The organism is Burkholderia lata (assembly GCF_000012945.1).
GTDB lineage: Bacteria > Pseudomonadota > Gammaproteobacteria > Burkholderiales > Burkholderiaceae > Burkholderia > Burkholderia lata.
Genome location: NC_007509.1, coordinates 288,358 through 346,028, shown reverse-complemented (window position 1 = coordinate 346,028; position 57,671 = coordinate 288,358). Strand labels below are relative to the sequence as shown.

The 57,671-nt window shown below is 62.3% G+C and carries 39 protein-coding genes and 5 pseudogenes; 18 read left to right on the top strand and 26 right to left on the bottom strand.

Annotation, left to right across the window (positions count from 1 at the left end):
- Positions 1 to 431 precede the first annotated feature (431 nt).
- Positions 432 to 887: a carboxymuconolactone decarboxylase family protein gene (locus BCEP18194_RS01410; protein ID WP_011349502.1), complete on the top strand. Its 456-nt coding sequence runs from the start codon at positions 432 to 434 to the stop codon at positions 885 to 887.
- Positions 888 to 1,016: 129 nt separating this feature from the next.
- Positions 1,017 to 2,117: an AraC family transcriptional regulator gene (locus BCEP18194_RS01405; protein WP_011349501.1), complete on the top strand. Its 1,101-nt coding sequence runs from the start codon at positions 1,017 to 1,019 to the stop codon at positions 2,115 to 2,117.
- A gap of 28 nt (positions 2,118 to 2,145) precedes the next feature.
- Here the strand turns inward: BCEP18194_RS01405 and BCEP18194_RS01400 are convergent, their stop codons facing one another.
- From BCEP18194_RS01400 to BCEP18194_RS01380, 6 genes and pseudogenes are all read right to left on the bottom strand, one after another.
- A complete protein-coding gene (locus tag BCEP18194_RS01400; protein WP_011349500.1) occupies positions 2,146 to 3,651 on the bottom strand; it encodes a HAMP domain-containing sensor histidine kinase in 1,506 nt (501 codons plus the stop codon).
- Complete coding sequence (locus BCEP18194_RS01395) at positions 3,651 to 4,370, bottom strand: response regulator transcription factor (protein WP_039353478.1); 720 nt, start codon at positions 4,368 to 4,370, stop codon at positions 3,651 to 3,653. The genes BCEP18194_RS01400 and BCEP18194_RS01395 overlap by 1 nt, the downstream gene beginning before the upstream one ends.
- A 523-nt stretch (positions 4,371 to 4,893) precedes the next feature.
- Positions 4,894 to 5,496: a TetR/AcrR family transcriptional regulator gene (locus BCEP18194_RS01390; RefSeq protein WP_011349498.1), complete on the bottom strand. Its 603-nt coding sequence runs from the start codon at positions 5,494 to 5,496 to the stop codon at positions 4,894 to 4,896.
- A gap of 607 nt (positions 5,497 to 6,103) precedes the next feature.
- On the bottom strand, positions 6,104 to 6,964 hold the full coding sequence (locus BCEP18194_RS01385) for a hypothetical protein (RefSeq protein ID WP_011349497.1): 861 nt from the start codon (positions 6,962 to 6,964) through the stop codon (positions 6,104 to 6,106).
- 655 nt (positions 6,965 to 7,619) lie between these two features.
- Positions 7,620 to 7,856 (bottom strand): annotated as a pseudogene (locus tag BCEP18194_RS39060) (AsmA family protein); the annotation flags it as partial.
- A gap of 514 nt (positions 7,857 to 8,370) precedes the next feature.
- Positions 8,371 to 8,928 carry a TetR/AcrR family transcriptional regulator gene (locus BCEP18194_RS01380; protein WP_041492414.1) on the bottom strand — a complete coding sequence of 186 codons (558 nt, stop codon included), beginning with the start codon at positions 8,926 to 8,928 and terminating at the stop codon, positions 8,371 to 8,373.
- Between the two features lie 163 nt (positions 8,929 to 9,091).
- Here BCEP18194_RS01380 and BCEP18194_RS01375 point away from each other — a divergent pair, with 163 nt between their 5' ends.
- Positions 9,092 to 12,283, top strand: a complete 3,192-nt coding sequence (locus tag BCEP18194_RS01375; RefSeq protein WP_011349494.1) for a bifunctional cytochrome P450/NADPH--P450 reductase — start codon at positions 9,092 to 9,094, stop codon at positions 12,281 to 12,283.
- 111 nt (positions 12,284 to 12,394) lie between these two features.
- Positions 12,395 to 12,710, top strand: a pseudogene (locus BCEP18194_RS39055) (acetyl-CoA C-acyltransferase); the annotation flags it as partial.
- A gap of 515 nt (positions 12,711 to 13,225) precedes the next feature.
- On the opposite strand, the gene BCEP18194_RS01370 reads toward BCEP18194_RS39055, so the two are convergent.
- The 5 genes and pseudogenes from BCEP18194_RS01370 to BCEP18194_RS01360 all read right to left on the bottom strand — a co-directional run bounded on the left by BCEP18194_RS01370 (position 13,226) and on the right by BCEP18194_RS01360 (position 17,029).
- Positions 13,226 to 14,848, bottom strand: a complete 1,623-nt coding sequence (locus tag BCEP18194_RS01370; protein ID WP_011349492.1) for an AMP-binding protein — start codon at positions 14,846 to 14,848, stop codon at positions 13,226 to 13,228.
- A 494-nt stretch (positions 14,849 to 15,342) separates the two neighbouring features.
- Positions 15,343 to 15,546, bottom strand: a pseudogene (locus tag BCEP18194_RS41575) (porin); the annotation flags it as partial.
- A gap of 2 nt (positions 15,547 to 15,548) precedes the next feature.
- A pseudogene (locus BCEP18194_RS41975) lies at positions 15,549 to 15,656 on the bottom strand (entericidin A/B family lipoprotein); the annotation flags it as partial.
- 199 nt (positions 15,657 to 15,855) lie between these two features.
- Positions 15,856 to 16,002, bottom strand: coding sequence for a DUF3096 domain-containing protein (locus tag BCEP18194_RS39040; RefSeq protein ID WP_081436544.1), 147 nt, complete (start codon positions 16,000 to 16,002; stop codon positions 15,856 to 15,858).
- Between the two features lie 514 nt (positions 16,003 to 16,516).
- Positions 16,517 to 17,029, bottom strand: coding sequence for a low affinity iron permease family protein (locus BCEP18194_RS01360; RefSeq protein ID WP_011349488.1), 513 nt, complete (start codon positions 17,027 to 17,029; stop codon positions 16,517 to 16,519).
- Positions 17,030 to 17,938: 909 nt separating this feature from the next.
- On the opposite strand from BCEP18194_RS01360, the gene BCEP18194_RS01355 reads away from it, so the two are divergent.
- Together BCEP18194_RS01355 and BCEP18194_RS41970 are read left to right on the top strand one after the other, a co-directional pair.
- Positions 17,939 to 18,814 (top strand): phytanoyl-CoA dioxygenase family protein, encoded by an 876-nt coding sequence (locus tag BCEP18194_RS01355; RefSeq protein WP_011349487.1) that lies wholly within the window; start codon positions 17,939 to 17,941, stop codon positions 18,812 to 18,814.
- A 106-nt stretch (positions 18,815 to 18,920) separates the two neighbouring features.
- Positions 18,921 to 19,143: pseudogene (locus BCEP18194_RS41970) on the top strand (3-hydroxyacyl-CoA dehydrogenase); the annotation flags it as partial.
- Positions 19,144 to 19,348: 205 nt separating this feature from the next.
- On the opposite strand, the gene BCEP18194_RS01350 reads toward BCEP18194_RS41970, so the two are convergent.
- Positions 19,349 to 19,699: a hypothetical protein gene (locus tag BCEP18194_RS01350; RefSeq protein ID WP_157687089.1), complete on the bottom strand. Its 351-nt coding sequence runs from the start codon at positions 19,697 to 19,699 to the stop codon at positions 19,349 to 19,351.
- Positions 19,700 to 20,103: 404 nt separating this feature from the next.
- Here BCEP18194_RS01350 and BCEP18194_RS01345 point away from each other — a divergent pair, with 404 nt between their 5' ends.
- Entirely contained in the window at positions 20,104 to 21,372 is a 1,269-nt protein-coding gene (locus BCEP18194_RS01345; protein ID WP_011349485.1) for an aminotransferase class III-fold pyridoxal phosphate-dependent enzyme, read from the top strand.
- 553 nt (positions 21,373 to 21,925) lie between these two features.
- Positions 21,926 to 22,831, top strand: coding sequence for an NAD(P)-dependent oxidoreductase (locus BCEP18194_RS01340; protein WP_011349484.1), 906 nt, complete (start codon positions 21,926 to 21,928; stop codon positions 22,829 to 22,831).
- Positions 22,832 to 23,443: 612 nt separating this feature from the next.
- On the opposite strand, the gene BCEP18194_RS01335 is transcribed toward BCEP18194_RS01340, so the two are convergent.
- From BCEP18194_RS01335 to BCEP18194_RS01320, 4 genes are all read right to left on the bottom strand, one after another.
- Complete coding sequence (locus BCEP18194_RS01335) at positions 23,444 to 24,133, bottom strand: hypothetical protein (RefSeq protein WP_011349483.1); 690 nt, start codon at positions 24,131 to 24,133, stop codon at positions 23,444 to 23,446.
- Between the two features lie 205 nt (positions 24,134 to 24,338).
- Positions 24,339 to 25,487, bottom strand: a complete 1,149-nt coding sequence (locus BCEP18194_RS01330) for an MFS transporter (RefSeq protein WP_041492412.1) — start codon at positions 25,485 to 25,487, stop codon at positions 24,339 to 24,341.
- 245 nt (positions 25,488 to 25,732) lie between these two features.
- A complete protein-coding gene (locus BCEP18194_RS01325) occupies positions 25,733 to 26,611 on the bottom strand; it encodes a phytanoyl-CoA dioxygenase family protein (protein ID WP_011349481.1) in 879 nt (292 codons plus the stop codon).
- 20 nt (positions 26,612 to 26,631) lie between these two features.
- Positions 26,632 to 27,489: an NAD(P)-dependent oxidoreductase gene (locus BCEP18194_RS01320; protein ID WP_157687088.1), complete on the bottom strand. Its 858-nt coding sequence runs from the start codon at positions 27,487 to 27,489 to the stop codon at positions 26,632 to 26,634.
- A gap of 781 nt (positions 27,490 to 28,270) precedes the next feature.
- Between BCEP18194_RS01320 and BCEP18194_RS01315 the strand changes: the two genes are divergently transcribed.
- Positions 28,271 to 28,900 (top strand): TetR/AcrR family transcriptional regulator, encoded by a 630-nt coding sequence (locus BCEP18194_RS01315; protein ID WP_011349478.1) that lies wholly within the window; start codon positions 28,271 to 28,273, stop codon positions 28,898 to 28,900.
- A gap of 585 nt (positions 28,901 to 29,485) precedes the next feature.
- Complete coding sequence (locus BCEP18194_RS01310) at positions 29,486 to 30,085, top strand: TetR/AcrR family transcriptional regulator (RefSeq protein WP_011349477.1); 600 nt, start codon at positions 29,486 to 29,488, stop codon at positions 30,083 to 30,085.
- A gap of 142 nt (positions 30,086 to 30,227) precedes the next feature.
- Here the strand turns inward: BCEP18194_RS01310 and BCEP18194_RS01305 are convergent, their stop codons facing one another.
- Positions 30,228 to 31,688, bottom strand: coding sequence for an aldehyde dehydrogenase family protein (locus BCEP18194_RS01305; protein ID WP_011349476.1), 1,461 nt, complete (start codon positions 31,686 to 31,688; stop codon positions 30,228 to 30,230).
- Between the two features lie 565 nt (positions 31,689 to 32,253).
- Here BCEP18194_RS01305 and BCEP18194_RS01300 point away from each other — a divergent pair.
- The 5 genes from BCEP18194_RS01300 (at position 32,254) to BCEP18194_RS01280 (ending at position 40,079) form a co-directional block, all read left to right on the top strand.
- A complete protein-coding gene (locus tag BCEP18194_RS01300; RefSeq protein WP_011349475.1) occupies positions 32,254 to 33,234 on the top strand; it encodes a branched-chain amino acid--2-keto-4-methylthiobutyrate aminotransferase in 981 nt (326 codons plus the stop codon).
- A 404-nt stretch (positions 33,235 to 33,638) separates the two neighbouring features.
- Positions 33,639 to 34,958, top strand: a complete 1,320-nt coding sequence (locus BCEP18194_RS01295; protein WP_208860689.1) for a DUF1329 domain-containing protein — start codon at positions 33,639 to 33,641, stop codon at positions 34,956 to 34,958.
- A 16-nt stretch (positions 34,959 to 34,974) separates the two neighbouring features.
- Complete coding sequence (locus BCEP18194_RS01290; RefSeq protein WP_011349473.1) at positions 34,975 to 36,681, top strand: DUF1302 domain-containing protein; 1,707 nt, start codon at positions 34,975 to 34,977, stop codon at positions 36,679 to 36,681.
- 7 nt (positions 36,682 to 36,688) lie between these two features.
- Positions 36,689 to 39,088: an efflux RND transporter permease subunit gene (locus tag BCEP18194_RS01285; protein WP_011349472.1), complete on the top strand. Its 2,400-nt coding sequence runs from the start codon at positions 36,689 to 36,691 to the stop codon at positions 39,086 to 39,088.
- Between the two features lie 16 nt (positions 39,089 to 39,104).
- Positions 39,105 to 40,079 (top strand): WD40/YVTN/BNR-like repeat-containing protein, encoded by a 975-nt coding sequence (locus BCEP18194_RS01280; RefSeq protein WP_011349471.1) that lies wholly within the window; start codon positions 39,105 to 39,107, stop codon positions 40,077 to 40,079.
- A 349-nt stretch (positions 40,080 to 40,428) separates the two neighbouring features.
- Here the strand turns inward: BCEP18194_RS01280 and BCEP18194_RS01275 are convergent, their stop codons facing one another.
- The 8 genes from BCEP18194_RS01275 to BCEP18194_RS01240 form a co-directional block, all read right to left on the bottom strand.
- A complete protein-coding gene (locus BCEP18194_RS01275) occupies positions 40,429 to 41,118 on the bottom strand; it encodes a response regulator transcription factor (protein ID WP_011349470.1) in 690 nt (229 codons plus the stop codon).
- A 612-nt stretch (positions 41,119 to 41,730) separates the two neighbouring features.
- Positions 41,731 to 43,350 carry a GMC family oxidoreductase gene (locus BCEP18194_RS01270; RefSeq protein ID WP_011349469.1) on the bottom strand — a complete coding sequence of 540 codons (1,620 nt, stop codon included), beginning with the start codon at positions 43,348 to 43,350 and terminating at the stop codon, positions 41,731 to 41,733.
- A gap of 222 nt (positions 43,351 to 43,572) precedes the next feature.
- Positions 43,573 to 44,523 carry an alpha/beta hydrolase gene (locus tag BCEP18194_RS01265; protein ID WP_011349468.1) on the bottom strand — a complete coding sequence of 317 codons (951 nt, stop codon included), beginning with the start codon at positions 44,521 to 44,523 and terminating at the stop codon, positions 43,573 to 43,575.
- 32 nt (positions 44,524 to 44,555) lie between these two features.
- The gene (locus BCEP18194_RS01260; RefSeq protein ID WP_011349467.1) at positions 44,556 to 46,046 is read right to left on the bottom strand and encodes a flavin-containing monooxygenase; all 1,491 of its coding nucleotides are present in this window, start codon (positions 46,044 to 46,046) and stop codon (positions 44,556 to 44,558) included.
- Positions 46,047 to 46,386: 340 nt separating this feature from the next.
- Entirely contained in the window at positions 46,387 to 47,370 is a 984-nt protein-coding gene (locus BCEP18194_RS01255; RefSeq protein ID WP_011349466.1) for an alpha/beta hydrolase, read from the bottom strand.
- Between the two features lie 12 nt (positions 47,371 to 47,382).
- Entirely contained in the window at positions 47,383 to 48,846 is a 1,464-nt protein-coding gene (locus tag BCEP18194_RS01250) for a flavin-containing monooxygenase (protein ID WP_081436520.1), read from the bottom strand.
- Positions 48,847 to 48,898: 52 nt separating this feature from the next.
- Positions 48,899 to 50,065 (bottom strand): iron-containing alcohol dehydrogenase, encoded by a 1,167-nt coding sequence (locus tag BCEP18194_RS01245; protein WP_011349464.1) that lies wholly within the window; start codon positions 50,063 to 50,065, stop codon positions 48,899 to 48,901.
- Between the two features lie 29 nt (positions 50,066 to 50,094).
- The gene (locus BCEP18194_RS01240; RefSeq protein ID WP_425266303.1) at positions 50,095 to 51,597 is read right to left on the bottom strand and encodes an NAD-dependent succinate-semialdehyde dehydrogenase; all 1,503 of its coding nucleotides are present in this window, start codon (positions 51,595 to 51,597) and stop codon (positions 50,095 to 50,097) included.
- Between the two features lie 1,110 nt (positions 51,598 to 52,707).
- Here BCEP18194_RS01240 and BCEP18194_RS41840 point away from each other — a divergent pair.
- The 3 genes from BCEP18194_RS41840 to BCEP18194_RS01225 are packed head-to-tail and all read left to right on the top strand — an operon-like array spanning position 52,708 to position 56,013.
- Entirely contained in the window at positions 52,708 to 54,081 is a 1,374-nt protein-coding gene (locus BCEP18194_RS41840; RefSeq protein WP_011349462.1) for a zinc ribbon domain-containing protein, read from the top strand.
- A 19-nt stretch (positions 54,082 to 54,100) separates the two neighbouring features.
- On the top strand, positions 54,101 to 54,784 hold the full coding sequence (locus tag BCEP18194_RS01230) for a hypothetical protein (RefSeq protein ID WP_244272833.1): 684 nt from the start codon (positions 54,101 to 54,103) through the stop codon (positions 54,782 to 54,784).
- 29 nt (positions 54,785 to 54,813) lie between these two features.
- The gene (locus tag BCEP18194_RS01225; RefSeq protein ID WP_011349460.1) at positions 54,814 to 56,013 is read left to right on the top strand and encodes a hypothetical protein; all 1,200 of its coding nucleotides are present in this window, start codon (positions 54,814 to 54,816) and stop codon (positions 56,011 to 56,013) included.
- Positions 56,014 to 56,246: 233 nt separating this feature from the next.
- On the opposite strand, the gene BCEP18194_RS01220 is transcribed toward BCEP18194_RS01225, so the two are convergent.
- Positions 56,247 to 57,551, bottom strand: coding sequence for a replication-associated recombination protein A (locus BCEP18194_RS01220; RefSeq protein WP_011349459.1), 1,305 nt, complete (start codon positions 57,549 to 57,551; stop codon positions 56,247 to 56,249).
- Positions 57,552 to 57,671: the final 120 nt, after the last annotated feature.

Here is a 57,671-nt window from a genome sequence, read left to right as displayed (position 1 = left end):
CGCACTTTGAAAATGATCCGGGCGGCCGAAAAGATGATCGAAACGGACATGCGGGGGCGCGAACTTGTCTAGACAACATTTCGCCATACCGTCACTTCGCCGTGCCTCAGCTGGCCCCACTATCGCTCCATCGGCATGAACACCATACGGGATCGGGCGATTCCTGGCGCCGGTCGTGCCTGATACGATCGCTTCGCTTCCGGTTCGCCACGGCCGAACGTGCCGTGCGCCGCAGCCGACGCCGCCGATTCACACCATCCGCACAACGGGTCATGCGCGCATCGTCACCTCGTCTCGTCGGTCGATCCCGCCACGAGACAATCAGGATTACTGCACACCTCACGCGGGTCGCAGCAACGTGCAACGCCTGATCAGGAAACACCGCCAGTCCACTCAACGATCCTATCCCGCTCACTCAAAGGTCAGTCGCCATGCCAGAACGCATCTCGTTTGGACAACTCCCCGCCCGGCTGCTCGACGTCGTGCTCAACGTCGAGGAGTACGCGAACCACACCGGCCACGATTTCAAGCTCGTGGAACTGGTGCGCGCACGCGTGTCGCAGCTCAACGGCTGCGCCTACTGCCTCGACCGTCATATCAAGGAGGGCATCCACGCGGGCGAAAATCCGCTGCGCTACAACCTGCTGCCCGTGTGGCACGAAACGCCCGCTCTCTACAGCCCGAAGGAGCAGGCAGCGCTACGCTGGGCGGAAGCGCTGACGCTGATCAGCGAGCACGCGATCGACGATGCACTCGTCGACGCGACGCGCGCGCATTTTGATCGCGACGAACTGGCCACGCTCACGCTGATCGTCGCGCAGATCAACACCTGGAACCGGCTCGCGAAGCCGTTTGCGTGGGAGGCCGGCGTGTTTCAGGCCGGTTGAAGCGGGTTGAAGGCGGTCGCGCCGGGTGGCGCCGGCGCGCGTATCAGGGTGAACCCTGTGGCGTTTGGGACCGATCCCGAGCAGAATTGCGTGCCGTAAACGATATCGATTCGGACGCAGGATGTTCCCATGCCGCGCAGTGCGCTCTTGACCCCGACGACCGCCCGCGCAGCCCGCCTGCCGGACGTCGAGATGACCCACGCGTTGCACCAGCAGCGCTTCACGCCGGCCAAGCTGGCCGTGCTGCTCGACGTGGCGGCCCAAGCCGGCCTCGACCCGGTCGCGGTGCTCGACGGCACCGGCCTCACGCCGGCCGCCGTCGCGGATCCGTTCACGCTCACGTCGCCGCTGCAGTTCCTCACGGCCGCGCGCAATGCGGTCGGCCGCTACGACGGCTCCGATCTTGGCGTGCGCGTCGGCCACCGGCTGCACGTCACGAGCTACGGGATGTACGGCTACGCGATGCTGTGTTCGGAATCGCTCGCGCACGCGTTCGAATCGGCCGTCAAATATCACCGGCTCGCGAACGGCATGCTCGCGATCCGCTGGGTCGAACAGGGCGACACGGCGTCGTGGCAGTTTCCCGACCGGCACGAGGTCGCGCTGCCCGATCTCGACGAGCCGCTGTACCGCTTCCTGATCGACATGCAGTTCGCGCTTCATGTAACGATCATCAAGGACGTGATGGGTGCGTGGTGCGTGCCGGCACGCGCGCAGTTCGCCCAGCCGCAGCCGACACACGCCGCGCTGCTGGCCGATGCGCTCGAATGCCCGATCGCCTTCGACCAGCCGCATCATGTGCTCAGCTACCCGGCCGCGTGGCTCACGCGCGCGCCGCAGCTCGCGAATCCGATTACCGCCGCGCAGGTGTCGTCGCATTGCGCGAGCCTGCTCGATGAATTGCGCAGCCAGGCCGGCATCACGCGGCGCGTGTACCAGGAACTCACGCGCACGCCCGGGCAATTTCCGGACATCGACGCGATCGCGGACATCCTGTGCATCACGTCGCGCACACTGCGCCGCAAGCTCGAAGCCGAAGGCACGTCGTACAGCGAACTGCTGGCGAGCGTGCGCAAGGCGCTCGCGATCGACTATCTCAGCACGACCACGCTCAGCACCGAAGACATCGCATTGGCGCTCGGCTTCAGCGACGCAGTGGGGTTTCGCCACGCATTCAAGCGCTGGACCGGCGTGACGCCGAACGACGTGCGGCGCAAGCGCGGCGGTTGAGCGCGGGCGATACCTGCATTGACGACGATCAGTGCCCGTCGCCGACAGCCGGCGTGGCCACCGCCAGCGCGAACTCGAACACCGCACCGCGCCCGGCCCGATCAACCAGCCGGATACTGCTGCCGTTGAGTGCCAGCATCCGGTGCACGATCAGCAGACCGAGCCCGCCGCTCGTCACCGCGCCGCCGCTCATCGGCCGCTGCGGCCGCTGGAACAACCCGTCGCGCCGGGCCGCCGGAATCCCTTCGCCGGTATCGGCCACGGTCACGAGCACGCGGTCGCCGCGCGGCTCCAGCGCGACCTCGACCTCGCCGTGCGCAGGCGTGTGCCGCAACGCGTTGTCGAGCAGGTTGGTCAGCACGCGCTCGATCATCCCGAGATCGGCCGACACGACCGGCACGCGTGGCGGAATCCGCGCATGCAGCGTGACGCCGCGCGCCTGCGCGGTCAGCTCGAATTTCTGGAACACGTCCTGCACGAGATCGACGAGCGAGAACGGCTCGCGTTCGGCCTGCACGCCGCCCGATTCGAGCCGCGCGAGCTCGAACAGCGCCTGCGCGAGCCGGCCGACCTTCGCGCTCTGCGCGAGCGCAATCGACAGGTAGCGCCGCCGTTCGGTCTCGGCGAGCGTGTCCGACTTCAGCGACAGCGTCTCCAGATAGCCGTGCAGCGACGTGAGCGGCGTGCGCAGGTCGTGCGAGATGTTCGTGATCAGTTCGCGCCGCTGCTGGTCCTGGTGTGTCAGCGCACGCCACTGGTCGCCGATCCGGTCGGCCATCTGCGCAAACGCGGATTCGAGCACGACGATGTCGTCGCCGCGCCGGCCCGGCCGCGAGCGCGGCACCGGCGGCTGCGTGTCGGGCGTACCGTTCGCGTCGAAGCGGCGCATCGCGTCCGTCAGCCGGCGCAGCGGACGCGTGATGAAGCTGAATGCGGTGAGGCCCGCGAGCAGCCCGAGCAGCGCGACCAGCGCCATCGACCACAATGTCGTGCGCAGCACGTTGCCGGCGTCAACGCGCGCGGCGAGCCGGTCGTGCGCCTCGCCGAGCAGCACCACGTAGATGTAGCCCGACGGCGGCTGCCCCGCGCGCTGCAGCGGCGCGGCGCTGAACACCTTGCGCGCATCGGGGCTGCGCGGGTCGTCGCCGAGGATCGGCAGCGGCTCGCCCGCGATGAAGCGCTGCACGGGCGCGAGATCGACGCGGTCGCGCTTCACGTGGCCGGGCGGCGCATCGTCGCCCTTGACGCGCCCCGCGTTGTCGAGCAGATAGACCTCGACGCTCGGGTTCACGCCCATCAACTGGCCGAACAACGTGCGCACGGCGTCCGGGCGCAGCCCGTTCGCGTCCATCAGCGGCGCGCTGTGGGTCACGCTGTTGACGATATTGGCGGCCAGGTCGCGCGACAGCCCCTGCACGACCTCCTGCTCGCGCATGTCGTTCGCGCGGATCTGCAGCCACGCGGACGCGCCCGAGCACGCAAGCAGCAGCACCGAGAACACGAGCGACAGCCGCTGGGTAAGGGTGAGCTTCATCATGCGTCCCGCTGGCCCGGCGCGGCGAGCTTGTAGCCGCGGCCCCATACGGTGAGGATCCGCACGGGCTCGGCCGGATCGGCCTCGATCTTCGCGCGCAACCGGTTGATGTGGGTGTTGACCGTGTGTTCGTAGCCTTCGTGCTGGTAGCCCCACACGGCATTGAGCAGGTCCATCCGCGAGAACACCTTGCCCGGGTGCCGCGCGAAGAAATACAGCAGGTCGAATTCGCGTGGCGTGAGGTCGATGCGCGCGCCGTCCACGCTCGCCTCGCGCGCGATCGGGTCGATCGCCAGCCCCGCGACGTCGAGCGTGCCCGCGTCGATCCGCGAATCGCGTGCGAGCGCATCGACGCGCCGCAGCAACGCCTTCACGCGCGCGACGAGTTCGAGCACGGAGAATGGCTTGGCCAGGTAGTCGTCGGCGCCGAGCTCGAGGCCGAGGATCCGGTGCACTTCGCTCGAGCGCGCGCTCGTGATGATGATCGGCGTGTAGCGCGTCATCGCGCGCGCACGCCGGCAGATCTCGAGACCGTCGACGCCCGGCAGCATCAGGTCGAGGATCAGCGCATCCCAGCCGCCCTGCTCGAGCAGGCGCAGCCCTTCCGCGCCGTCCGCGCTGTGCACGACCTCGTAGCGCTCGTCGCGCAGGTGCAGGCTCAGCACGTCGGCGATGTCGGCGTCGTCCTCGACGATCAGGATGCGTTTCGGTTGGTCCATGGCGGCAGGCGGCGGCACGTCAGTGCCGAAGTCGGGTATCGGTTCGGGCCGGCCCCGGTCCGGCTGGCCGGATGCGCGGGGGCGAATCGCGGCAACGGGCCGCGCTGCCGCCATTGTGCAAAATTTTGGGGCGGGGAGTGATCACATTTCATTTAACTTTGAATTGTGACTGTGATCCGAGCCAATGCCCGTAAGGCTTTCCGCTGCGGCCCCTAAAACGAAACGTTCCTTACCCCGGCCCGAGCACCCAAAAAACACCCAAAGGCCGACGCGACACGTTCTGAGCGAGGAGCAAGCCCGTGCATCCCGATGAAAATCCGTGGCGCTTGCTGCGGCCTCAGCGCCCCCGGTGCCACAACGCCTGTCGCCGTGCCGCCTGCGGCGACCACTTCTCCGACACGGAAGCCGTAACGTGTCGCTGTACAGCTGTACCGGCCAATCTACGTCTCTTCACGGACTGGGTGGGTCAGACCATATCTCATGGAACGAATCGGTATCGATACCGAGCAGTGTCCACAAACGATCAAGCGTGACGGCTGCGGGCTTTGCGCGTGCTTTCAGTTGCGACTTTGGACTCGTTCAGCAGCATCTCCGCCGCCTGCCATGCCCTTGCGGCAGCACGCGGATCCCCGATCGCACGCGCATCCGCGGTTGCCCCGCTCAGCAACATCACGTACACGCCAGCAAGCTGACGGGCCTGGCGACGCGGAACGATCTCGGATAGCAGTTGCTCCATGAGGGCCAACAAGTCATCCCGATAGCGCACCGCGACGTCGGTCACCTTGGGGCAAGTCGCGCCAAACTCGGCCAGCGCACGCTCGAACAGGCAGCCCGCGAACTCAGGGCTTCGGAACCAGGTTCCGTACCAGTCAAAAATCCCCTTCAGACGCGCAGCAGCGTGCGGCATGGGGCCGAGCTTGGCAGCGATGCTCTCCATGATGAAGGTGTAGCGCTGTTCCAGCACGGCCTTGATCAGGTCGTCCTTGCCCGCGAAGTGATGGTAGAGCGTCATGCGGGCAACGTCCGCTTCGGCGATGATCCAGTCGATACCGACCGGATGAAAGCCATGGCGAGAAAACAACTCACCTGCCTTGTCGACCACCTGCTGGCGTTTGCTCGCGCGCATTCATGCATCTCCTGACTACGGGGCGGCATCTTAGCACCGCCGCCAGCACGGCTCCTTTCAGGCTGTAGAGCTAGTGTGACCGCCTGCCGGATACGATCTCGCTCTTCACGGCAGTGAATACGGCATCTTCCACACCCCTCTCATGCGCCTTGCACCGGACAAGAAGAGGGGCGCTCAGGAATCCACGCGAAAGGTTGTACGGGGCAACGTTGGTACCGGGTACCTGTTCGTGCAATACGGCGGGTCGTGGGATAGACAACACGTTGTTGACACCGGGTACCCGAGAAACACGATCACGCACGATGTCCGGACTGTTCGGCGGGCAGGAGCGATACGACGTGACACGCTGGGCGGACCAGCAAACCATCGTCAGCCACCATGAAATCAAAGGACGCTACGGATTTTGGAAGGCCGGCTTCGGCAACACGGGATCGCTTCACCGCAACGGCATCAACCGATTACGACCCGCAACTGATACGCCATCAGCGAATATCGTCACCCGAGCCGACACAAGCACGATCTTTGACGCGAATGATCCCACGTGGGTCGTGTGTGCCGGCCCGGCTGGCATCCACTCGGGCCGCAATTGCCGCTGCGCGAAGCGGTTTCAGCAAGGCACCCGGCCACCGTTCATCATGCACCACCGCTGTGTCTCTTGTTGCGGGGCCGCATACGGCAGTCCGGTCCTCGGATCGAGGTTGTCATACTGCCCCGTGGGGTGTCGCGCCCGCCACGCGGCCTGCTCGGCGTACTGTTGCTCGATCGCGCCTTGCTCTCGCGCCAGATCTGCCTTCTGCGCATCGTCTATTTTCTTCGTCATGCTCACGAGCCGCGCGAACTTTGGATCGCGAACATCCTGCAGGGGTGGAAACGGTGGCGCAGGCGGCATGATGAGCACAGGACCGGTGTATTTCGGTATCGGCAACCTGGACGGCCGGCCAAAGTTCGCCGCCATGTCCATCTCCCACAAGGCAACGTCCATTCCGAGCACATGCTCGTAGTCGCGATTGACGACCGCCAGCGTGACCGGCCCCGACGGCGCCGGCAATGGCTGCAGGGAAGGCGGAAGCGTCTGTCGAGCCTGCGGATAGATGGTGCGGGCATAGGCGATTGCCGCAACGGAGTACTGCTGGAGGACCGCCTCGTACGCTTCGAGTATCTGCGCTCGACCATAGCCGCCGGGATTCTCGAACATCGGCTTATATGCCAACACCTTCTTGCTATACAACGCGTTCGCATTCCGCTGCTCAGCGGCAAACTGTTGCTGGGGATCGGTCGGCGCAGACGCCGATAGGGGCGCACACCCCGACAATACGCTGGCGACAAGCAATAACCCGACTGCCGCGCGCACGGCCGACGGGCATTGACGCGACACATCGACGATCGCCTGGTTGACCGACGCGAACACAACAGTGGTTTTCTTGGATGCGCTTGTTTGCATGGCAGGGCGTCCGGAAGGCTTGGTCACTTTATCTAGGTCCTGATGGCGACTGTGAATGCGGTGCGTCGCAGTAAAAGGGAAATCGGCAAAAGGCCCTCATTGGCGTCGAACATCAATCCAGCCCACATCGAACGAAGACGCCCCGATCGACGAACGACGTCAGCAACCCCGTGTCAGTCGGACATCCCCGGTCGCATTGGGCGCAAGCACGCCGTCGATTTCCACCTTGTCATTGCGCACGCATTCTTACTGCCGCGCACTGGATGGGTGAAGCGATGCAAACGCACCGCGCAAATGCACGAACGCAACAACTTCCTCGAACATTCTCGAATCGATCTCGATGGAGACCATCATGCCGGCGCCAGATCCGCACCCCGAATCCCCCTTTGCCGCCTACGCCCGCATGTCGTAGACGGGCAACCAGGGCGGGCTCAACCCGTCCAGGCTGCGGGCAATCTCACGGGCACTGGTTGTCAGTGTCATGGTGAAATTCCCGCCTGAACCGAACTCGCAGTCCTGGCACGGGTTGGTATCCGGTGCGCATCCTTCTGAAGCGAGAGGAACGATGTGATGAATGTATACCAGTCTATCTACTTTGACCAGAATCGCGATCAGTGAGATCGGAGCATTCGGCGCAGGTACGACGGCCGTCATGTTCGTACTTGTCGATCTATTTCCCGATCCTAATATTTGGGAAATGAACACGTTTCACACACTTGAGTTTCAGATGCCGCACCTGCAGCGAGAACCGCCCTTTGCGCGGTATGCCGCTGCCGTCCAGGTGGATGTTCGAGGCAAGCGTACCGCCCGCGACACCGAAGTTCAGCGGGTTGAGCGTCAACACACCGTCATGCATCACGATGTGGGCCGACCGGTCGGTGATCGGCAAGCTCGCGGTCTTGACGATGCGCCTCGACGTTGATCTACACGACGTCGTCTAGTGCTTTGACTTCGCAATTCGTGGCTCGGTGATCCAGAGCGCATCGATAATCTGAAACACCAACGGGGCCAGCGGCGTACCAATGACCTGCTCTCGGGCAAGCGCGAGTTCAAAGCGGATTCTTCCCCTGGGTACGCGTGTATCGATTCGGCGGCCGACATTGCGCGGAGTCCGAAATATAGTTGAAGGTGGAAGGCGGCGCTTCCCGTGGGAATCCGGGAAAAGCGCGTTTCCAGGACCAAGCTCCCGGACAGGAGAACCGCCGAAATGAAGCCTACCGAGAAGCTGCGTCACCGACCTCAAAGCGCTCGACCCATATACGCCGAAGGCCATCGTTCGTGGATCGCAAACGATTTGGGCGACTGCGCAAACTGACATGCGCGGCCTGACGATGCGCGCGCGAGATGACGGCTTCACTGCCGGGCAACGACGCGTGTTCGATTAGGCGGCGCAAGGCGAGCAACCTCGCCGCTTCCCGTGCTTCTCTCTCCTGCTACGCTGCCCCCGCCTGGGTGAACCCGAGCGTAAGACCGAACGCATCGAGGATCGTCACCGCAGTCTTGGCCATTCGCTTGGCCATTACCGTCGGAGTTTCGCGCGCGGCGCCCTGCCGAAGCCAGTGCACCGCCGTCCAGACCAATCCACCGCCAAGCACCGTCAGGCAGTCCTGTTCTGCTTCCGTGCGAACGCCTTCATAAGGCGGAAGGATACGGCCGGAAACGAACGTCACCAGTTCATCGAAAAACGCCGATGTCGCTGCGTCGTTGAATACGGTCAGATAGAAGGACTGGTGCGTATGCAGATGCTCGAGAATCAACGCAGTCTCCACTTCCATTGACTTGATGAAGGCGTCGTTCGGCTGGTTCAGCAGTTTGCCTTGCTCCTCGACGAATGCGAACGCGTTGTCGAGCCTCACCAGCGCCGCCCGCTGAGCCGCGGCCTGAAGATCGGGAAAGTGCTGATAGAACGTCGGGCGAGCGACCCCGGCACGCTGCACCAATTGAGCAATGCTGAGTGTGTTCAGCGGCGCGTCGTCGAGCAGTTCGGTCACGGCGCGAACGAGCGCGTCGTAACTCCGTTGAAAGCGAGGATCGGCGGTATTAGGGCTTACATCAGGTGGCATAAAAAGCTCTGGACACGTGGTTTTGTCTATTTTACATTTGTTCAATAGATTGAGATGCGATGCGCCGACACACCCCTGAAAGGCTATTGAAATGAAATCCTCATCCCTCGTCCCCCAGCCGCCCCTGAAACCCGTCATCGGTCATCTGATGGAGGTCCTCGGGCCTTCTCCACTCGCAAAGATGATGGATCTCGCGCGCACTTACGGGCCGGTCTACTGGTTCGAGGTGTTCGGGCAAGGTTACTACGTTGTCAGCGGACAAACACTTGTGGATGAAGTGTGTGACGAAACCCGATTTCAGAAGTGCGTACACCAGTCGCTGCTCGAACTCAGACCCGCGATCGGGGACGGGTTATTTACCGCATTCGGTGACGAACCGAACTGGGCCAAAGCGCATCGCGTGCTGATGCAGGCGTTCGGCCCGCTCAGCATCTGGTCGATGTTCGACAAGATGGTCGACATCGCCGACCAGATGTTTCTTCATTGGGAGCGGTTCGGCCCGGAGACGCCGGTCGATGTGTCCGATCACATGACTCGACTGACGCTCGATACGATTGCCCTTTGTGCGTTTGATTGTCGTTTCAACAGCTTCTACCGTGAAGACCAGCATCCGTTTGTCGATGCCATGGTCAACACCCTCAGCGAGGCCGGAAAGCGCGAGTTGCGCCCCAAACTTGTTTCGAAGCTGATGGTCAAGCGCAGTCGACAGTTCGACGCGGACATCGAAGTCATGCGATCGCTCGCGACCAAAATGATCGAAGACCGGCGGAAGAACCCGCACGTCAACGAAGAGTCGATGGACCTGCTGGACCGAATGCTGAACGGCATCGATCCGGTGACGGGAGAAAAACTGGATGACGAGAACATCGTCTTCCAGATGATTACATTTCTCATCGCCGGACATGAAACGACCAGCGGGCTCCTGTCCTTTGCCACCTATTTCCTCCTCAAAAACCCGGACATCCTGCAAAAAGCACGGGACATGGTCGACGAGGTCGTGGGCAGCGAGACACCACGGATCGAGCATCTCGCACGACTTCGCTACGTCGAACAAATCCTCATGGAGACGTTGCGAATCTGGCCGACAGCGCCGGGATTCGCCGTGAAGCCGCTTGCCGACACCACGTTCGGCGGGAAATATGCCGTTTCTCCCGACGACATCATCATGATCCTGACGCCCATGCTGCATCGGGATGTGAGCGTCTGGGGCGAGGATGTCGAGGCGTTTCGTCCGGAGCGATTTGCTCCGGAGAATGCGGAGCAACTCCCGCCCAATTCATGGAAACCCTTCGGCAATGGCGCACGTGCCTGTATCGGCCGCCCTTTTGCCATGCAGGAAGCCCATCTCGTTCTGATCATGCTGCTTCAGCGATTCGATTTCTCTTTCGCCGATCCGGACTACGAGCTGGACGTCGCCGAAACGCTGACGCTGAAGCCGGCGGGCTTCCGGGTGAACGTGAAACCGCGGGCCCGAGGTGCGCTTAAAGTGCCCGATACGGCCCTTCACGCCCGCTCGAACGCTCAAAGCCCCAGCGTCGCTCCGGTTCAGTCGATCGCACCCGGCGAAGATTTGTCGAATCTGCTCGTCCTCTTCGGGGGAAATACCGGCTCCGCCGAATCCTTTGCAAGACGCATTGCAGGGGACGCGAGTCGTCACGGCTTTCACGCCACGTGCGCGCCGCTCGACGACTTCGCAGGAAAACTCGGCGGATATCCTGCAATCGTGATCGTCACCGCTTCCTACGAAGGACAGCCGCCAGACAACGCAAAATCATTCGTCCCGTATGTCGAAGCACTGGACGAGGGTGCGCTCGACGGCGTCCATTTTTCAGTTCTTGGGTGCGGCAACAAACAATGGGCACGGACATACCAGGCGATTCCCAAGCGCGTCGATGAAGCCCTCGAGAAGGCCGGTGCTACGCGAGTGCACTTCAGAGGCGAACTCGATTCCGGTGGCGACTTCTTTGGTGAATTCGACCGTTGGTACACCGAAATGTGGAATCGCTTTGCAATCAGCGCCGGGAAGGAAATCCCGGTTATTCAACATGACGATGTCGCATTGAAAGTAAGCTTCGCCGGGAGTTCCCGTGAAAAGGTGCTTAACTTGGGCGACATGGCGCATGCGTCCATCGTCGACAATAGAGAGCTGGTCGACATTAGCGTGGCTGGCAGCCGCTCTAAGAAGCACATTGAATTGAAACTTCCGGAAGCGATGACTTATCGATCGGGAGATTATCTGGCCGTTCTGCCCCGCAACGCGAAAAACAACGTCGATCGCGTCTTGCGCCGGTTTCGCGTGAGCTGGGACACTCAGGTGGTGATCGAAGGAACGTCAAGCAATCCGCGCCTTCCGCTCGGCCAGGCAATAGGTTGCGGTGAACTGTTTTCGAGCTATGTCGAACTCGCCGTTCCCGCAACTCGATCACAAGTATCCAGCCTGGCCGCTGCCACGCGTTGCCCACCCGAGAAGGTCGAGCTTGAGCGCCTGAGCGCCGACGGTTTCGAATGCGAGATTCTGGGAAAGCGGACAACCGTCATGGATCTGCTCGAACGCTTCGGATCCGTCGACCTGTCGCTCGAAAAGTTCCTTGATATGCTGCCCGCGCTGAAAGCACGCCAGTACTCGATCTCGTCGTCCCCGCTTTGGAAAGCGGACCATGTCACGCTGACGGTGGCCGTGGTCGATGCACCGGCGCTCTCCGGCAATGGTCGTCATGAAGGGGTGGCATCGTCGTATCTCGCGCGACTCAACACGGGTGACAGCTTGTCCGTTGCAGTCAGGCCATCGAATGCACGCTTTCGGCCACCAGCCGAACCCGATCTTCCGATGATTCTGATCTGCGCCGGTTCCGGTATCGCCCCATTCCGCGGCTTTCTGCAAGAGCGCGCATTACAGAAACAGCGGGGGGAGAACGTCGGCACGTCGTTGCTGTTCTTCGGGATCGATGACCCCGACGTCGACTTTCTCTATCGCGACGAACTCGACGAATGGGCACGATGCGGTGTGGTCGAAGTGATGCCGGCTTATTCAAACCGCCCGGAGGAAGGTGCCCGATTCGTTCAAGACAAAGTCTGGCTGGAACGCGAGAGAATCTCCGCACTGTTTTCGCAAGGTGCCACCGTCTTTGTCTGCGGGGATGGAAAGAATATGGCGCCCGCCGTCCGTGCCACGCTTGGTCGCATTTATCAGGAGACTACTGGCGAGAACGATGAGAGCGCCAGTGCGTGGATCGACACGATGGAGCGGGAGCATGGCAGATATGTCGCCGACGTGTTTGCATGACTGTGACGGGGTTCATCCCACTTCCGGTTGCTTCGGAAATTCGACCTGCCCCGCCACTGCTTTCCGGAACGGATGCGACTCGTTCTTCGATCCCGGCCTGCGTCCGAGTAGATGGGCATCGGTCCCATCTACGCGATCCCCAGCACCTGAAGCTTCATGGCCTGACAGTCGACGACATCGGACCGTGGGAGCTCAACGAGGCATTTGCATGCCAGGTGCTGTACTGCCGTGACAAGCCGGGAATCGGTCCGGCCCGATACGACGTCAACGGCGGCAGCATTTCGATCGGTGATCCGTACGGGATGACAGGCGCCCGTCTGGTCGGACACGCACTGATCGAAGGCAAACGACGCGGTGCGCGCTACGTCGTCGTGTCGATGTGCGTGGGGGCAGGATGGGCGCAACCGGCTTGTTCGAAGTTGTCTGACGGAACGCGCCGTTGCCCATAGAACGAATAGAGCGGCCGCTCCGCTCATGCGGGCATTTCCTACCTTTCCGGGGATGCTTGCCGAACACGACCCGCCTGGCGAGTTGTTCGTGCTTCGGTTGACAGGTTTCGCTCTTGAACCGGCACGACGGCCCGTTGGACCATTTGTCGCGACACTCGACACTCGGGCTCACGCGGCGAACCCTTCCAGGGGAGTACGGCGCCAAATCCCGACCGGCATCCCCACCTTGATTGCCTCTGTATCCCTGCTCGAAGGTTGAGCGGGGGCTCCCTTTCGCCTCAATCCCCTACCGTCGTTTGATGACGGCTGAAATCGGGGGACCGGGTGCGTGCTCAGGGATATCCGTGGAAGACGCCCGCCAGAGAAGCGACGGGGTGGGTACAACTGCTGTCGCCGACTTTGTGTCGCAAGCACGCCTGATACACCATCGCGCCGGCTCGGAGACGTGCGATGCGGGCCGCTCCACCTTCCCGCATCGCCTCGGTCGATCACGTCAATTGTTCGGCACCCGCAACTCGCGCCGAAGAATCTTCCCGACGTTGCTCTTTGGCAGGCTGTCGCGAAACTCGATGCTTTTCGGGCGCTTGTAACCCGTGAGCTGGCCTTTGCAGAACGCCATCAGGTCGTCGAATGTCAGCTCCGGATCTTTCCTGACCACGAACAGCTTGACGGCCTCTCCGGAATGCTCGTCGGGTACGCCGATGACCGCGACCTCGAATACGCCAGGGTGGTTGGCAACGACCTCTTCGATCTCGTTCGGGTAGACGTTGAAACCGGACACGAGGATCATGTCCTTCTTGCGGTCGACGATTCGCACGAATCCATCCTCGGAGATCGACGCAATGTCACCCGATCGGAAGAAGCCGTCCGCGGTCATCACCTTCGCGGTCTCGTCCGGTCGCTGCCAGTAGCCCGCCATCACCTGCGGCCCACGAATGCACAGCTCTCCGGCTGCGCCGGGCGGCAACTCCTTGCCGTCGTCGTCCCGGATCGACACTTCGGTGGAGGGCAACGGCAGGCCAATCGTGCCGTTGAACTCACGACCGGCCACGGGATTGATCGCGACGCAGGGTGATGTCTCGGACAGCCCGTATCCGTCGATGATCGGCGCGCCGGTCATCTCCTTCCAGCGCCTTGCAACCGCTTCTTGCGTGGCCATCCCGCCGCCGTTGGCCAGCAGCAGATTGGACAAATCGAGGCGCGAGAATTCGGGGTGATGGAGCATCGCGTTGAAGAGCGTATTGACGCCCGGAAAGCTCGTGACCTTGTATCCGGCGAGCGACTGGATCATCCCGCCGATGTCCCGCGGATTCGGCACCAGTACGCAAAGCCCACCCGTGTGCATCGTCAACAGGCAGCAAACGTTGAGCGCAAAGATGTGATAGATCGGAAGTGCCGCCACCGTGATGAACTGCGTCACGTCAGGGCGCCAATCGCGCGCGGGTTTGAGCCAGACGTCGGTCTGCAATACATTCGCGACGATGTTCCGGTGCAACAGCGTCGCGCCTTTCGACACACCGGTTGTCCCGCCCGTGTATTGGAGAAAGGCGACATCGTCCGGCGACGGGGACGCCAGCACGAATTTGCCCCGACGGCCCTCCTCAATCGCGTCGTCGAATTTCACATGCGGGCTCGGCGTCTGTTCCGCGGCGGCAGCGTTGCCCTGCGCGGCAACCAGAACATGCTTCACCTGCGTGTGCGCGATGATTGCATCCAGCGTTGCAGTGCAGCCGTCGAGAATGACGATCGCCTCCGCGCCACTGTCATTCAGCTGATGTTGCAGCTCGCGGGGCGTATAGAGCGGGTTCACGTTGACGACAGCGTAGCCGGCGCGCAGGACGGCACAAATCGAGATCGGGTACTGCAACACATTCGGCATCATGATGGCGACGCGCGCACCACGTTCGAGCCCCCGTGATTGCAGCCACGCGGCCAGTGATCGAGACAGCACGTCGAGCTCACCATAGGTGATCTGCTTTCCATCGCACGCAAACGCCGGATTCGCGTGAAACTTGCTGAAGCTTTGTTCAATCAATGCACTGATGTTGCGATACGCGCCGGAATCAATCTCTGCCGGAACCTCCGGCGGATAGGCATCAAGCCAGATCTTTTCCATACCCAATCTCCTCTGTCCCGTTTGAATAATTGCGCGACGCAAATCGCCTCGTCACGCGCGTGAACAAGCCGGGGTGACTCGAACCACGCGAGATTCATCCCTGGTCGCAACGATATGACTGCGTGGTCGACCGACAGTCGGCGGCGCCGCGGATCACGTTGTCGGCATACAGTCGACGGGCGACGGCCACCATCCTGTTTGTTTCGCCTCCATCGCACCCTGCTTGGCAGGCAAATTCATGCCCCCGAGACGCGACTTCCGAGTCAGGGGGCTATGCCCAAATTGGTCAATTGATATGGTCATTTGACCACACGGGGAAACTTGCGGCAACTTGGTAGTTCCACGAGGCTGCGACACGGGCCCTGTCGATGCCGTACTCGAACCGAAACACGGATCATCGGTGTCGAAGTTCGGAGATGTTGCTCGTGGCTTCCGTCAAAACGCGAATCGAGCCCGTTTGTTCCGCCAATGCAGGACGACACCTGTGACGCTTGGAAGCTGTGACGCAGGCCAACCGTCGCCGCAGTCTGGCTGACCTTCGAGCTCGGGAACGCGTTGATATCGCCGTTGTAGATCGATGCCCCCAAACCGGCGCCCTTCGTACCACGCTGGTACACCATCTGAGCATAGACGTCCGTACGCTTCGACAGGAAGTAGTCGGCTTGCACGCCGAACTGATTCCAGTGCGTGCTGCTGCTGATCTGGCTTCATACGCCTCGTGCTTGATCGCCCGGCCGCCCATGGCAATGTCCTGGCCTGCGCCCGCCACCGTCTCGCAGCCGGCGAGCACGGCAGTGCCGGCAACAAGAGGAGCCCCGGCGCCCTCACTCCTTACGCATCGGCCACTGTCACGCCGGAATACTTTTCCGTCACGTTCAACAAGGTGAAGCCGTTGAACCCGGACGAAGCCGCGCCCGCAGACGCACTGCTTGGCCGCACGCGATTGACGGTGCCCAGCGATTCAGTCGAGGTACGCGTCGAACATCTCTAGATTCCGGCGCGGCGCATCAGTGGAAATGTCCGCCGAAAAGTCCGAGCAATCCGATGACGATCAAGTAGATTGCAACGATGTAGTTCAGCAGGCGCGGTACCACCAGAATGAGAATGCCGGCGATCAACGAGACCAATGGGCTCAAGTTCGTGAATGCGTGCATGGCGTTGCCCTCTTGACAATGGATCGCGAAATCGCTGAATGAAGCGCCTCTCCTGAAACACCGGAAACGATGTCGCTTGAAAGCGCGCTTGCCGCCCATCGGCATCCGGTCACCCGGCGAGAGACAAGCGCGTGACCGAATCGTGCCGACGACGGATCTCCGGGTGCCAGGCAACCGCACTGCCGGCGTCCACGGACCGCACTGCATCGAGTTGTGCTTCGTCGTCGCACGCGATCTCCCGCACATACGGAAGGTTCGTTACCCACGCGGGCGATCTGAATGACGAATATCTGTCGTGCAGCATTCACTTTCGGAGCGATTTCCGTTCCCGGCGCAGCATGCGAGCGCCGGTAAAAAATGCTTGCAGGCCGTCGGGCAATGGCGTTCGCACATCTCACGGCGCGTCATCGTGCAGAAGCCGCAACCCGCCGCGGCGCCGGGACAGAATTGACAAGCGCTTGAAAAATCGTTCGCGGATCGCGTGCCGGTCGTTGCGCCGTCGCGCTGCCGCCCGTCAGGATTTCGACGAATGGTCGGCCTGCTTGCGATCGCGACCGTCGTCCTGTTTGTCGTCCCGGGCAGCCACCCGCTTCGCCAGGTCGAGGTAGGTCTGGGCCATCGCGCGCAATTCCTCCTCCGACGCGTCCTCGATCCCGATCAGCCGGTCGCTTGCCGCGTGCGTGACGGCGACGAGTTCATCCAGCTTCAGGTGCATCGCGACGCTGTCGCGATTCTGGTTGCGCTGCAGCAGGAACACCATCAGGAACGTGATGATCGTCGTCCCGGTATTGATGACGAGTTGCCATGCGTCCGAATAGTGGAAAAACGGCCCGGTGACGAGCCACAGCACCGTCAGGGCCACCGCACTGCCGAACGCGATCGGCGAGCCGGCCCACACGGTCACGTGCGACGCGAATCGTTCGAACGCGCGCGTGACGGGATGCCTGACCATGACCGCCCGTGGATCGGCCGAGGCCCGGTCGCGCGTGCCCGGCCGGGCGCGGGATGGATGGTTCGCTTCGCGCATGGGCGCCTCCCGGAGAAGGATGTCGATCGTGGCGCACGCAATGGCACGGGAGCCCCGTACGCGGGCGCTTCCGACGAGCGAGCAGCTTGCATGCCCGATCGCCTGGTCTGCGCCACATCTCTTTTGCAGAAGACATCAAAGCAACACCATGAACCGCTTCCAAAAATGTCCACTCCAGGCAGTACCGATGACTTTTTTGAAATCGGGTATCACGCCGACTGAGCCTCGCGACCATCGGCATAAGTCAAATCCGGCTTGTTCCCGATATTTGTGACCATAGCGTTCCCGCCCAGCGAGTTCGAGCCCATCATCAACGGCGCGCGTTCGATTCGGTACAGGAGTGGCGCACGTCAGGCAACTAGACCGACGGCCGCTCCCGCGACTCCAGGGCCATGCGCGCAAACCCGAATGCAAGACTTAAACCGCCGCAGATCGTCGCTACAGGTGTGGCTATTCGATCCCGGAGCGCGTCTCGTCACGCTGTGTCAGGCGTGACTACAACTTTCGCATCCACGCCGGAACGACCGCTCTCCGTTCATTGACTACACCATTCGAAAGCGACGGGTTAACCATGATCGACCGTCGAAAAACGCCATGTTAACTTTCTCGATCATACGACTTGGTCATTTGACCTGATTTGTCGCGAATACGTCAGATCGCCGGAAACCCGAGCGAATGCTCAATGTCTGTCGCTTCTGGAAACGGGCACTGGATCACCCGGAGGTCGCGACAACGTCGGGAGGAACGTGCAGGTTCCGTCAACGGGCGTGAAAGGAACGTATGGTGGAAAGTGAAAGTTTATATGGTCATATGACTCAGTCAAATATTCAACTTGATGCCTGTATCGCCACTCGAATCAGAACGAGACGTCGCATCTGATCTAACCGTCCACACAACTTTGAGGCAAACATGAACGCAAATATTCAGAACATTCAGGACTCCCTCCCCACCGTCTCCAAGCAGACCAGCGCGCAGGAGATCGTTTCGCTCATGAATCAATACGGCGGCGTCCGGATCAAGAATTATCTGACCCAGGAGCAGGTCGCGAACATCAACCGCGAGGTCGATGCTCCGCTCGAACGGCTGCGCGAGGGGTCGTCGCACGAAAACGAACTGATCAAGGAATTCCACGGCACCTATACCAAGCGCCTGACGAACATGGTCACGCACAGCAAGACTTTTGGCGACGTGCTGGACGACGAACTCTTTCATGAACTCGGCGAGGTGCTCTACCGTGAAGAGTCCGGAGACTGGTGGCTTTCGACCGCGCAGGTCATCGACATCGGCCCGGGCAACACGGCACAGATGCTGCATCGCGATGTCGGCAATTTCCCGCCCCTGTGCGCGCTCGGAATCAACGGGCCTACGGTGTTCACCAACCTCATGATTGCGCTGACGCGCTTCACCGAGGAAAACGGCGCCACCCGGATCATTCCGGGGAGCCAGAACTGGGACGAGGACTACTTCGACAGCAAGGGCACGCCCGACATGACCATTGCCGCCGAGATGGACGCCGGCGACGCGTTGCTGTTCAGCGGAAAGGTGATCCACGGTGGCGGCGCGAACGTGACGCAGAACGAACGCCGACGCGGGCTCACGATTCCGATGCAGCCGTCCTACCTGACGCCGGAGGAAGCGTATCCCTTCATCGTCGACATGGACACCGTGCGACGCCTGTCGAAACGCGTTCAGCGAATCATCGGCTTCCGCTCGCAATATCCGGCTGGCACGCCGGGCCTGTGGCAAGTCGACTACGACGATATCGCAACGCACCTCGGCCTCTGAGCCACGAACAGACGCCTGCATCGGTCCGGGAGGGGTGATCCCCCTCCGCGAATTGCCTGACGCACATGCGCGGGCCACGACGGGATCGCCACCAGCGAGGCACCCCATGACGCTCGACCTGACAAATCGCGTGGCGATCGGGACCGGCGCAGGCACCGGTCTCGGGCGCGAGCATGCGCTGTTGCTGCCCGGCTGGGGCAAAGGTTGTCGTCAACGATCTGGGCAGCGACGTGAAAGGCAGAGGCGGCTCCGCCACGGCCGCCCAGCAGGTCGTCAACGAAATCGTCGCCGCCGGTAGCGAAGCGATCGCGGACAGCGCCTCGGTGACCGCCAATCGAATGCGGGGATTGCGTGCCGTTCCGCGTATGGCCCCCAAGAATCGACTTTCTATTGCACCTCATCCCACTCAGGAGCGTGATCATGGTGAAGCGTTTATTTGTCGCAATCTCTCTCGTTGCCGGGATCCTTCTGGTATTAAGCCCGGGATTCATGGTTCTGTACCACATTGAGCACTACGACTCGTCCCAATAGGCGCTACCAGGAACGATCGAAGATGCCGGCGTAGCCTTGCGCGCGGATCGTGTCGAACATGATCCGCGTCGTGCATTGCCCGCGCTTCGGTCGGCGGCTTTCGGTCTCGAATCGGCCCGACAGTTTACCGGGCCATGTGTCGATGACTCGCGAGCCCGCGCGCTTCGGATACTTCCGCCTGCGCGGATCAGTCTGCCCCTGCCATGCATGGACCGGGCTTCTGAACACGCCCGTACGTACCACAATCTCCCGCAGCGAAACCTTCCGGCGGAAGTACACCGCCGCCCCCTCAGCGCGCATCCCCACCTTGATCACCCTGCATCCCTGCTCGAAACGTTGAGCGGGGATTTCCATCACGCGGATCAGGTATCGCCGCCGCTCAGCGCACGCCAGCCAACTGCCGTTGTGCAACTCGCCTCTTCCCCCATCACCGTGGCATGCCGAGCACGACGCAAATCCATTGCTGTGCGGGGCTAGTGGAAAACGCCAATTTCCGTCGGGACGACATTTGTAGACACTAGACTTGGTCAAATGACCAATTCGCATGAAGCGACGACAGACGCCCACGCGCGTGACGCAGCGAAGCTGCATTCGCGACACCAGGCCAGACGGCGCGTCGATCCAACGACGAGACGCGAGATTTCGGAAGCAGCACTCCCCAAAATTCCGGGGTTCGAATATTTGGTCACTTGACTCAGTCAAAAGACTTGATATCGGGTCTGACGTTCCGAGAACGAATTTTTCACAAGGAGTCGAGCATGGACAGGCTGGCAAAGAAGAACGAATGGTTCGCAAGAGCCGAGAAGGTCATCCCGGGCGGGATGTACGGTCACCAGAGCGTCAAGTATTTGACGGAAGATTTCCCGCTGTACTTTGCAAAAGCGAAAGGTACCCATCTCTGGGACGTCGACGGCAACAAGTACATCGACTACGTGTGTGGCTACGGCACGAACCTGTTCGGCTACGGCAACGAGCGGATCGAGCAGGCCGCCGCCCTCCAGTTGCAGAAGATCGACACGGCGACGGGCCCCAGCGAGGTGATGGTTCAGCTTGCCGAGGCGCTCACCCAGCAGGTCAGTCACGCCGATTGGGCGATGTTCTGCAAGAACGGCTCGGACGCCACGTCGATGGCCATGGTGATCTCGCGCGCCTATCGCGAGAAGCGCAAGATTCTCGTTGCGCGCGGCACGTATCATGGGGCGTCCCCGTGGAACGTGCCCTATACGACGGGGATTACCAAGGAAGACCGGGCTCACATCGTCTACTTCGAGTACAACGATATCGAGAGCCTCAATGCCGCCGTCAAGAGCGTCGACGGTGACGTAGCGGCCATCTACGCTACGCCGTTCCGGCACGAAGTGCTCTACGACCAGTTCTTCCCGTCGATCGAATACGCGAAGGAGTGCCGTCGCCTCGCGGACGAGCAGGAAGCGCTTCTGGTCGTCGACGAGGTCCGCACGGGGCTGCGCCTGTCGCGTGACTGTTCATGGTCGGACTGGGGCGTGCACCCGGACCTCAGTTGCTGGGGCAAGGCGATCGGCGGCGGCTATGCGATCGCTGCGGTTCTCGGTTCCGACAAGGCACGAGAGGCTGCGACGAACGTTTTCGTCACGGGCTCCTACTGGCTCTCGGCTGTGCCGATGGCCGCGGCGATCGAAACGCTGCGCCTGGTACGAGAAACGGACTACCTCGAACATACCAAGCGGTTGGCGGACAAGCTGCGCGCCGGCATCGCGGAACAAGCCGAGCGGCATGGCTTCGAACTCAAGCAGACCGGGCCGAGCGTCATGCCGCAGATGCTTTTCGCGGGTGACGACGAGCTCGTGTCGCGCGGCCGGGCGTGGGCTTCGGAAGTCATCAAGAATGGCGCCTATCTTCACCCGTGGCACAACATGTTCTTCACGGCGAGCCACACCGACGACGACATCGCACGTACGCTCGAGGCGACCGAAGTGGCATTTGGCGCGATCAAGCAGAAGGCGGTTGCAGTGAGCCGCCTGGATATTCTGGACACCGTGCAGCGTTAATGCCGGATGCTCTTGATCAGCGTGGGTTTTCCACGCCAGATCTGGAGCGAGCGTTACAGCGTTTCGGATCCTGCCGGACCCGACCCAGGCACCAGCCGACGAGCGAACTCGGCTGGTGCCACGTCATTTTTATAAAAGCCAGGACAACTATCGTTATACGCAATTCAGGGACCACGCCTCGACGATCGCCCTGGCTTCAGGCCGGCGTCTCGAACCCATGCAGGTTCAAGCATTCGTCGCGGTTTGATTCATTGTTGCCCGACGTCGATGGCCGGCGCCTCTTGCGTGAAACCGTCCAGGATCTACCGCATCCGCCAACGCGATCGAACCACGCTTCATCGGCTCCGCGATGACCGATTCGGTGCGGGAGACCGGCTACGGCAGGGTGCCGATCGAGCGCATCCCGACGCGGCGGCCGGGCAACCATAAAGTGCAACGACAGGTTCCTGCCACATGCGATCGGTGGCGGTCGACGGCGGGTACCCCTGTTCCTCGCTGAGCGAAGCGAGTCCTCTTCTGAAGTTTCATATACCCGATTCGAAGGAGGTTTGTGATGGCAAATACCGTAACGGCGCAGGCAATATCCGTCATTGGTCTCGGCGCAATGGGAGCGGCCCTGGCCGAGGCATTGCTTGCCGCCGATCATCGCGTCACCGTCTGGAACCGCACGGCGAGCAAGTCTGCGGCGCTTGGCGAGGTTGGCGCCCAGGTCGCACACTCAGCCGCGGAGGCGATCGATGCGAGTCAGGTCGTGGTCGTTTGCGTGCTCGACTATGGCGCATCCGATTCGTTGCTGCGCACGCCGGACGTCGCGGCCCGTCTCAAAGGCAAAACGATCATCCAGCTCACGACGGGCACACCGGAGGACGCACGAGAGGCTTCGGAGTGGGCCAGGGAACACGACGTGGCTTACCTGGACGGCACCATCGGCTGCTACCCCAAGGATATCGGCACGTCGGACGGATCGATTCTCTATGCCGGCTCGCGTTCGACCTTCGAAGCCCTGCGACCTACCCTGGCGAACCTGAGTGGGCATGCGTTGTTCGTTGGAGAGCGATTCGGGAATGCCGCCATTCTCGACGGCGCTGTAGTGGGTTCGTTCTCCCTGGGGGCCGCGCTCGGGTTTCTCTACGGCGCCGCCGTGTGTGACGCCGAAGGCATCTCCCTCGACACCTACTTGTCGCTTGCCTTGGCACGTCGCCCCTTCGTTGAGGATACGCTTCAGACGTGCGTACAGATGATCAAGAAAGGAAACTACTCGGGATCGCAGGCCACCCTGGACAGTTGGGCCGCGGGTATCGGACAGCTTGTAGCGTACAGCCAGGAAAGTGGCACGGACAGCAGCTACCCGCAAGAAGTCCTGGCGCGACTCCAGCAGGCCGTCGCCAAGGGCCACGGTCAACATGAGCTGGCCGCCGTGTTTGAATGCTTCAGGAAGCCGCTCGCGAACCGGGGTTAGAGACAACCCGACCCGTATCCCGTTCCGCTCTTAACGGCCCCATATTCACGTCGCATGTTGACGCCAACGGAACGGGAGACGTCAGCATGACGATCGGACGACCGAAGGCGAGCGCGCGCAACTGATTTCGATAGCGTGCTCGCGCTCGATCGCGGCTGTGCGGGTCTCGTGTGTACGCAACGTGCGGCGACGGCTGACGGCGAGCCGGACAGCGCCCCTCGGTAACTGCTCGAGTTCGTGCTGAAACGTCAAAACCGCGCCGGGTACGCCACCGAGCTCGATCGCGGCGCGTCCGGTTCTCTAAGCTCGTCCGTTGATCGCCCAGGCAGTCGCAGCGAGAATCGACCGAGGCCGGCTTGTCATGCCTGGGCGAGAGAGAAACGGTCGTACCGTTACGCAGCCAAAGGGCTGCAGACCTGACGCCGGAAACAGAACCTCCACCGACTGCAGGCCAAATTCGCCCCACGCCACCCGTACGAGCGAGGCGTGGGTTGCAAGACATTGCTCGCGATCAAGTGGCGCCCCCTCCACGGCGGGAAAGCTCACGATTGAAGTTGCCAGCTCCATTTTCCCGCATGAAGATCCAACGGCATTCCGGCGGGCGCGCGGCAATCACTGCGGATTTCGTTCCAGGCTGCCAAGGGTGTAGCGTCGATTGAAGTTCGTTGCTTTTTCCTGCGCGCGCTCCAGCGCACAATAGGCGTAATACAGTGAGACGGACAGGTAAGACCAGGAAAGCAACGCGAAGATATAAAAGATCATGTGATCATGGTCACCGGGTATATGGTAGAAGTCGTAGGTGCTCGCAATAATCTGCGTGGCGACCAGTGCCACGATCACACTCACTGCGTTGCGCTTGTCGCCAATTCGCAGCAGCTTCCCGACGACGTAAACGAGATATACCGAGAACAAGGACCACATCACCAGATAGAAATACGGTTTGGGTCCGACCATGAAGTCGGCAGTCCACACAACGACGGTTCCCGCCAGTGCACCCACCACATACAAGACATCAGTGAAAAGCGACGGTTTATGTCGATGCGTAACAGCCATCATGCCGACGATGGTGATGACAGGTACGCCGAACCCTCTGGAAAATGCATCGCAAAAAAGCGAGACACTGAGAAAGACGTGCTCGCCCGTCAACGCGTTGAGCATCAAATTCGATGCCGAGAACGTCGTCACCAGCCACTCGAATCCGAGGAGGCCGTTGCGTCGCTTGAGAAGCTTCACGCCGTAGACGAGTGAAGTCGTTATCAACGCAAGATCGGCAAGACAATAAAGATAATATTTGAGTTCCATGACACATTCCAATGATCGTCAAGAATTTGAGTAACCATCGCGCTTGCCAGCATCAATACTCATCTTTGCATCATCTCTCGACGCGAGAAGGCGCTCCCGGCATAGATTGGTTTCGCACTGGCATGTCACGCGGCCGACGCCGCCCCGAGCATCCATAAGGGCCGGGGCGCGTTCGTGCGGCAAGGCGATCGCTTCGCCTCACGCTTCAGGCGATAACTGCCTCGGAATGTCGCGACTTGAACTGACGGATCGCCACGCTGGTCAGAAAGATCGGCACCACGAGCAACCCGACGGACAGCCAGCCGACCGCACGCAAGCCGGCCACGGTGAACACCATGCCGGCGATCGCGGGGCCTACCGCCAGGCCAAGATTGATTGCCGATGCACAGGTCGCGGTGCTTCTTCCGCTGGTATCCATTTGTGAAAGTGCCCCCACCATATAAGGGGCAATCAGCGTCGCACCGGCACTGACGAGCGCCGTTGCCACGAGAAACGCCCACCTGCCGCCCACGCAATACATGCCCAGGCTGCATGCGATCAACAGCGCGAGTCCAAAGGCGATCGGCTTGAACAGACCAAAACGATCGCCCAGCCAGTTGACCGCTACCCCCACCGGCAACTGGAAGGCCGCATTGACCATGAACAGAATGCCGAGTTGCTCCGCTTCAACACCTCGGGTTGCCGCGACCTCTGCGGCGAAGCCCATGAGGGCCGTCTGCGACACGTAGATGAAGAATGCGCTGAGCAGAATCCCTCGGACGTCACTGGATTTGATGGCGTCCTTCGCGACATTTTCCTCGCTAGCGTTGACGGCAGGATGCATGAACGCGCCGAAAAACAGAGCCGCCACGACAACGGCGAGCTGGACGGCATCCACACCGATATTGCCTATCTTCACGTTCACGATCGGGACGACGTACATCGCACAGGAAAATATGATGGCCATCGCCACAGCGACTTGAGCCGCAACCTTCTCCGGGTGCTTGACGTGTGCAATTACCCCGTACGCGCAAACACAGCTGACACCCAAGGCAGCGCCGAGAACCAGTTTCGCGGCGACGAACACATAAAAATTATGCGAGAACATCGCACACGTCGACAGAACGGCAAGCGCTGCCGCAGCGAGCGCCCCCGTTCTCTTGTTCAACGTCGCCATGTGACGACCGAAAATGATGATGGAAAGCGCAAGACAGAGCAGCACCGCGGACGCGAGCCATCCAGCGGTGCTTTCCGACAGTCCGAACCGGGCCATCGATTCTTCGATGTTGAACGGAAGCAGGTAAGTAGGCGTCCAGACCACGGCTCCTGTATAAAGCAGCGCGATTTTTCGGATTCCCTTGATTTCGTAATTCACGATCGACTCCTTGTCGTTTGCACGAATGCGAAATCGCGACGAGGCATCGAATCGCCCTCTTGCTCGCATCCATACAGGCACTGTTTCGAAGACTGCTTCATCCAACCGAAAAATCGCAATTTCACAACTGCTCGCGCTTCATCGACCTATAGCATCCCGTCGACCGACTACGATGCCCTCAGGTGATGGAATCCCCCGATTTCCCTGTGGAAGCCGAGCCAGGATCCCATCACACCTCCCGTCCGTTAATCGAAATGCCCGACCTCGAGGAAGTCCTTCATTTTCAACAGGTCGTTCGGATCCGACATTTGACCGTTACGCTCGACGAAGCCCGCAAAAGTCGTGCCGTACGTCCAGCCGAGCAAGCGCTGCAGTTCTTCCGGATAGCGCTTCACGCGTTCGATCGGCAGCGTGAGGTACTGGTTTTCTTCCTGCCGGAGGATGGCCAGGTCATACGACATCGTCAGGCCGGTGCGCGGTGCATCGCTGGTGTTCTTTCCGCCCCCGTGATAGGTGGAGCCGATAAAGAACAGCGCATCGCCGGCGGACATTTCCGCGGAAACGGCCTCCTCCTGCTTGGGGCTACGCTCGTCGTCCCACTTGTGGCTACCCGGGATGACAAGCGTGGCGCCGTTTTCTGCCGTAAAGTCGGATACCGCCACCATGACCTGGAACCGGGCCTCGCGCCCATAGTTCGGGTGCCGCCAAAGCCATACGGAATCGTCACGATGCAACGGCTGAAGGCCTTGACCCGGCAGGATCTGAATGGCTTGTGTCACCCCTACCTGAATATCGGGAGCGATGTCGATCTGGTTTTCGCCGCTCCAGATCTTGATCGGCGTCTGCAGGATGTTGCGCGCCGCGCCCAGATAGAGCGGATGCAACGCAACCTCGGCCATCCAGTCGGTACGCGCAAAGAGGCGCGAGACCCGACGCGTCTGTGTACCGGCGAAGTAATCGTCTACTCCGTTCGGAGCGGACTGGAGCGTGTCAAAGAGCGTCCGCTGAATCTGCGCGAGCAAGTCGGAACCGAGAAAGTTCTTGACGATCGCCCCACCGTCCTGCCGAACTGCGTTCGCCAGATCTTCAGGAGTGCTATCGCTTGAAAGGCGTTGCAACGACATGGTGATTCCTCCAACAGGTGTCAATGATTGAAAAGTGCAGCGTATCCTCGGTCACCACTGCCTTCTGCAATGGATGCCAGGATTCGCTCGCGTAGCGCCTTCAGGATTCGTGGCGGCTGCCCGATATCTTCCTGCGCTTGCTGAAACAGTCCGGTCGCTCGCGCGTAGATGTCCAGATCTGCGCCTCGTGGTTGATAGTCTGAAGCCGCCACGGATTCGAACAGACCTTCGATGAAGTGGGTCTGACCGGCGATATAGGTTGGGATCAGGTCGCGAATCTCGTCGATCGAAATGCCTGAATTCACTACGAACCTGAGACCTTCCAGGAAGGCTGCGCCAGCGCCGAAAACGAAGGTGCCCGTCAGACCGGCATCGAGCACGTTCGGCACATCCGGTCTGGCACTGACGTAGGTGGATTGCGGCGCAATCTTTCGAAGCAGAGGCTCAACTTCGTTCCAGATCTTCTCGTCGCCCCCCAAAAGGAAGACGGCGCTCTCACGGCCGATATCGGGCGGGAAGCACTGGATTGTTCCGCTGATGAATTTTGCGCCGGCACCCCTCACGATTTGATCCAGTACCTGGACCTCCGATGGGCGCCCCGTTGCCAGATTGACCACCGTTTTCCCTTTCATCCGCTCGCCCAGCGCCTCGAAGTCCGCCGCGAGATCGATCGGTGTCGCGGTCACGACCACGATGACGTCTGCCTGATCGCAGGCTGCCGTGGCGCTATCGGCAACGCGTGCTCCCAGTTCATGCAGGCGCTGCGCCTTCTCCGCTTTTCTGTTCCAGACGACGACCTTCTCGCCCTCCGCAATCAGGGAGGTGGCAATTGCAGACCCCATCGCCCCCAGGCCCAGGACAGCAATCAAATTGCTCATTCGCATTCCCTATCGTTGTCGTTGACCACACCACCAAGAGAGATTCATCGCTCAAGCCAACCGGAAAGATCATTAGACTTGGTCATATGACTACAAAGCAATGCACATGCCAACCCGATTCAAGTGATCGTCCTTCCCTGCATTGCGGCTGACGCGCCCGGTGGCGAAACACATGCCCCGGAGCGGGGATTTCGCTGCACCAAGTAATACCCAAAGTCACGTCAGCGGTGCAGACAAGTTGACTTGATCAAATGACCACGTATCTACAGGCACGAATCTTATGCCTCGACAGGACATTTGGAATACGGAGTTTCCATTAGCCACCTCATGACGCCACCGTACAAGCCAACGCAGTTGCGCCCATTCCGCGCCGCGCGTGGCTGCCCTCTTCGCCGGCGCACGTCGGTCACCGCATCTGCGTATCTCCCGAGACAGCAGCATCGAAACCGGAACGCAAATGCCGCTGGACAAACGGAGCACCGCTTGATGAGCCGGGCCGATGCCCGATGAATGCGTGCGCCCCTGGTTCCCGAAGCATGCTGCCGAGCCGCATCGGCTTCGCGATGTTTGCCGGGCACCGCGATGCTCCGGTGCTGCGATCATGCGCGGCACGTCCCTGCGAACGACTTTTCCCGCGCCGCCACGGCGGCTCGACATCCGTGCAGGACAACGCCTTGCGTTGCTTGCAAAATGCCGTCCACCGTCATGCTAATATCCGAGGATTCGACTACCCTGCACGGGTAGCACCTTTGGACGAAGACATAAAACGGAGCTCTGGCCAATGCAGAGAGTACGGGCTGAAGTCCGCCGCCAGGACCTCGTAGCGGCGACTGTCGCGGTGATTGCAGAGCACGGTGTGAAGGGTGCCACGACCCGCCGCATCGCCGAGGCCGCAGGGTGCCCACTGGCTTCCCTGCACTACGTCTTTCACTCAAAGGACGAGCTGTTATTCGCGGTCTACGAGTCCTTGATCGACCTGATCCGCTCGGATAGCCCGGAGGCGCCGGAGCACGGCACCCTGGCGGACCTGGCGGAGTTCAACCTGCGCTCCGTGATGGCCTGGTTCGAAGCAAACCCGGCATACGCGAAGACTCAATCCGAGTTGTATACGTGGGCGCTCAGGCATCAGCCCGACATGGCCATTGGCGCCCTTCGCATATCCCAGGAAGGTGCCCGCGCCATGCTGGCCTCCGCCGAACCTCGCGCGGATGCCAAGGCGCTGGATGCCATCGCGCGGCTGAGCATCGCCCTGGTCGACGGACTGCTTTTCTCGTGGTTTGCCCAGGAAGATTCGAAGCGTCTGGCCGTCGATGTCGATCACGCCAGCAAGATGCTGGCCGCCTACGCGACGACACTTCTGGACGCTCGCCCGGCCGCCAAAACCCCTCGCAAGTCGGTACGAAAGCAGTAAGCTGCTGCCACCTGCACCGAGGCACTGGCTCCCCGGTGCCCTCACGGTGGCAGTGTCGCGTCGTCTCTTCAAAATGACCGCACGGTGCGCGGCGCAGGACGTTTGCAATTTCGTCCCATGCGCCGCCCTACTCGCAAGCGTTGCTCGAAGGCGCTTTCAGGAACCGTTGCGCGCGTCCAACCGCGCACGTGCAACGCGAGGTGATGGGCACCGCCGAAAATCCGCACGGGCTGCAACCAGGCAGCCCGTTTCCATTTGCATGGAAACCTGACGCTCCGGCAGGCGGCCCTCGGCCTTACGTTGCCGCTCTCGCGCTCACGGGTTTACCTCCATCGACAGCGCCTCTTTGTCTGCTTAAGGTTGACCGATCAACTGACCAAGTCACACGATCATATTTTCCAAAGTCAGCTCACGCAAGCGAACTGAATATCCAGGGCACCCGTGGCCCGGCCCATTCATGGACAAACTTTCAAGAAGCCGACATAATTCACGAGCGTTATGGTCGTTTGACCATGTATCACGGATAGACACTACACCTGTGTATCACGTGAGCGGAAGAGGATTTTCGGGTACCGGAGTTTATCAATGACAAGAGTTCGCGCTGCGTTGCGGCGACAAGATTTTGTTGACGCTGCCGTTGAAGTCATCGCCGCGCACGGCGTCGCTGGAGCCACCACGCGGCGAATCGCTGAAGCCGCAGGTTGCCCTCTGGCATCCCTGCATTATGTATTCCATACCAAGGACGATCTGTTCGACGCCGTTTACGAATCCCTGTTCGATCTTCTCGCGATGAACGCCCCCGCTGACAGCGAATTTCGCTCTTTCGGCGAACTCGCCGGATGGCAGTTGCGCAAAATGGTCGAATGGCTCGTGCAGCATCCGTCGTACGCCCGAGCACAGTCTGAACTGATCCAGTGGGCCGAGCGTCATCGCCCCGATTTCGCGTTGAAAACCTATGTCCAGACGCTCGAGCGAACGATCGCTTACCTCGGCAAGTGCGCGCCACAGGTCAACCATGGCGCGATCGAATCCGTCGCCAGAATGAGCATCATCCTGATCGACGGATTGCTGAATAGTTGGCAAGGGGACACGAATATCCACCAGCTCAGGGCGAACCTGGATCATGCAAGTTCAGCGCTGGAGGCGTTTGCCACCTCCCTCTCGAGCTCGACGGTACAGGCTTGAGCGTCGGCGCAGCGCATCATTGCACCCATAGCCGGCAGCCCGACAGCACCCGTCAGCGCTCCGCCTCATCGCACGCTCCGATCTTGCCACCTTCCCGTAGACGGACGTCCGCATCCTGTCGGACGCCCGTCGTCGATTCCCGCTAGCTGACGGCGCCCGGCGTCGCGCCGAACATCGACTTCGTCTCCAGGAACTCCTCGATACCGGCGTAGCCCCACTCTCGTCCGTTGCCGGATTGCTTGTACCCACCGAACGGCGCCGCGATATCGACGGCCGCGCCGTTCAAATGCACCATCCCGGTCCGCAATTTTCTGGCGACGCGCTCCGCCTGTTCGATCGAGTCTCCATAGACGTAGCCGGACAATCCATACGGCGAGTCGTTGGCGATGGTGACGGCGTCCGATTCATCCCGATAGGGGATGATCACCAATACGGGGCCGAAAATCTCCTCGGTTGCGATCTTCATGCGATTGTTCACGCGGCTGAACACCGTCGGCTTGACGTAGTAGCCGCGTTCAAGCCCGGAGGGATTGCCGAGCCCGCCCGACAGGAGCATCGCGCCCTCGTCGATTCCCACCCGGATCATCTCCTGCACCTTTTGATGCTGGCGCTGGTTCGCCATCGGCCCCATGGTCGTACCCGGATCGCGCGGATCCCCGACGACGACCTGCCCGCACGCAGCGACTGCGATCTGCTCCGCCTCCTCGAGCCGATGTGCCGGCACCAGCATGCGCGACGGCGCGGTGCAGGTCTGGCCGGAATTGGCCATCATCTGGAGCACCCCGTGCGTGACGCCCTGCTGAAAGTTTTCGCTATCCAGAATGATGTTCGCCGACTTGCCGCCCAGCTCCAGCGTCACCCGCTTGATCGTCGTCGCGGCGGCCTGAGCGACCTCCACGCCAGCGCTCGTCGAACCCGTCAGCGACACCATGTCGAAGAGCGGGCTGGACGCAATGGCCCGGCCCAGGCGCTGCCCGGCGCCCTGCACGAGATTGAATACGCCGGGAGGGACGCCGGCCTTCTCAAGGATCTCGGCGAGGACGATGGCCGAGTACGGCGCATTCTGACTGGGCTTCAACACGATCGTGCAACCCGCCACCAGCGCCGGCGCCACCTTGCACATGACCTGGTTCATCGGCCAGTTCCAGGGCGTAATCAACCCGCACACCCCCACAGGCTCCTTGACGATCCGCGACGTGCCCTGGGTTCGTTCAAACGGATACTGCTTCGCGACTTCCAGGGTCGTATGGAGGTGCCAGAGCCCCAGCGCCGCCTGAAGCGGGCGAGAGATAGCGTCCATCGGTGCGCCCATCTCGAGCGTGATGGCGTCGGCCATATCCTGCAACCGTTCGGTGTATGCACCGATCACGCGCTCGAGCAGCTTGAGCCGCTCGACGAGGGGCGTGTTCGAGAATGCCGCGAAGGCGTCGCGCGCCGCCTCCGCGGCCAGGTTCACATCGGCCTCGTCGGAGAACAGCAACACGCCGGAGACTTCGCCCGTCGCCGGATTGATGATGTCGTGCTCTACGCCGCCGTTCGCAGGCGCTACCCAACGGCCGCCTATGAACGCCTTGCGGAGATGTTCTGCTTCGAAAATCGGCATCTGCTCGCTCCATGTCAGTTGGTATCGGGGCGAACCCTCAGCCTGCCGGATCGCCCGTGAATGCCCATACTATCGTCTTTTTTGATCATTTGGCCAAGTCAGGCGACTCAGTAATAATCAGTATTGCCACCGGCTCTCCAAAGTACGACGCTTCAGGGAACGATCAGCCGCGCTGTTGCAAAGGATCTGCAGTGGGTGTGACTGGATGACGATGAGGACGAGACCACCAAGCGACTTCCAGCGAAGCTCGCGATACGCCGAAACCGCTGTTCTCAAGCGGATCGGATTGGTCTGCCGAAATGGACATTCGACCATCGCGGCCGGCAAGCAAAGGTCTGCTCGCCACTCAAGTATCCAGGCAGGCATCACAGAGGGTTAACCTTCATCGACAAGGAATTTTTCGAGCAATACTTTCTACTACACGGTCATTTGATCAAGTCATATGGCAGACTTCACGCCGGATAGCCAGGCAGTAAGCAATCCGCAAAGAAGCGCACCGCGATCCGGTCGCTTTTGACGTCAACATCGAACGACAACTCTCCCTCGGGAGCGAAAGGCAATTACCATGGCAATCATTCAAGTCCAGCAGATCATGCACGAGAACCCGCTGCATGCTCGCGCTCCGCATGAACCCCGCTACGAAGATGGCAGCGCCTTCTGTGACGGCAACTACGTCCCCATCACCGAAGCGACCGTCCCGCTCGTCGACGCAGGATTCCTGCATGCCGACGCGGCCTACGATGTCGTCACCGTCTCGCGGGGCAACTTCTTCCGGCTCGACGATCACCTCACGCGCATGGAAGAGTCGTCGGCGAAGTTCTTCCTTGAGAATCCGTTCAATCGCGACCAGGTCAAGGAGATTCTCCACAACCTCGTGCGCAACGCCGGCCTGAAGGACGCGTACGTCTGGTGGTGCGTCACCCGCGGCCCGCTGAGCGTCGATCGCCGCGACCGCGGCGCCATGAAGAACGCGATGTTCGCGTTTGCCGTGCCGTTCTTCTTCCAGGCTGACGACGAGGTCCGCACGCGAGGCTCGAACCTGCTGATCAGCAAGCTGTACAACCGCATTTCCGCGAAGGCGGTCGATCCCACGGCCAAGAACTTCCACTGGATGGACATGAAGCTCGCGCTGTTCGAAGCCATGACGCAGGAGAAGGACTGGGCGGTTCTCGTCGACGAAAGCGACAACCTCACCGAAGCAGCCGGTGCGAACGTGTTTTTCGCCAAGAACGGGGAGCTCTATACGCCCGCCGAAGGCTGCCTGCTGGGCATCACGCGCCAGAGCGTCTTCGATATCGCCGCCGAGCTCGGCATCAAGGTGAACATCGGCAAGTACACCGCGACCCAGCTGCGCGAGGCTGACGAAGCATTCACCTCGTCGTCGGCAGGCGGGATCATGCCCGTCAGCGCAATCGACGATCAGCCGCTCGGCAACCGCAACGGCCCCGGCCCGATCTCCGAGAAGATTCACAACCTCTACTGGGAGAAGCGCTGGGCAGGATGGCACGCGCAGCCGGCTGAATACTTCTCGTCGGTCCCGGCATAAGCCGGAAGCCAGAAGCCGTTCACAAGTGGCGCGTACGAAGCCGATCCGGTCGAACAAGCCGCATCCGGCCCTGGTGGGCGCCCAATAGCTGCATGCATTGACGAACCGTCCGGCGCCCCACACAGGTGCCGGGCAATACGAACTTCTACGTCATAGCGATGACCTGGAGTTCGGTGATTCAACAAAACAAAGTACAAGCACACCCCAATTCATTTCGCATAGCTAACAAACGGACAGGACTATCGGTACCTTCATCCGTATTCACTATGCACAACCCTTTGGCGGGCGCACGTCACCTGGTCAAGGTCAAGGAGATAGCCGTGGTCAAGACTCATGCTTTCAAGAAATCTGCTTCGCTCATCCGATCGGCAGCGAAATTGTCCGTCATCGCTTCCGCAGTCGCGATGTCTTTGACCGGTGCGCTTGCGGAAGGGACGGATGCATCTCATACGCCGTCGGGCGCCGAAATCGCCGGCACCGCGAGCGGCATTCCCGCATGGACACCTGTGGGCAACGTCGGCTCGGGATGGAGTTACGGCAAGCGCCGCGCGGATTTCTTCAAGTACAAGTCCGACAAGCCGCTGTACACGATCGACGCCAGCAACGTCGACAAGTACGCGGACAAGCTCAACCCGGGCCAGATTGCACTGCTGAAGAACCTGAAGGGCTTCACGATGCCGGTCTATCCGTCCCGGCGCACGTGCGGCGTTCCCGATTTCGTCGCAGAGAACACGAAGAACAACGCGGGCTTCGCCAAGATGAACGCGGACGGATCGGAACTCTCCGATGCCCATCTTCCCGGCTACCCCTTCCCTGCGCCCAAGACCGGCGCGGAAGTGATGTGGAACGCGAAGCTGCACTACCGCGGCGCCGGCGTCGAGATGCGCGACATCATCACCGTCGTCTCCCCGCGCAAGGGCGCGTCCGACTGGATCAAGAACGTGTCCGACGCGTGGATCTACCAGCCGTGGGGTGACAAGGCCGGCACGACGTTCGCGAAGGTCAATCAGGTCGAAGGCAACGCCTACTACGCGTACAAGTCCCCGGCGGCCATTGCCGGCCAAGCCGCGATCTTTACGACCTACGCCGGCAAGCCGACCGAAGTCTTCTACTACTTCCCGGGCCAGCGCCGCACCCGTCGCATGCCGTCGTATGCATACGATGCACCGCAGATCGGCTTCGACAACCAGTACAACATGGATGAAGCGCTGGTCTTCTCCGGACAGACGGACCGCTTCTCCTGGAAGCTGCTCGGCAAGAAGGAAATGATCGTGACGTACAACGACCTGGGCATGTACGACTTCTCGGACAAATTTGAAGATGCCTACGGCCCCGACTTCGTGAATCCGGCGAAGCGTCGCTACGAACTCCATCGCGTGTGGGTCGTGGAAGCGACGGTCAAGCAGGGGATGCGCCATACCGCGCCCAAGCGCCTCTTCTACGTCGACGAAGACAGCTGGAACTACCTCGGCGCGGTGGACTACGACGCGCAGGGCAACATCTCGAAGGTGCGCGAGGGTTACGTCATCCCGGTGTATGAGACGGGGAGCTGCGACACGCTCGCATTCGCTCAATACAACCTCGTCGATGGCCGGTACCTCGTGGACGGTTCGATGCTCGCGGCCGGACGGGACGCGAAGTGGTCGGTCGATTCGTCGGCGGATCAACACTACAAGCCGAGCTTCTATAACGCCGACAATCTCCGTGCGTTGAGCGAGCGTTGACAGGGGCCGAAACAAAATGGCTACCACCACCTCATTACAGCCCCGATCCAGCGTGGTCTTCGTGCGCGCGGCGATCTCGGCGCTTGTCGCCCTCGGGTGCGGCAGCGCGCACGCCTTCACGTTCACGATCGGGAATGTCGAAGGCAGTTTCGATTCGACGGTATCGGCGGGCGTCGGCATTCGCACTGCCTCGCCGAGCAGCAATCTCGTCTCGCCGACCTACAATGCGGCCACCGGTGCGCAGACCGGTGGTGGCCGACTCGGTCAATTGAGCGGCCTTTCCGACCAGGGCGACATCAACTACGGCAAGGGCGATCCGTTCACGAGCTATCTCAAGGGCAGCCACGAGCTGCTCCTGAAGATGCCGTCGCAGGGGCTCACGTTCATGGCACGTGGCACCTGGCAATACGACTACTCCGGCACCCACACCACAGGTGCCACCAGCGGGCAGAACCTTTTCTATAACCCGCCACCCAGCCTGAACGGCGGGCTCTCGTCCGACGCCGAGAAGAACATCCGCTTCAAGCCGCGCTTGCTCGACCTGTGGGTCAGCAAGCAGTTCAACGTCGGCGACCAGATTGCGCGCATCCGCGTGGGTAACCAGGTCGTCAGCTGGGGCGAAAGCATCTGGGAAGTTGGCGGGGTCAATGCGACGAATGCGATCGACGTGAATCGCGCGTCCCAACCCGGCGCGCAGGTCAAGGAATTCATCCTGCCTGCACCGATCCTGAGCGTCGCGTCCGGCGTGGGTCACGGCGTGAACGTCGAAGGGTACATCCAGAGCAACTGGAACCAGAATTACCTGCCCCCGGTTGGCAGCTATTGGTCGAATCAGATCGTCGGGCCCGGCAACAACGCGTATGGCGTCTCGACCGTCCATCCGAAGAACGGCGGGCAGTATGGTTTTTCCATTCGCTACCAGCCCGCGGGAACGGACCTGAATCTCGGTTTCTACACGATCGCGTACCACGACAAGTTCCCGCAAGTGTCGCTGAGTTCGACGGGCGGGACGATCTTCCGGTTTCCGGAAGACCGTCACATGATCGGTGTCAGCGCCAACTTCCCGGTTGGCGACTGGGCGATCGGCACCGAGCTCTCGTACCGTCCGCGAGACGCCGTTCCGCTGAATCCGGCCAGTGGATGCGTCGCGCAAGGGGGGAACTGCTGGGTCGACGAGAAGCGATTCCAGTGGCACCTGACGACCCTCTACTCGCTCCAGCCGGGCAATTCCGGTGCATTCCTCAAGCTGCTCGGCGCCCAGACCGCCACCCTGACGACCGAGACGGTGATCATTGCGTATCCCGGGCTTCACAAGAGCTATGGCGGGTCGCCGATTTCTCCGGGTGCGCTTCTGTGGGGGAATGAGTTCAATGACCTGTTCGCGACCGGCGCACTCAACTCGCCGGGTAGTGCGCAGGGAACGAAATACTCCGGCGGGATCGACGTCGATTTCAACTGGGTTTACGACGGCACGGTCATTCCCGGGTGGCAGGTCAATCCGGGGATTTACGTCCGCTACGGCCTCTTCGGCAATACGCCGAACGTGAATGCCCAGTTCATGCGCGGCGTGACGGCGATGAACCTGTATGTGAATTTCATACAGAACCCGGCGAACTGGCAGGTCGCATTGAACTACACGCGCTTCATGGGCCCGACCAACCCGCTGGCCAACCCGCTACGTGATCGAGACTTCGTGGCAATCGTCGCATCTCGAAATTTCTGAGGTCAATATGAATCAAACGCCTGTTCCCGACGCAGCCCGGCCCAGCAAGCTGCTAAGAATTCTTCATTCGCTGGAAAATACGCTGTTCGGTCACAGGCGTCTCGTTCTGGGGCTTCTGGTTCTCTTCACGGTCGTCATGGCCTGCTTCGCCGTCAAGCTTCGCATGGACGCCGGGTTCGAGAAGCAGCTTCCGCTCGGCCACGAATACACGCAGACGTTCAACGAGTATCGCGGCGACCTGCTCGGCGCCAACCGTTTGATCGTCGTCGTCAAGGCCCGCAAGGGCAGCATCTGGACGCCGGATGCGTTGAAGCGCCTGTATGAAGTCACCCAGGCGGTCACGTTCCTGCCGAACGTGTCTCGCAGCAGCGTTCAATCGCTCTGGACTCCGAATTCGTTCGTCAACGAGATTACCGAAGACGGATTCCGGGCCGACCCGCTCATTCCCGGCACCGTGACGCCCGATCAGCTCGACAGCAACACGGTCGGCGCCATTTCGCGCTCGACGGCCCAGGGCGGCTTCGTCGGCAGCCTCGTGTCGCGCGACCAGAGCAGCGCAATGGTCACCGCCGACCTCAACGAGCTGGATGCCAAAGGTGAGCGGGTCGACTATGTGGCATTCGATCAGGCGCTCGAAGCGCAGTTGCGATCGAAGTTCGAGGATTCGAACTATGAAATCCAGATCATCGGCTTCGCGAAACAGATTGGCGATATCGCAAACGGCGCATCGTCCGTCCTGAAGTTCTGCGCGATCGCCCTGCTCCTGACCGCGTTGGCCGTCTACTGGTACTGCCGCTCCATTCGCCTGACGATCCTGCCGCTGACATGCTCGCTGGTCTCGCTCGTCTGGCAGTTCGGCACGCTGCATCTCCTCGGCTACGGGCTCGACCCGTTGGGCGTGCTGGTTCCGTTCCTCGTGTTCGCGATCGGCGTGTCGCACGGCGTCCAGCAGATCAATTTCATCGTTCGCGAGATCTCCCATGGCAAGTCGGTCGAGCAAGCCGCTCGGTCCAGCTTCAGCGGGCTGCTGATTCCCGGCACGCTCGCCCTGGTGACCGCGTTCGTTTCCTTCGTCACGCTGATCCTGATTCCGATCCCGATGGTTCGCGAGCTCGCGATCACCGCGTCGCTCGGCGTGGCGTACAAGATCGTCACGAACCTGGTGATGCTCCCGCTGGCAGCGTCGATGCTCAAGGTCGACGGCAATTATGCAAAGAATGCGGAGCTGCATGCCGCTCGTCGTGGCCGCGTGCTCCGGGTTCTCGCAAAAGTCGCCATTCCGCGCAATGCCGCGATCATCCTGCTGGCGGCCGTCGTGGTGTTCTGCGTGGCGGCCTGGGAAAGCCGGGATCGCGTCGTCGGCACGCTGCAGGCAGGCGCGCCCGAGCTTCGCGCCGACGCCCGGTTCAACAAGGATTCGGTGTCCATTGCGTCGAGCTACGACGTCGGCCTCGACTGGATTTCCATCGTCTTCGAAGCGCCTCCCCAGTCTTGCAACAACGTGGAAGTCGGTGCCTATCAGGATCGCTTCGTCTGGTCGATGCGTGCCGTCCCCGGCGTGTTGTCGGTCGTTTCGTTCTCGTCGTTGCTGCGGCAATACAACGAGGGGTACAACGAAGGCAATCCCAAGATGTCGGCGATCCCCATCGACCCCGACAACTATTCATCGCTGGCCGGCGAGGTGGCCCGCACGCCCGGCGTCATGCGCAAGGACTGCAGCATGACCGCGGTGAACATCTATCTGGCCGACCACAAGGCGACCACGATCACCCAGGTGATCAACGCCGCGAAGCATTTCCGCGATACGAACAAGCTGCCGGGCGTGAAGATCCGGCTCGCCTCCGGAAACGCCGGCGTGCTGGCCGCGGTCAACGACGAAATCGAGCGCAGCGAATTGCCGATGATGCTTTACGTCTATACGACCATCGTCCTGCTCGTCCTCGTCACGTACCGTGACCTGCGCGCGGTCCTCGCATGCTGCCTGCCACTGACGATCGGCACGTTCATCGGCTACTGGTTCATGAAGGAGCTGCAGATCGGCCTGACCGTCGCCACGCTGCCCGTGATGGTGCTGGCGGTGGGCATCGGCGTCGACTATGCGTTCTATATCTACAACCGGCTGCAGCTGCATCTCGCCAACGGTGTCGGCATCGTCAAGGCGCTCGAACAATCGATCCTCGAGATCGGGACGGCCACCATCTTTACGGCCATCACGCTCGCTATCGGCGTCGCCACCTGGTCGTTCTCCGAGCTCAAGTTCCAGGCGGACATGGGCAAGCTCCTGGCGTTCATGTTCATCGTCAACATGGTCATGGCCATGACGGTCCTGCCCGCCTTCGCCGTCTGGCTCGAGCGCATCTTCCCGCGCCGCCGGCCCGCGCGCGCACCCGGCCTGCTCGCACATTGAAGAAGAAGAGGATTCCATGACCATGAATCGCAAGGTTCTCTCCCTGTCGGCCAGTATCGTCGTCTTCGGCGCGCTGCTGGGCGGCATGCAAAGCGCGGTATCCGCATCGGAACTCAAGCCCGTTCCGGCCGTCCAGTCCAGCATCGCGACGCAGTCCCCGGTGCTGGATGCGACGTGGGCAGGCCAGCGGGTGGTAAGTGTCGGCGCAAACGGCATCATCCTGCTGTCCGACAACCGCGGTGCGACGTACCGCCAGGCCAAGGCGGTGCCCGTGAGCTCGACACTGACGTCCGTCAGTTTCATCGACGCCCGGACGGGGTGGGCAGTCGGCCACTGGGGCGCGATCCTGAAGACGACCGACGGCGGCGAGACGTGGGAGGTTCAGCGTCTCGCGACGACCGAGGATCGCCCGCTGTTCGGCGTTCACTTCATCGATGCCGACCACGGCGTGGCCGTCGGACTCTGGTCGCTCATCCTCGTCACCGATGACGGCGGCAAGACCTGGACAAAAAAGGAAGCCGTTCTCCCGAACGGCAAGAAGTCGGACCTGAATCTGTTCGGTCTTTTTTCGAACAGCAATGGCGAGATCTTTGCTACGGCCGAGAAGGGGCAACTCTTCATCTCCAAGGATAAGGGCAACACCTGGGAGAACGTGGAGACCGGGTACAAGGGGTCGTTCTGGTGCGGTGTGGCGCTGCCCAATGGTGTGCTGCTGGTCGGCGGGCTGCGCGGCACGTTGATGCGAAGCGAGGACAACGGCCACACCTGGTCACGCGCGACGCTCGACACCAAAAATTCCATTACCGCGCTCGCGTCCCGAGGCTCCACGGTATTGGCAGTGGGCGTCGACGGGCTGCAGGCTCAAAGCACCGATGATGGAAAGACGTTCCAGCGCCTGAACACCCAGACCGGGACGACGTACACCGCGGCACTCCCCTCGCCTGGCGACAAGTGGCTGGTTTTTTCTCGCGACGGGGTCGTCGCGCAGTAACTGCCGGATGTTTGATTCGCACAGCGAGCCGTGATCGTGAAACGCGGCTCGCTGTGTCGATGCCTGCTTGACCTGCGATGGGTGGTGGAGTCAAACGGCGATCGAGTTCTCGTACTCTGGAGAGCAACGGTAACGCGATGAATAAGCGGGATACGGACGCGCCGCCGGCCCGCATCCCTCATGACGCGCAGGGTCAAAAGATCAAATCGGTGATCTGCGCAACCGCCGCAACGGCTCCGAGCCGACGATCTACCGGTAGCGCACCCACCTCTGCGGCATACACCTGAGCGCCGCATACACACGCGACGAACAGCGGATTCGGACAACGAGCGAGCGACGCGCTTCCCCGTCAGCCGGCTTTTTGCAGGCGATAGCCGACGCCGTGCACGCATTCCAGGATGCCCGACGCCCCTGCGGCCACCAGCTTTTTCCGTAGCCGGGTCATGTGGCTGTCGACGGTGCGTGTGGATGTGCTTACGTCTGTCATGCATGCATTGAGCAATTCGATGCGCGTAAATGCCCGATTCGGCAGCCTGGCCATGTGGGCCAGCAGGCGGAATTCGACGAGTGTCACGGAAACCGGCGCTTCACCGGAGGACGTCCGCACGCCCACCCTATAGCTTTCCGTATCGACTTCGAGCGCGCCAACCCGGAGACGGCGTTCAGGCGCGAGCGCACCAGAGCGGCGAAGCATCGTGAGCAATCGCGCGACGACTACATCCGGGTTGAACGGCCTGACGATGTAGTCGTCAGCGCCGGCGTGCAGTGCACGCAGCCGCTCCCCGTCCAGATCACACGCCGACATGACGACGATGGGGGTATCGCTTTGTCGTCGAAGCCTGGCCAGCATGTCCAGGGTATCCGCACACAGTTCACGGACGTCGAGAATGACCAGATCCGGCTTCAGGTTCAGTTGCGTGGCAAGCACGGCCTGGGAGGTGTTGGTCTGAAAGGTTCGAAACCCGTTGCGAGTCAGGCAGGTATCGAGCGTTGACGCCATTTCCGGTGCGTCATCCGCGATGAGTATGAGCGAGTGCATGTTTGAATTTCCGAGTCGTCGCCTTTCGCGCGCGTGAACACCTTCCGGGCAGCATTCGACGCCGGATGGGGTCAAGGTTCGCTGGCACGACTCGACGAGTTGAAAGCAGCGTTCGGCGTGACGCATGCCGAAGCCATCGGGATAGAGGCGGGGGAAGACTATTTCCTGCACCCGGACAGGCCGGACGCCGAGCAAGGTCGATCGGCTGATGGGTTCGTTGGTTCGTTGGTTCGTTGGTTGCGGCGACGCATCGCCGCGAAGCAAGCACCGGTCTTTCTCCGGTGGTTGGCACACACAGGTCGCCACCCGGCATCCGGGCTTCGGGTGGCGACATCGCGTTCCTCGTGCTCGCCTTGTTCTTCCAGGAACAAGGATGCTTTCATGATCGGCGGTTGGCTGCGTCGCCCGACCTCGCGGCTCAAGCGTTCGACGCCAGGAGGCTCGAGATGCCCCAGCAGCGTCCAGCCTCGCGTCAACCGGCCAGTTGGCCCTTGCATTCAGGCAGCGGACGTCGCTGCATACACCTTGCTCGCAACGTCCGTGTCCGCTTGATGCCTTCGTGCCGGCGCAGGTCGGCACGAGAGAGGGCCAGTCAAACCGCGATGCCGGATTTCACGCCGACATCGCAACCGGGAATCGCGAGATCCTCCGGATCAGATCCGAGGCTTTCTCCCCAATCATGATAGTCGGCGCATTCGTGTTCGCACCCACCAGCGTCGGCATGATGGAGGCATCGACCACACGCAAGCCTTCCGTTCCCCGTACGCGCAACTCAGCGTCGACGACGGCGAGCGCATCGTTCCCCATGCGACACGTTCCTACCGGGTGGTACACCGTGTCGGTCCGTTCGCGCAGCAACGCACGAATGTCGTCGTCCGATCGCGACCGGGACGCGAACAGGTCTTCCGTCACGAACTGGGACATGGCGGGCGCCGCCATCAACCGCCGGGTCAGCTTGTAGCCCTCGAGCAGGACTTCGATATCATCCGCGTGCTCGAGGAATGCCGGGTCGATCAACGGCGCGTCCAGCGGATCGGCGCTTCGCAGCTTGACCGATCCACGGCTTTTCGGCCTCAGCAGGCACACGTGACACGAAATACCATGTCCGAGCTGCACCTTCCTTCCATGATCGCTGACGGGCCCCACGACGAAGTGCATCTGAACGTCCGGTCGCTCCAGATCGGGACGCGTCTTCAGGAAGGCGCCGCCTTCCGCGAAGTTGGTCGTCATCGTGCCGTCCCGCGACGCCCGGTATTGCCGGATGTCGCGCAACGTCTTGATCCCGCCGCGTACCGATACCCCCAGCGCGTCCAGGCTGTTCGTCTTGTAGCTGACAACGAAGTCCGGGTGATCCTGCAGGTTCTCCCCCACGCCCGGGAGATCGGCGACGACCTTGATCCCGTGACGCTCGAGTTCGTCCTTCGGCCCGACGCCGGACAACATCAGCAACTGAGGCGATTGAAACGCGCCCGCGGAAAGGATCACCTCCTTCTTCGCCCAGACCGTCTCGACATTCCCCCCACGCGTGACCTCGACACCAACGGCCCGTTTGCCGTCGAACACGATGCGCCTGACCTGCGCGCCCGTCTCCACCGTCAGGTTGCCGCGGGCCTTCATGTGCGGAAAGAGATAGGCACGTGCCGCACTCCAGCGCTCGCCATTCTTCTGGGTCACCTGGTAGATGCCGACGCCTTCCTGCTCCGCACCGTTGAAATCGTCCGTGATGGGCAAGCCGCACTGACGCGCGGCCTCCAGCCAACGGCCCTGAAACGGATTGCCCGTCCTGAGGTCGCTGACCCACAGCGGGCCGCCGCGCCCGTGCCATTCATTGCCGAGGCGCTCGTTGTGTTCGCTTCGCTTGAAATAGGGGAAGACGTCGTTCCAGGCCCAGCCTTCGTTGCCAAGCGCGGCCCAATCGTCGTAGTCGGCATGATGGCCGCGCGTGTACACCATCGCATTGATCGCCGACGATCCGCCCAACGCCTTGCCGCGCGGCTGGTAGCCGCGTCGCCCCTGCAGCCCCTTTTGGGGCACCGTCTCGAACGCCCAGTTGTTCAGCCGGGACGGGACCATCAGCACCAGCGCGGCCGGCACGTTGATGGGCCATCCATCGCCGGTGCCGCCGGCTTCGAAGAGGCAGAGCGTCACATCGGGGTCTTCGGTCAAACGCGAAGCCAGCACACTGCCTGCCGAGCCGCCGCCTACAACAAGATAATCGAATGAGTTCTTCACGGGTCTGTGTCCTGGATAGATGCCTGAACGCTGCACAAGCAACTACCTGATGCATCGATTCCGCCACTCGCGTCGCGGCCTCACCGAGCCGTTGCGCAATCGGCTTCATTCCGTCATGCATCAGCACTGCGTGGCCGCACCGGCAGCGTTGGAGGTCATCCATCGAACCGCGTGCGGCCACGAAATGGCGAAAAGCGAAATCAAGTCGCTCCCGCCAACGTATCAATGGTGCTGCGCGCCGCCGAGTACCTTTCGAAAGCTCGCGATGCCCTTCTCGATCCACGCCTGGGCGCCCGGGGAAATTGCCCCCATGTCGAAGAAGCCGTGAATCATGCCGTCGCACCGGATCGTGTCGACCTTGACGCCGCTCGCGTGGAGCAAGCGGCCATAGGCCTCGCCCTCGTCACGCAGCGGATCGAATTCGGCGGTCAGGATGACGGCAGGCGGCAACCCGGCAAGGTCCTTCGCACGGATCGGCGCCAGTCGCGGATCCTCCCGGTCGGTACCGTCGAGCACGTAATGTCGCTCGAACCAGGCGATCGTCTCGAGGTCGAGAAAGTAGCCTTCGCCGTTTTCCTTGAAGGAAGGAAAGCCGGCGCGATCCTGCGCGACCGCGGGGTAGATCAGGAACTGCGCGGACAGCGAAATGCCGTCGGCGTGCAGTTGCTGGGTCACGACCGCGGCCAGATTGCCGCCGGCGCTGTCTCCGGCCACCGCCACCACGTCGCTGCCGCCCAGCTCACCCGCGTTCGCGATGACCCATTTGGTGGCGGCAATCGCATCGTCCGCCGCGGCCGGATACGGATGCTCCGGCGCCAGCCGGTAATCCACCGAGACGACGACCGCGTTGGCGCCGCGCGCCAGCTCCCGGCAAATGTTGTCGTGCGTATCCAGATCGCCGATGACGAATCCGCCGCCATGGAGATAGACGACCGTCGGCAGATTGCGCTCCTGGGTCGGACGGTACAGCCGCGCCCGCAGCGATCCGGTCGCGCCGGGAACGGTCAGGTCTTCCACGCCGTGAACGTCGACCACGGCCTCCGGTGCGCGAACGGCGCGCGCCAGATGCTGCATCAATCCACGAGCCTCTTCCGGGCTGGACTGCGGCAGCGGTTTCGCGCCGGACCCGGCAAGGGATTCGAGAAAACCAGCGAGGTGCAAATCGAGTGCCATAACTTCACCTTTAATCGAACGTTGCTCGGAGATCAGCGATACACGAGGACTTCGGCATCCGGGCTCAATTCCGGAATGGTCTGGCGCTCCTCCTCGTACTCGAAGTGGTGCTGCCACGGCATGCGATCGCCACGCGAGTGCATCTGGTGTTGCGACCGCATCACGTACCCGGCATTGAAGTTGTTCGGGTCCGTCCACGGCAGCCGCTGCATGTCGGCGTCTTCGGCGCGCAGGCGCGGTTCCACCGTCTTCGCCCCCACCTTGTCCATATGCGCCAGGACGCGGCAGGTGAATTCGCAGACGAGATCGGCGCGCAGCGTCCAGCTCGACCGGTAGTAGCCGTAGATGAACGCCATGTTCGGGATACCCTCGATCATCATTCCGCGATACGAGACCCGCTTGGTCATGTCGACCGGATCGCCGTCGACGTGAAACGCGATCTGGCCGAAAGCGCTCATATCGAAGCCGGTCGCCGTCACGACGATGTCCGCCTGCAGGTGCTCGCCCGACGCCAACGTGATGCCGTTTTCGTCGAACGATTCGATGGTGTCCGTCACGACGGACGCTTTCCCGTCCCGGATGGCCGTGAAGAGGTCGCCCTCGGGCACCGCCGCCACGCGCTGCTGCCACGGGCGATAGCCGGGGTTGAAGTGCTTGTCGACGTCGAACCCTTCCGGCAGCTGTTGCCGGGTCTCGTTGATCAGCCAGTCGCGAACGGCGTCCGGGTTCGCTGCGGCCAGGTTGATCAGGTCGAACGTCTGCTTCAGGTGCGCACGCCGCAGAATCTCGGAGCGCCATTCTTCGGGCAGGCTCAGTTCGCGAAGCGTCGCGTCCAGCTGGTGGGTCCAGGGAACCGCCGTGAAGAACGTCGGCGACCGTTGCAGCATCGTCACGTGCGCCGCGGTGCCGGCCATCGCCGGAATCAGCGTCGCGGCCGTCGCGCCCGAGCCGATCACGACCACGCGCTTGCCGGCATAGTCGAGGTCTTCCGGCCAGTGCTGCGGGTGAATGACCGTTCCCTTGTAGCGATCGAACCCGTTCCACTTCGGCGTAAAGCCCTGGCGATGGTCGTAGTACCCGGCCCCCAGCCACAGGAAGTCGGTGGTGATCGAGAAGTGTTCGCCCGTATCGTTGCGCGATACCTCGACCGTCCAGCGCTTCTGTTCGCTTGACCAGCTCACCGTTTGAACACGATGCCCGTAGCGGATCTTCGAGCCGAGGTCATACTCCTTGATGACATCGCCCAGATAGCTGTGGATCTCGTCTGCCGTCGCGATCGAGCGGCCCTGCCACGGGCGAAAGCCGAACGCATACGTGTACAGGTCGCTGTCGGAACGCGCGCCGGGGTAGCGATGGGTCCACCACGTACCGCCGAATCCATCCATCGCTTCCAGGATGGCGAACGAGCGGTCCGGCAGGTTCATGCGGAGATGGCAAGCGGCATCGATCCCCGAGATCCCCGCCCCGATGATTAGTACCTCTACGTGCTCAGGCGAACACGAATCTGCTTGATTCTTAGTCATGAGATCCCTCCGATGACCAGTTATTGAAAATATCCGTAACGCCGCACGACTAGATCATCCGACTTGGTCATGTGACTACAGAGGAAAAATACGCCCACACGTGTATGCCAGCGACACCGCTTCAAACCAGCACGAGGCAGCCACCTACGCACCCGACCGGACACGCACGCGAGTCATTGATGTGCGCATCCCGATTTGACCCGCCACTCTGAACATGATCAATTGACCAAGTCCAACGGTTCCCAGTCTATGCAGTCGAGGGATAATTTGAATCAGGAGTTTCCATTACACGATCCGTCGCGAAGGTTGCATGCTCCATGCCTGTGCGACGATCGAAGCGTCAAGCATCGCAACCGTCTTTTTCGGCGAGCCGCCGAACGAAGGAAGCAGCGCGATCCAGCAGGTATCTCGCTGCCGGGATAGCACGGGCCGCGGTGACGATGCCGTGATGGTGCCCGGGCAGATGGTGATGCTCGACCTGGCTCCCGGCGCGGGCCGCGCATGACGCGTAGGCGATGCCTTCGTCACATAACGGATCCAGCCCCACCGTTGCCATGAACATCGGCGGCTGCCGCCGGCCTTCCGCATGCAGCAGCGGGGACAGGCGTGGAAGATCAAATGGCGTGCCGTCCGGCACGTAGTGCTCCCGGAACCAGAGCATCGACTCGGCGACAAGCGGAAATCCGCCTTGAATGCGCCGGTATGACGGAAGTGACGCCGTCAGGTCGGTCACGGGATAAAACAGGACCTGCCCGATGATCGCGGGCCCCGCCACCGATGCCGCATTGGCGATGAGGGTCGCCATATTGCCGCCGGCGCTGTCGCCCGCCAGGATCACCCGGGACGCATTGATGGAGAGCGCAGCAGCGTTGGCCGTCAGATAGTCCAATGCCTGCTCGCAGTCTTCGAGCGGGACCGGCCACCGGTGCTCCGGCGATAGCCGGTACTCCACCGAAGCGACGGCACACCCGCCATGCCGTGCGAGATGCCGGCAGATGCCATCATGCGTGTCCACGCTGCCGATCACCCACCCGCCGCCGTGAATGAAGACGACAAGCGGGTTGCCGTCGGCACTCGCCCCGGCGGGCGGGCGATAGAGCCGTACCCGAATGCTGCCGCCTGCGACGGGAACATCGATGTCTTCGTGGACAACCGCCTCGTCGCCCGTGAGGCCGTTCAATTCGCACGCACGCACGAAGTTCACGCGCGACTGGTCGACGGAAAAGCTGCCGTAGTGTCGTCCGCCCAGTTCGCGGAACGCCCGAACGGCGTCCCGGGCATCGTCAGCCACCTCCGTCAGCGGCAACCAGTGCACTGATGTCATGTGCCTCTCCGCTCAGATCGCCGCGAACACGCTTTGATCCCATTGCGTCGCCGCGCGGTACTCGTCCACCGTGCCCGGCCAGTTGTTGATCACCTTGCCTTGTGCGTTCTTGTACCAGCTCGAGCAGCCCGCCGAAAACGCCGAGCCGGCCATCGCCGATTGCAGCTTGTCGTTGTATGCGTCGAACACGCCGCTGTCGACGCTGACTGCCTTCACGCCGGCCGACGCCATGCCGCCGATCGCGTCGATGATGTAGTTCTGCTGGATCTCGAGCATCGACACGATGGAGTTGTGGTTCAGGTTGGTGTTCGGCCCGTACAACATGAACATGTTCGGGAAGCCCGGCACGGTCATGCCCAGATAGGCTTCCGGGCCGTCTGCCCAAGCCTGGGCCAACGTGCGGTCCGTCCCGCGAACCTGCAGGCTGCCCTGGAACGCCTGGCTCTCGAACCCGGTTCCGAACACGACCACGTCGAACGGGAGCAGACGGCCGTCCCGGGTCACGATGCCTTCGTCGACGAACGACTCCACCCCCGCCGTTTCCAGCGCAACGTTGTCGCGCATGAGCGCCGGATAGTAGTCGTCCGATCGCAGAATCCGCTTGCACGCGTATTCATAGTCCGGCGTCAGCTGCTCGCGCAGGACCGGGTCGGGCACCTGGCGATGAAGGTGGGCCAACGCGAGACTCTTGCCTTCCAGCTGCGCGTTCGAACCCATCCGTGTCCGCTCGAACCCGGACTCGCGGAACGCGTGCAGCGATTTCCTGCTTTCTTCGAAAAGATGGGGCTCGCGCTCGTAGGTATCGAGCTGCTCCGTCGAGAAGACGATCTGGTTGCGCGGCATGATCCAGTTCGCGCTGCGCTGGAATACCGTCAGGTGATCGACCTTCGGCGCGATGAGCGGCACATACTGCACGGCGCTGGCGGCGTTGCCGATGCTTGCCACGCGCTTGCCGGTCAAGTCCACGTCGTGCCGCCACTCGGCGGAGTGGAAATACTCGCCGTTGAAATCCGCCAGGCCGCGCACCGCCGGGATCATCGGGCGATTCAGTTGCCCCCAGGCCGGCACGAAGAATCGCGAGGTCATCCGGGAACCGTCGTTCAGCTCGAACCGCCAGACGCTTGCACTTGCATCCCATTCGGCACTGCGAATCTCGGTGTCGAATCGCAGGTGTTCTGCGAGGTCGAACCGCGTGGCAAGCGATTTCAAATAGTGCAGCAGCTCATTCCGGCCGGCATACATGGCGCTCACGCGCAAATGCGGATGGAAGCTGTAGCAGTACAGGTGCGATTCGGTATCGCATGCCGCGCCGGGATACGAATTGTCCAGCCAGACGCCGCCGAGATCGGGACGCTTCTCCAGCACGACGAAGTCGTCGATGCCCGCGATCTTCATGCGAGCGGCCATGCCGAGGCCTCCGAAGCCTGCACCCAGGATAACGATCTCGTGGTGCTCAATCCTTTCTACATTGTTCACGGTGCACTCTCTCTATTTACATTACGGCGACTGCGGATTTTCCGGCGTCGGTTCAATAGGCCTGTTCATACAGGCGCAATGCGTCCGACTCCGTGACAACGACCGGATTGTTCAACAGCAGGCGCTGCTGCTTCATCGCATCGGCCGCCAGGGTCGGCAGGCTCGCCTGCGTGACACCCACGTCGCGCAGACGTCGCGGCGCGCCGGATCGGTCCATCAGGTCTTCCAGGAATGCGATGAACGCCGCCGTGCGCGCCGTGGCGTCGCCCGTTCCACCCACGCTTACGACGTCTGCCAGTTCCGAATAATGCGAAGCGGCCGCTTCGGCGTTGAATCGCAGCACGGGGCCAAGCATCAATGCGTTGGACAAGCCATGCGGGATATGGAAATGGCCCCCCAACGGATACGCGAGCGCATGGACCGCGGCCACCGGGGCATTGGCGAAGGCCTGCCCCGCCAGCGTGGCGCCCAGCAGCATTGCCTCGCGTGCATGCCGGTCGTGACCGTTTTCGCAAGCCGGGATCAGGTTGCTCACCAGCAATCGCAGAGCCTCACGCGCAAGCGCGTCGGAGAGGGCATTCTTCTTGTGCTTGCTGGTATAGGCCTCGATGGCGTGGACCATCGCGTCGATGCCCGTCGCGGCGGTATGGCTGCGCGGCAGACCGACCGTCAATTCGGCGTCCAGGATCACTTTGTCGGCATACAGCTGACGTGAGACGATGCCCATCTTGGTTGTTTCGTTAACCGAAACGATGGAAATGTTGGTGACTTCCGATCCGGTACCGGCCGTCGTAGGGATCTGCACCAATGGCAGCCGTGCGCCCTTCACGTTGCCGATTCCGTACATTTCCGCGAGCGATTGCCGCGAGACGGTGAGCACGGCGGCCAGTTTTGCAATGTCCATCGACGAGCCGCCGCCCAGGCCGATGACGATATCCGCCTCCGCACCGCGCGCGAACTCGACGCAGCGCGAGACCACGCTCTCCGGCGGGTCGGCCACGACCTCATCAAAAACCGCCACACGGAATCCCTCGGCTGCCAACGACGCTTTCGCCGGTTCCAGCACACCGGCGTTGTGCAGCCCCGCGTCGGTCACGATCAGGACATGACGGCGCTCCGTCCAGGCCGCCATCACCTGACCCAAGCGGCGTACACACCCCCATTCCTGGAGAATGGACGGAACAGTTTCGAAGAGCATCGATTGCGGGGACATTTCCATTGACGTTTCCTTGATGCAGACTTTGGCAGTTAGACCTGGGAGCACATGTACTTGATTTCCAGGTATTCCTCGATTCCATAACGGGAACCCTCCCGGCCCAGGCCCGATTGCTTGACTCCGCCGAACGGCGCGACCTCGTTGGAAATCACGCCGGTATTCAGGCCGACCATGCCGTACTCGAGTGCCTCGCCCACACGCCAGATGCGGCTGTTGTCACGCGTATAGAGATAGGCGGCGAGCCCGTACTCGGTGTCGTTGGCCATCGCGATCGCTTCTGCTTCATCGTCGAAGCGGAACACCGGGCCGACGGGCCCGAAGAGCTCCTCGCGCGCGAGACGCATGGCCGGCGTCGCATCGGCAATGACGGTCGGCTCGAAAAACGTGCCCCCGAGCGGATGGCCTTTCCCGCCGGTGACGATGCGTGCGCCCTTGCTTACCGCATCGTCGATCAGCTGATTCAGGTGGTCGCAGGCGGACTTCTGGATCAGCGGCCCCTGCTGCACGCCCGGCTCGATGCCGTTCCCTACCTTGAGCGCCTGGACTCGCCGGGTGAGCGCCTCGACGAAACGGTCGTGAATGCCTGCCTGGACAAGAAAGCGATTGGCGCAAACACAGGTCTGACCGCTATTCCGGTATTTCGACGCCATCGCCCCTTCAATCGCTGCGTCGAGATCCGCGTCGTCGAACACGATGAAAGGTGCGTTGCCGCCGAGCTCGAGAGAGAGCCGCTTGATCGTTCCGGACGATTGGCTCATGAGCACGCGGCCCACTTCGGTCGAACCGGTGAACGAAAGCTTGCGCACCACCGGGCTCGCCGTCAGCACCGCGCCGATCTCGCGCGACGGGCCACACACCACTTGAAGGACACCCGCCGGAATGCCCGCTCGCTCGGCGAGGACGGCAAGCGCAAGCGCCGTCAGCGGCGTCAGGTCGGCCGGGCGCACGATGATGGAACAGCCCGCGGCCAGTGCCGGCGCGACCTTGCGCGTGATCATCGCGGCCGGGAAATTCCACGGCGTGATCGCGGCACACACGCCGATCGGCTGACGGATGACGAGGATGCGCTTGTCACCTTGCGGGTGAGGCATGACGTCGCCGTAGACACGCTTCGCTTCTTCGGCGAACCACTCCACAAAAGAAGCGGCATACGTGATTTCGCCGCGGGCCTCTGCCAGCGGCTTGCCCTGCTCCGACGTCATGATCAAGGCGAGATCGTCGGCATTCGCCAGGATCAAGTCGAACCACGCGCGCAACAGCTTTGCGCGTTCGTGGCTGGTCCGTTTCTGCCAGCCTTGCTGTGCAAGCGCCGACGATTCGATGGCTTGCTCAACCTCCGCAGCGCCGAGGCTGGCAACGCGAGCCAGGATGTCACCCGTGGCCGGATTCGTGACGGGAAACGAGCGACCATCCGTGCCTTCCTGCCATCCCGATGCCAGCCAGGCGCGCGTCTCCAGCAGGGCGCCGTCTCGCAGCCGGGCGCGTAGCGCCGAGGGGTCAATCACTTCGTTCTTCCTGCTGTGCAGTTCATCCACGAGCACTGTCTCCAGAAATTCTTGTTTTTCAACCGAGGCACTTTCAGCCGACAGGCGAAAACGGCTCAGGTGTCGATACGCGGGCGCCTGCTCCCTCCCCCCAAGATTTCGCCGGACTTCCGGTGGCCGGTGTGCGCCGAATTCCGCGCCGCCCCTGAAGCGTTCACACAATCTTGCCCACCTTGGGAACGTCCACGCTCGAGCGATGACGTCCAATTGGGGATGAAACAGGCATGTAGATCACTTGACATGGTCATTTGACCATAAACCATTTTTCGCGGCAACTCAGTAGTTGCACGGGCTGTCGGTGACGCGTGGGAGATAGCCACGCAAGGTGGTGACCGCCAGGCAAGGGGAGCGCTCGGGGCCTGCGCTGGCAACGAGAACTCGACAGATTTGCTCGGCGGCGTACTGCGTGAAGGACACGCTGCCTGCTTTAAAAGGCAGGTAGACATTTGCCCGACCAGGGCCACGGTCCGATGAACCGGGTAAGTCAGCGCATGGAATGGACGCCTCAGTTGCCGTGCGAGCGCCGAACCAACGGTTCAAGAGATGGCAGCGTGTGGCACGACACCGGCCACGATCGGGTGCCAGAGTGTGCCGGCGAGACCTTGAGCGCCACGGCAAGCAGGGGTCGCGGCGATGAATACGCCCCAGGCCGATGACGGTGCGCACGGCGCGTTCGATCGGGTTTGCACGCGAAAACGCGCTCTGTCACGCCCCTTGCGGATGGCAAAGCCCCGTAATTTCAGTGTAATATCCGCGGCAGAAGACCATTTGTATTATCAATCGAAATAATGAAAACAGTCAGCCGGACTCAATCTGGCGACTGAAACGGGGAAAGCTTGAACTCGCCATTCAATACCGGGGCATCCGGATCCGTTGGGCCGCACGTGCCAATTCACGTCGGCCGGATCTCTTCTTCTCTACGCCGACACTTCCCGCGCGGCCGAGCCCATTCCGACTGATATCCCGCGCTGAACGGCCCGCGCCGCGTCGCTCGCCTTCATAGCACGCGTCGATACGCCGCCATCCCGCGATTCGGACAAACGTGTGCATGCCCGCACGGCGACGTCACGTCGATCGATCAAAAGAAGAGGATTACTTATTATGACTGCGTGTACCCACTGTGGAACCGATCTGCCCGGCGGGCTCAAGTTCTGCAAGCAATGCGGAACACCGGTTGCGGCCATCCGGACCGAAGCGGCCGGCGCACCGTGCCGGAGCTGCCACGCCGTTCTGACGCCGAACCAGCGTTTCTGCAACAAATGCGGGACGCCCGTCGCATCGGCCGATGACGCCGGGGCGATCGAGGTCGAGGTGCCCGCGCCGCCGGTCGAGCCGGCATGGCAACCCGCATACGGGGCTGTGGAATCCGCTCACGAGCCGGCACACGGCGCCGTCGACGCTCAGGATACGCAAACGGACATCAGTGTCGAATCGCTGGTGGTGAACACCGCAGACACGGTATCGGATCGTGCAAACGCCCCGTTGCAATCGCACGACGCTGCGGCAACCGCCGCGCACATGACAGCGGCAGACCATCGCGGCGACGCGGTCGCTGCGTCGCATGTCTCGCCTGTCATCACGGATGCCCAGCCCGCGGCAGCCGGTGCATCGGCGAACATCGAAGCAGCACTCGTCGATGACGAAACAAACGGCGTCGAAGCGGTTCTCAAACCTCACGACGCTTCAGATGCCGATGTAACGTCGGCGTCGGCCGAACCCATGCGCCCGGCATCCGGCGTGGTGCCCCGGCCGATTTCGCAGACCGCGACGACAATCGACGATACGTCGGCAAAACTCAAGATCATCGCAGCCGGCGTCGCAGTCGCCATCGCCTGCGCGGGCGGCGCATTCTGGTGGCACGGCCGCCAGGCGAGCGCACCTGCAACGCCCGAACCGGTCGCCGCATCCACGATTCCTGCCTTCACGGCCGACGCCGCATCGGGCGTCACAGGATCGGGTTCCGTCACCGCCGGCGCGGTCGTTGCGACGATGCCGACCGACGCACCGGCGTCCGCGCCGATCGATACGGCCACTGCCGCCGCAGCCATGACCTCGCCTGCCTCGGGGCCGGCCGTCGTCACGAACATCGCGACGGCTCCGGTGCCCGCGACGCCACCGGCGTCGAACGCGCCGCCAGCATCCGCGAACGCGCAGCAGCCGTCGCCCTTCGCGAAACTGCAGGACGACACGCCCTCGCCGACCGCACCCACCGCCGTGGCGGAGGTACCGCGCAGCAAACCGCATCCGACACCGCCTGTCCGCCCGTCCACGGCGGCCAACCCTGCCGCACCCGCCGTCGACGGCCTGCTGAAACGCGCGCAGGGAGATCTGTCGCGCGGCCAGTACGACAAGGCCATCGCGACCGCGGAGAGTGTCCTTGCGATCGAGCCCGGCAACCGTCCGGCAAAGACGCTCATCGACAAGGCAAAGGCGCGGCAGATGGATGCACTGCGCAACAACAGCACACTTGAATGAAGCGCCGGAGAAGACCGACATGACAATCCAGAAAACCCTCGCCGCGGCCTGCGCGGTTACCTTGCTCGCCAGCGGCTGCGCCACCCAGAACGGCACCGGCGGGATCTCGTCCGAATCCGTGCTGCGCTGTACCGCGCTCGGCGCCGGCGGCGCGCTGGTCGGCGCGCTGATCGGCGGCACCAAGGGTGCGATCGGCGGCGCGGTCGCCGGGCTCGCCGCGTGCGCCGTGATCGAAGTCGCGACGCGGCAGACGAAGACGGCAGCCGAAGTCGATCGCGATTACCGCGCGAGCAACCGCAACAACCTGCCGCCCTACGCGAAGATCGATGCCTACACGACGGTCGTGACGCCGCGCTCCGCCGTCAAGACCGGCGAGCCGATCAAGCTGGCCTCGCAAATTCGCGCGGTATCCGGCACGAACGAGCCCGTTCAGGAAGTCAAGGAAGTCGTGACCGTCTACGCGCCGTCGGGCGAGCAGTTCAAGCGCGGCGAGAAGGTCGTCAACGCGACGCCGGGCAGCGGCGAATTCGACAACAGCTTCACGCTGAAGCTGCCGTCCGGAGCACCGCAAGGCACGTACACGCTGAAAAGCCAGGTCTACCTGAACGGCAAGCCGGGCTCGACCCGGCAATCCAGCATCCAGCTCGCGCAGGTCGACGGCGTCACCGTCGTCGCGCTGCTCGATGCCCCCGCCGCACACTGACCGGCCCGCACCTGCAAGGAGATTCAACGATGTCAACACTCGATCAAGCCCCCGTGTCGGGGAAGTTCGGTCTGCTGCGCGCCGCCGAGGCCGTCACGAACTGGCGCGCACTCGCGATGTCCGCTTTCGCGCTCGTCGCCAGCATGCTGATGGGCATGCTCACGATCCAGGTACTCGGTCACAGCCCCGTGCTCGGCCTGCTGTTCATCATCGCGACCTTCGCTGTCTCGCTGATCGGCTATTCCGCGGTCGGCATCGTGCTGATGCGCGATGCGCAGGCCGAGTCGGTCGGATTCGTCGATGCGCTGCTGCAGGCGACGTTCAGCGTCCACCGCCTCCTCGGCATCGGCGTGCTGCTCGTGGCCGGCTGGATACTGCTGCTGCTCGCGCTGCTGATCGTGTTCCTTGTTTGCAAGATTCCGGGCGTCGGCCCGCTGCTGTACGCGATCGCGTATCCGGTCGCGGCGATCGTCGCGGGCGCGATCTTCGCCGGCATGGGGTACGTCGGCTATCCGCTCGCTGCGCCCGCCATCTGGCAAGGCAACTCGACGCTGCAGACCGCCGCCCGCCTGCTGCAGATCGGCCGCCGCCAGTTGCTTGGCGTGATCGTCCGGATGTTCGGGCTGCTGCTGCTCGTCGGCGTCCTGTCCGCAATCGTGTTCGGCATTCTCGGCACGGGCGCCGCGATCGCGTCGTCGATCTCGGCGGCAACCGGCACCAGCCCGTTGGGCGGCCTGATGGGCACGCTCGGCGGCTTGGGCGGCCTCGGCCGGCACGCCAGCGCCTACGGCCTTGGCGCAGATGCGGCAGGCGGCGGATTCGACTACCGCAGCATGGCCTATCTGGGCGCGTACGGCTTCGGCAACGGCCTGCTGTTTGCGATCGGTCTCGTGATTCCGTTCCTGACGTTCGTCAACGGCACGTGCCTCATCTATCTGCAGACGGTCAGCGGCGTCGATTTCTCCGCAACGGAAGAGAAACTGAGCCAGCACGTCGCGGACGCGAAACGCCACGCCGAACAGGCACGCGAGCGCGCCGCCGATCACCTCGCGAAAGCACGCGACTCGCACGCCGCCGGCACGGCGAGCGCAGCGGGGACGGCATCGCTGCCAATGTCGGATACGGAATCGCCTGCCGCGGACGCAGCCACGGCGTGCGCGCAGTGCCACAAACCGATGGCCGCCGACGACCTGTTCTGCGGCGAATGCGGTGCGCGCCGTCACGCTTGACGGCTGTATGATCGCGCTTCAAAGCGCGGCTCGTGGTCCAGTATCGCCGCGAGCCGCGGGCTTCGGGCAGACAACAGGCACGTACCGGTATCTGAAGTAGTCGTTCCCGGTCTCCGCGACGGGTTCTCGTACCACCTCGGCCGTGAAATGCGGTGTGCTGTCCGGGGCGGAGATCTGCACCGATCATTGAGCGCCGGCTCGCTCCCCCGCACGGCCTCGACTTCCACCACCCGTCAGCGCCGCTTGCCCGCCTCCCGGTCGAGCCGGCGCAACCCGTCCAGCCGCTCCGCGATCCTCGCCTCGACACCACGCGGTGCCGGCTCGTACCAATACGGTTCCCGCATGCCGTCCGGCAGGTAGCTTTCGCCTGCCGCGTAGCCGTCACGCTCGTCGTGCGGATTCCGGTACGCATGCCCGAGCGCTTGCGTCAATTCGGCACGCACGTCACGCAGATGCGCCGGCACGTCGCGAGGCTGGTCCTGCCGCACGAAGGCCCGCGCCTGCATCAGCGCCATCCCGCCGGCATTGCTTTTCGCCGCGCACGCGAGATACAGCACGGCCTGCGCGAGCGCGAGATCGCCTTCGGGCGCGCCGAGCCGATCGCTGGTCTTGGCCGCATCGTCGGCGATCCGCAACCCGGTCGGGTCGGCCAGCCCGATGTCGTCGTACGCGATCGCAACGATCCGGCGTGCGAGGTAGCGGCGGTCGGTGCCGCCGTCCAGCATCCGGCACAGCCAATACAGCGCGGCGTCCGGGTTCGAGCCGCGCACCGACTTGTGCAGCGCCGAAATCTGATCGTAGAAATGCTCGCCGCCCTTGTCGAAGCGACGCGCACCGCTCGTCGTGGCGTGCTCGACGAAACGGCCGTCGATCGTCGTCACCCCCGCCGAGGCTGACGCTGTCCGCACCTGTTCGAGCAGGTTCAGGAAGCGTCGCGCATCGCCGTCCGCCTGGTCGATCAGCTTGCCGAGCGCATCGTCGTCGAACGAAAGCGTGCCGAGTGCGGTCTCGTGCGCACGCACAAACAGCGCGCGCAACGCGTCGTCGCCCAGCGGTTTCAGCACGTACACCCGTGCGCGTGAAAGCAATGCGCGATTGACTTCGAAACTCGGGTTTTCGGTCGTCGCGCCGATGAACACGACGGCGCCGGACGTGACGGACGGCAGCAGCGCGCCCTGCTGCGTTTCGTTGAAGCGGTGGATTTCGTCGACGAACACGATCGTACGGCGCCCGGCTTCGTCGAACAGCTGCTGCGCACGCGCCGTGACGGCGCGAATGTCCTTGACGCCGCCGAGCACCGCGGACAGCGCGGCGAACTCGCAGTCGAACGCCTGCGCGGTCAGCCGCGCGAGCGTCGTCTTGCCGACGCCGGGCGGCCCCCAGAAAATCATCGAATGCGGCTTGCCCGATTCGAACGCCCGGCGCAGCGGCATGCCCGCGCCGAGCAGATGCGCCTGCCCGATCACGTCGTCGAGCGACGTGGGGCGCAGCGCATCCGCCAGCGGACGGTGCGGTTCAGCGGAAAACAGGTCGGACATGGGTATGGGTGGGCACGCGCATCCGGCGGCACTGGTTGCCGCCGGATGCGCGGATTATGACAGCGATGCGGCAAGGGCGTCGGGTGGCGACATGTCGCAGCCAGGCATGCGGACACTGCA

Bases quoted from the DNA above. Each gene is read 5' to 3' on its own strand.
- BCEP18194_RS01405 (WP_011349501.1), top strand. From the start codon at position 1,017: ATGCCGCGCAGTGCGCTCTTGACCCCGACGACCGCCCGCGCAGCCCGC.
- BCEP18194_RS01280 (WP_011349471.1), top strand. From the start codon at position 39,105: ATGACCATGAATCGCAAGGTTCTCTCCCTGTCGGCCAGTATCGTCGTC.
- BCEP18194_RS01410 (WP_011349502.1), top strand. From the start codon at position 432: ATGCCAGAACGCATCTCGTTTGGACAACTCCCCGCCCGGCTGCTCGAC.
- BCEP18194_RS01310 (WP_011349477.1), top strand. From the start codon at position 29,486: ATGACAAGAGTTCGCGCTGCGTTGCGGCGACAAGATTTTGTTGACGCT.
- BCEP18194_RS01390 (WP_011349498.1), bottom strand. From the start codon at position 5,496: ATGCGCGCGAGCAAACGCCAGCAGGTGGTCGACAAGGCAGGTGAGTTG.
- BCEP18194_RS39040 (WP_081436544.1), bottom strand. From the start codon at position 16,002: ATGCACGCATTCACGAACTTGAGCCCATTGGTCTCGTTGATCGCCGGC.
- BCEP18194_RS41840 (WP_011349462.1), top strand. From the start codon at position 52,708: ATGACTGCGTGTACCCACTGTGGAACCGATCTGCCCGGCGGGCTCAAG.
- BCEP18194_RS01265 (WP_011349468.1), bottom strand. From the start codon at position 44,523: ATGGCACTCGATTTGCACCTCGCTGGTTTTCTCGAATCCCTTGCCGGG.
- BCEP18194_RS01220 (WP_011349459.1), bottom strand. From the start codon at position 57,551: ATGTCCGACCTGTTTTCCGCTGAACCGCACCGTCCGCTGGCGGATGCG.
- BCEP18194_RS01400 (WP_011349500.1), bottom strand. From the start codon at position 3,651: ATGAAGCTCACCCTTACCCAGCGGCTGTCGCTCGTGTTCTCGGTGCTG.
- BCEP18194_RS01230 (WP_244272833.1), top strand. From the start codon at position 54,101: ATGACAATCCAGAAAACCCTCGCCGCGGCCTGCGCGGTTACCTTGCTC.
- BCEP18194_RS01295 (WP_208860689.1), top strand. From the start codon at position 33,639: ATGTCTTTGACCGGTGCGCTTGCGGAAGGGACGGATGCATCTCATACG.
- BCEP18194_RS01395 (WP_039353478.1), bottom strand. From the start codon at position 4,370: ATGGACCAACCGAAACGCATCCTGATCGTCGAGGACGACGCCGACATC.
- BCEP18194_RS01315 (WP_011349478.1), top strand. From the start codon at position 28,271: ATGCAGAGAGTACGGGCTGAAGTCCGCCGCCAGGACCTCGTAGCGGCG.
- BCEP18194_RS01275 (WP_011349470.1), bottom strand. From the start codon at position 41,118: ATGCACTCGCTCATACTCATCGCGGATGACGCACCGGAAATGGCGTCA.
- BCEP18194_RS01335 (WP_011349483.1), bottom strand. From the start codon at position 24,133: ATGGAACTCAAATATTATCTTTATTGTCTTGCCGATCTTGCGTTGATA.
- BCEP18194_RS01375 (WP_011349494.1), top strand. From the start codon at position 9,092: ATGAAATCCTCATCCCTCGTCCCCCAGCCGCCCCTGAAACCCGTCATC.
- BCEP18194_RS01350 (WP_157687089.1), bottom strand. From the start codon at position 19,699: ATGGAAATCCCCGCTCAACGTTTCGAGCAGGGATGCAGGGTGATCAAG.
- BCEP18194_RS01370 (WP_011349492.1), bottom strand. From the start codon at position 14,848: ATGGAAAAGATCTGGCTTGATGCCTATCCGCCGGAGGTTCCGGCAGAG.
- BCEP18194_RS01285 (WP_011349472.1), top strand. From the start codon at position 36,689: ATGAATCAAACGCCTGTTCCCGACGCAGCCCGGCCCAGCAAGCTGCTA.
- BCEP18194_RS01260 (WP_011349467.1), bottom strand. From the start codon at position 46,046: ATGACTAAGAATCAAGCAGATTCGTGTTCGCCTGAGCACGTAGAGGTA.
- BCEP18194_RS01355 (WP_011349487.1), top strand. From the start codon at position 17,939: ATGAACGCAAATATTCAGAACATTCAGGACTCCCTCCCCACCGTCTCC.
- BCEP18194_RS01320 (WP_157687088.1), bottom strand. From the start codon at position 27,489: ATGAGCAATTTGATTGCTGTCCTGGGCCTGGGGGCGATGGGGTCTGCA.
- BCEP18194_RS01225 (WP_011349460.1), top strand. From the start codon at position 54,814: ATGTCAACACTCGATCAAGCCCCCGTGTCGGGGAAGTTCGGTCTGCTG.
- BCEP18194_RS01340 (WP_011349484.1), top strand. From the start codon at position 21,926: ATGGCAAATACCGTAACGGCGCAGGCAATATCCGTCATTGGTCTCGGC.
- BCEP18194_RS01300 (WP_011349475.1), top strand. From the start codon at position 32,254: ATGGCAATCATTCAAGTCCAGCAGATCATGCACGAGAACCCGCTGCAT.
- BCEP18194_RS01360 (WP_011349488.1), bottom strand. From the start codon at position 17,029: ATGCGCGAAGCGAACCATCCATCCCGCGCCCGGCCGGGCACGCGCGAC.
- BCEP18194_RS01345 (WP_011349485.1), top strand. From the start codon at position 20,104: ATGGACAGGCTGGCAAAGAAGAACGAATGGTTCGCAAGAGCCGAGAAG.
- BCEP18194_RS01245 (WP_011349464.1), bottom strand. From the start codon at position 50,065: ATGGAAATGTCCCCGCAATCGATGCTCTTCGAAACTGTTCCGTCCATT.
- BCEP18194_RS01325 (WP_011349481.1), bottom strand. From the start codon at position 26,611: ATGTCGTTGCAACGCCTTTCAAGCGATAGCACTCCTGAAGATCTGGCG.
- BCEP18194_RS01290 (WP_011349473.1), top strand. From the start codon at position 34,975: ATGGCTACCACCACCTCATTACAGCCCCGATCCAGCGTGGTCTTCGTG.
- BCEP18194_RS01305 (WP_011349476.1), bottom strand. From the start codon at position 31,688: ATGCCGATTTTCGAAGCAGAACATCTCCGCAAGGCGTTCATAGGCGGC.
- BCEP18194_RS01255 (WP_011349466.1), bottom strand. From the start codon at position 47,370: ATGACATCAGTGCACTGGTTGCCGCTGACGGAGGTGGCTGACGATGCC.